The 55,389-nt window shown below is 48.0% G+C and carries 66 protein-coding genes (2 of these 66 running past the window's edge); 6 read left to right on the top strand and 60 right to left on the bottom strand.

Going from position 1 to position 55,389, the window contains the following annotated elements; genetic code table 11:
• A protein-coding gene (locus BMW71_RS12745; RefSeq protein WP_092174428.1) for a HesB/IscA family protein crosses the window boundary here: on the top strand, positions 1 to 258 show its 3' portion. Its footprint begins 57 nt before the window's first position; the window shows 258 of its 315 coding nt (coding positions 58-315); its start codon lies off the left edge, out of view; the stop codon is at positions 256 to 258.
• Positions 259 to 289: 31 nt separating this feature from the next.
• On the opposite strand, the gene BMW71_RS12740 is transcribed toward BMW71_RS12745, so the two are convergent.
• The 4 genes from BMW71_RS12740 to BMW71_RS12725 are packed head-to-tail and all read right to left on the bottom strand — an operon-like array spanning position 290 to position 2,917.
• On the bottom strand, positions 290 to 751 hold the full coding sequence (locus tag BMW71_RS12740) for a DUF4268 domain-containing protein (protein WP_092174425.1): 462 nt from the start codon (positions 749 to 751) through the stop codon (positions 290 to 292).
• Positions 752 to 763: 12 nt separating this feature from the next.
• Entirely contained in the window at positions 764 to 1,129 is a 366-nt protein-coding gene (gene folB, locus BMW71_RS12735; RefSeq protein WP_092174423.1) for a dihydroneopterin aldolase, read from the bottom strand.
• Complete coding sequence (locus tag BMW71_RS12730) at positions 1,129 to 1,965, bottom strand: DivIVA domain-containing protein (protein ID WP_092174420.1); 837 nt, start codon at positions 1,963 to 1,965, stop codon at positions 1,129 to 1,131. The genes folB and BMW71_RS12730 overlap by 1 nt, the downstream gene beginning before the upstream one ends.
• A gap of 37 nt (positions 1,966 to 2,002) precedes the next feature.
• Entirely contained in the window at positions 2,003 to 2,917 is a 915-nt protein-coding gene (locus tag BMW71_RS12725; protein ID WP_092174905.1) for a WD40 repeat domain-containing protein, read from the bottom strand.
• Between the two features lie 43 nt (positions 2,918 to 2,960).
• Between BMW71_RS12725 and BMW71_RS12720 the strand changes: the two genes are divergently transcribed.
• A complete protein-coding gene (locus BMW71_RS12720) occupies positions 2,961 to 3,590 on the top strand; it encodes a 4'-phosphopantetheinyl transferase family protein (RefSeq protein ID WP_092174418.1) in 630 nt (209 codons plus the stop codon).
• 39 nt (positions 3,591 to 3,629) lie between these two features.
• Positions 3,630 to 4,208 carry a redoxin family protein gene (locus BMW71_RS12715; RefSeq protein WP_092174416.1) on the top strand — a complete coding sequence of 193 codons (579 nt, stop codon included), beginning with the start codon at positions 3,630 to 3,632 and terminating at the stop codon, positions 4,206 to 4,208.
• Here BMW71_RS12715 and BMW71_RS12710 read toward each other — a convergent pair.
• Positions 4,205 to 5,053 carry a transglutaminase-like domain-containing protein gene (locus BMW71_RS12710; protein WP_092174413.1) on the bottom strand — a complete coding sequence of 283 codons (849 nt, stop codon included), beginning with the start codon at positions 5,051 to 5,053 and terminating at the stop codon, positions 4,205 to 4,207. The genes BMW71_RS12715 and BMW71_RS12710 overlap by 4 nt on opposite strands.
• A gap of 114 nt (positions 5,054 to 5,167) precedes the next feature.
• On the bottom strand, positions 5,168 to 5,968 hold the full coding sequence (locus tag BMW71_RS12705) for an N-acetylmuramoyl-L-alanine amidase family protein (protein ID WP_092174410.1): 801 nt from the start codon (positions 5,966 to 5,968) through the stop codon (positions 5,168 to 5,170).
• Between the two features lie 63 nt (positions 5,969 to 6,031).
• On the opposite strand from BMW71_RS12705, the gene BMW71_RS12700 reads away from it, so the two are divergent.
• Positions 6,032 to 8,797, top strand: a complete 2,766-nt coding sequence (locus BMW71_RS12700; protein ID WP_394333691.1) for a putative LPS assembly protein LptD — start codon at positions 6,032 to 6,034, stop codon at positions 8,795 to 8,797.
• Between the two features lie 215 nt (positions 8,798 to 9,012).
• Here the strand turns inward: BMW71_RS12700 and BMW71_RS12695 are convergent, their stop codons facing one another.
• The 10 genes from BMW71_RS12695 to BMW71_RS12645 all read right to left on the bottom strand — a co-directional run bounded on the left by BMW71_RS12695 (position 9,013) and on the right by BMW71_RS12645 (position 21,212).
• Positions 9,013 to 10,230: an arginine deiminase gene (locus tag BMW71_RS12695; RefSeq protein WP_092174408.1), complete on the bottom strand. Its 1,218-nt coding sequence runs from the start codon at positions 10,228 to 10,230 to the stop codon at positions 9,013 to 9,015.
• Positions 10,231 to 10,290: 60 nt separating this feature from the next.
• A complete protein-coding gene (locus tag BMW71_RS12690) occupies positions 10,291 to 11,139 on the bottom strand; it encodes a prephenate dehydrogenase (protein WP_092174405.1) in 849 nt (282 codons plus the stop codon).
• 1 nt (position 11,140) lies between these two features.
• On the bottom strand, positions 11,141 to 12,295 hold the full coding sequence (locus BMW71_RS12685) for a pyridoxal phosphate-dependent aminotransferase (RefSeq protein WP_092174402.1): 1,155 nt from the start codon (positions 12,293 to 12,295) through the stop codon (positions 11,141 to 11,143).
• On the bottom strand, positions 12,292 to 13,122 hold the full coding sequence (locus tag BMW71_RS12680) for a prephenate dehydratase (protein ID WP_092174399.1): 831 nt from the start codon (positions 13,120 to 13,122) through the stop codon (positions 12,292 to 12,294). The genes BMW71_RS12685 and BMW71_RS12680 overlap by 4 nt, the downstream gene beginning before the upstream one ends.
• A 69-nt stretch (positions 13,123 to 13,191) precedes the next feature.
• On the bottom strand, positions 13,192 to 14,430 hold the full coding sequence (locus tag BMW71_RS12675; RefSeq protein WP_092174396.1) for a 3-phosphoshikimate 1-carboxyvinyltransferase: 1,239 nt from the start codon (positions 14,428 to 14,430) through the stop codon (positions 13,192 to 13,194).
• Between the two features lie 39 nt (positions 14,431 to 14,469).
• A complete protein-coding gene (gene aroB / locus BMW71_RS12670) occupies positions 14,470 to 15,507 on the bottom strand; it encodes a 3-dehydroquinate synthase (protein WP_092174393.1) in 1,038 nt (345 codons plus the stop codon).
• Positions 15,508 to 15,666: 159 nt separating this feature from the next.
• Entirely contained in the window at positions 15,667 to 16,773 is a 1,107-nt protein-coding gene (locus BMW71_RS12665) for a chorismate mutase (protein ID WP_092174391.1), read from the bottom strand.
• A gap of 277 nt (positions 16,774 to 17,050) precedes the next feature.
• Positions 17,051 to 19,279, bottom strand: coding sequence for an alpha-amylase family protein (locus BMW71_RS12655; protein ID WP_092174386.1), 2,229 nt, complete (start codon positions 19,277 to 19,279; stop codon positions 17,051 to 17,053).
• A 77-nt stretch (positions 19,280 to 19,356) separates the two neighbouring features.
• Complete coding sequence (locus BMW71_RS12650) at positions 19,357 to 20,772, bottom strand: hypothetical protein (protein ID WP_143057616.1); 1,416 nt, start codon at positions 20,770 to 20,772, stop codon at positions 19,357 to 19,359.
• Complete coding sequence (locus tag BMW71_RS12645) at positions 20,769 to 21,212, bottom strand: hypothetical protein (RefSeq protein WP_143057615.1); 444 nt, start codon at positions 21,210 to 21,212, stop codon at positions 20,769 to 20,771. The genes BMW71_RS12650 and BMW71_RS12645 overlap by 4 nt, the downstream gene beginning before the upstream one ends.
• A 136-nt stretch (positions 21,213 to 21,348) precedes the next feature.
• Here BMW71_RS12645 and BMW71_RS12640 point away from each other — a divergent pair, with 136 nt between their 5' ends.
• On the top strand, positions 21,349 to 22,551 hold the full coding sequence (locus BMW71_RS12640; RefSeq protein WP_092174377.1) for a proline dehydrogenase family protein: 1,203 nt from the start codon (positions 21,349 to 21,351) through the stop codon (positions 22,549 to 22,551).
• A gap of 14 nt (positions 22,552 to 22,565) precedes the next feature.
• Complete coding sequence (gene lysS, locus BMW71_RS12635; RefSeq protein ID WP_092174374.1) at positions 22,566 to 24,290, top strand: lysine--tRNA ligase; 1,725 nt, start codon at positions 22,566 to 22,568, stop codon at positions 24,288 to 24,290.
• A 130-nt stretch (positions 24,291 to 24,420) separates the two neighbouring features.
• Here lysS and BMW71_RS12630 read toward each other — a convergent pair whose 3' ends face one another.
• The 44 genes from BMW71_RS12630 to rpoB all read right to left on the bottom strand — a co-directional run.
• Positions 24,421 to 25,449, bottom strand: coding sequence for a sugar phosphate isomerase/epimerase family protein (locus BMW71_RS12630; RefSeq protein ID WP_092174371.1), 1,029 nt, complete (start codon positions 25,447 to 25,449; stop codon positions 24,421 to 24,423).
• A 196-nt stretch (positions 25,450 to 25,645) separates the two neighbouring features.
• On the bottom strand, positions 25,646 to 26,860 hold the full coding sequence (locus BMW71_RS12625; RefSeq protein ID WP_092174368.1) for a hypothetical protein: 1,215 nt from the start codon (positions 26,858 to 26,860) through the stop codon (positions 25,646 to 25,648).
• A 251-nt stretch (positions 26,861 to 27,111) separates the two neighbouring features.
• Positions 27,112 to 27,990, bottom strand: a complete 879-nt coding sequence (cysM, locus tag BMW71_RS12620; protein ID WP_092174366.1) for a cysteine synthase CysM — start codon at positions 27,988 to 27,990, stop codon at positions 27,112 to 27,114.
• Positions 27,991 to 28,001: 11 nt separating this feature from the next.
• Positions 28,002 to 28,838: a serine O-acetyltransferase gene (locus tag BMW71_RS12615; RefSeq protein WP_092174363.1), complete on the bottom strand. Its 837-nt coding sequence runs from the start codon at positions 28,836 to 28,838 to the stop codon at positions 28,002 to 28,004.
• A gap of 15 nt (positions 28,839 to 28,853) precedes the next feature.
• A complete protein-coding gene (locus BMW71_RS12610) occupies positions 28,854 to 29,432 on the bottom strand; it encodes a hypothetical protein (protein WP_174238239.1) in 579 nt (192 codons plus the stop codon).
• Positions 29,413 to 29,700 (bottom strand): FtsB family cell division protein, encoded by a 288-nt coding sequence (locus tag BMW71_RS12605; protein WP_092174896.1) that lies wholly within the window; start codon positions 29,698 to 29,700, stop codon positions 29,413 to 29,415. The genes BMW71_RS12610 and BMW71_RS12605 overlap by 20 nt, the downstream gene beginning before the upstream one ends.
• A 124-nt stretch (positions 29,701 to 29,824) precedes the next feature.
• Positions 29,825 to 31,102 (bottom strand): phosphopyruvate hydratase, encoded by a 1,278-nt coding sequence (gene eno / locus BMW71_RS12600; RefSeq protein ID WP_092174360.1) that lies wholly within the window; start codon positions 31,100 to 31,102, stop codon positions 29,825 to 29,827.
• A gap of 20 nt (positions 31,103 to 31,122) precedes the next feature.
• Positions 31,123 to 32,214 (bottom strand): glutamine-hydrolyzing carbamoyl-phosphate synthase small subunit, encoded by a 1,092-nt coding sequence (carA, locus tag BMW71_RS12595; RefSeq protein ID WP_092174357.1) that lies wholly within the window; start codon positions 32,212 to 32,214, stop codon positions 31,123 to 31,125.
• Positions 32,215 to 32,340: 126 nt separating this feature from the next.
• On the bottom strand, positions 32,341 to 32,970 hold the full coding sequence (rplQ, locus tag BMW71_RS12590; protein WP_092174354.1) for a 50S ribosomal protein L17: 630 nt from the start codon (positions 32,968 to 32,970) through the stop codon (positions 32,341 to 32,343).
• A 6-nt stretch (positions 32,971 to 32,976) separates the two neighbouring features.
• Positions 32,977 to 33,966 (bottom strand): DNA-directed RNA polymerase subunit alpha, encoded by a 990-nt coding sequence (locus tag BMW71_RS12585; RefSeq protein ID WP_092174351.1) that lies wholly within the window; start codon positions 33,964 to 33,966, stop codon positions 32,977 to 32,979.
• 32 nt (positions 33,967 to 33,998) lie between these two features.
• Positions 33,999 to 34,604 carry a 30S ribosomal protein S4 gene (gene rpsD / locus BMW71_RS12580; protein ID WP_092174349.1) on the bottom strand — a complete coding sequence of 202 codons (606 nt, stop codon included), beginning with the start codon at positions 34,602 to 34,604 and terminating at the stop codon, positions 33,999 to 34,001.
• A 17-nt stretch (positions 34,605 to 34,621) separates the two neighbouring features.
• Positions 34,622 to 35,020, bottom strand: coding sequence for a 30S ribosomal protein S11 (rpsK, locus tag BMW71_RS12575; RefSeq protein WP_092174346.1), 399 nt, complete (start codon positions 35,018 to 35,020; stop codon positions 34,622 to 34,624).
• Between the two features lie 15 nt (positions 35,021 to 35,035).
• Positions 35,036 to 35,413 carry a 30S ribosomal protein S13 gene (rpsM, locus tag BMW71_RS12570; protein ID WP_092174343.1) on the bottom strand — a complete coding sequence of 126 codons (378 nt, stop codon included), beginning with the start codon at positions 35,411 to 35,413 and terminating at the stop codon, positions 35,036 to 35,038.
• A gap of 5 nt (positions 35,414 to 35,418) precedes the next feature.
• Positions 35,419 to 35,535: a 50S ribosomal protein L36 gene (gene rpmJ / locus BMW71_RS12565; protein WP_092174341.1), complete on the bottom strand. Its 117-nt coding sequence runs from the start codon at positions 35,533 to 35,535 to the stop codon at positions 35,419 to 35,421.
• A 53-nt stretch (positions 35,536 to 35,588) separates the two neighbouring features.
• Positions 35,589 to 35,807 carry a translation initiation factor IF-1 gene (gene infA, locus BMW71_RS12560; RefSeq protein ID WP_073095415.1) on the bottom strand — a complete coding sequence of 73 codons (219 nt, stop codon included), beginning with the start codon at positions 35,805 to 35,807 and terminating at the stop codon, positions 35,589 to 35,591.
• Between the two features lie 2 nt (positions 35,808 to 35,809).
• Entirely contained in the window at positions 35,810 to 36,583 is a 774-nt protein-coding gene (gene map, locus BMW71_RS12555) for a type I methionyl aminopeptidase (protein ID WP_092174339.1), read from the bottom strand.
• A 2-nt stretch (positions 36,584 to 36,585) separates the two neighbouring features.
• A complete protein-coding gene (secY, locus tag BMW71_RS12550) occupies positions 36,586 to 37,905 on the bottom strand; it encodes a preprotein translocase subunit SecY (protein WP_092174337.1) in 1,320 nt (439 codons plus the stop codon).
• Positions 37,906 to 37,908: 3 nt separating this feature from the next.
• On the bottom strand, positions 37,909 to 38,355 hold the full coding sequence (rplO, locus tag BMW71_RS12545) for a 50S ribosomal protein L15 (RefSeq protein ID WP_092174334.1): 447 nt from the start codon (positions 38,353 to 38,355) through the stop codon (positions 37,909 to 37,911).
• Positions 38,356 to 38,408: 53 nt separating this feature from the next.
• Complete coding sequence (gene rpmD / locus BMW71_RS12540) at positions 38,409 to 38,588, bottom strand: 50S ribosomal protein L30 (protein ID WP_206670817.1); 180 nt, start codon at positions 38,586 to 38,588, stop codon at positions 38,409 to 38,411.
• 4 nt (positions 38,589 to 38,592) lie between these two features.
• Positions 38,593 to 39,111, bottom strand: a complete 519-nt coding sequence (gene rpsE, locus BMW71_RS12535; RefSeq protein WP_092174329.1) for a 30S ribosomal protein S5 — start codon at positions 39,109 to 39,111, stop codon at positions 38,593 to 38,595.
• Between the two features lie 5 nt (positions 39,112 to 39,116).
• Positions 39,117 to 39,467, bottom strand: coding sequence for a 50S ribosomal protein L18 (rplR, locus tag BMW71_RS12530; protein WP_092174326.1), 351 nt, complete (start codon positions 39,465 to 39,467; stop codon positions 39,117 to 39,119).
• A 7-nt stretch (positions 39,468 to 39,474) separates the two neighbouring features.
• A complete protein-coding gene (rplF, locus tag BMW71_RS12525) occupies positions 39,475 to 40,032 on the bottom strand; it encodes a 50S ribosomal protein L6 (RefSeq protein ID WP_092174323.1) in 558 nt (185 codons plus the stop codon).
• Positions 40,033 to 40,041: 9 nt separating this feature from the next.
• Positions 40,042 to 40,437 (bottom strand): 30S ribosomal protein S8, encoded by a 396-nt coding sequence (gene rpsH / locus BMW71_RS12520; protein ID WP_092174321.1) that lies wholly within the window; start codon positions 40,435 to 40,437, stop codon positions 40,042 to 40,044.
• 83 nt (positions 40,438 to 40,520) lie between these two features.
• Entirely contained in the window at positions 40,521 to 40,790 is a 270-nt protein-coding gene (gene rpsN / locus BMW71_RS12515) for a 30S ribosomal protein S14 (RefSeq protein ID WP_026956459.1), read from the bottom strand.
• A 2-nt stretch (positions 40,791 to 40,792) separates the two neighbouring features.
• Positions 40,793 to 41,353 carry a 50S ribosomal protein L5 gene (gene rplE / locus BMW71_RS12510; protein WP_092174318.1) on the bottom strand — a complete coding sequence of 187 codons (561 nt, stop codon included), beginning with the start codon at positions 41,351 to 41,353 and terminating at the stop codon, positions 40,793 to 40,795.
• Entirely contained in the window at positions 41,346 to 41,690 is a 345-nt protein-coding gene (gene rplX / locus BMW71_RS12505; protein WP_092174316.1) for a 50S ribosomal protein L24, read from the bottom strand. The genes rplE and rplX overlap by 8 nt, the downstream gene beginning before the upstream one ends.
• Before the next feature lie 2 nt (positions 41,691 to 41,692).
• Entirely contained in the window at positions 41,693 to 42,061 is a 369-nt protein-coding gene (rplN, locus tag BMW71_RS12500; RefSeq protein ID WP_092174314.1) for a 50S ribosomal protein L14, read from the bottom strand.
• A gap of 3 nt (positions 42,062 to 42,064) precedes the next feature.
• The gene (gene rpsQ, locus BMW71_RS12495) at positions 42,065 to 42,328 is read right to left on the bottom strand and encodes a 30S ribosomal protein S17 (protein ID WP_092174311.1); all 264 of its coding nucleotides are present in this window, start codon (positions 42,326 to 42,328) and stop codon (positions 42,065 to 42,067) included.
• Between the two features lie 8 nt (positions 42,329 to 42,336).
• Complete coding sequence (rpmC, locus tag BMW71_RS12490) at positions 42,337 to 42,531, bottom strand: 50S ribosomal protein L29 (protein WP_092174894.1); 195 nt, start codon at positions 42,529 to 42,531, stop codon at positions 42,337 to 42,339.
• 4 nt (positions 42,532 to 42,535) lie between these two features.
• The gene (gene rplP, locus BMW71_RS12485; protein ID WP_092174308.1) at positions 42,536 to 42,958 is read right to left on the bottom strand and encodes a 50S ribosomal protein L16; all 423 of its coding nucleotides are present in this window, start codon (positions 42,956 to 42,958) and stop codon (positions 42,536 to 42,538) included.
• Between the two features lie 20 nt (positions 42,959 to 42,978).
• Entirely contained in the window at positions 42,979 to 43,719 is a 741-nt protein-coding gene (gene rpsC, locus BMW71_RS12480) for a 30S ribosomal protein S3 (RefSeq protein WP_092174305.1), read from the bottom strand.
• Positions 43,720 to 43,722: 3 nt separating this feature from the next.
• Positions 43,723 to 44,112 (bottom strand): 50S ribosomal protein L22, encoded by a 390-nt coding sequence (rplV, locus tag BMW71_RS12475; protein ID WP_092174303.1) that lies wholly within the window; start codon positions 44,110 to 44,112, stop codon positions 43,723 to 43,725.
• Positions 44,113 to 44,114: 2 nt separating this feature from the next.
• A complete protein-coding gene (rpsS, locus tag BMW71_RS12470) occupies positions 44,115 to 44,393 on the bottom strand; it encodes a 30S ribosomal protein S19 (protein ID WP_009034213.1) in 279 nt (92 codons plus the stop codon).
• A gap of 1 nt (position 44,394) precedes the next feature.
• On the bottom strand, positions 44,395 to 45,219 hold the full coding sequence (gene rplB / locus BMW71_RS12465; protein ID WP_092174300.1) for a 50S ribosomal protein L2: 825 nt from the start codon (positions 45,217 to 45,219) through the stop codon (positions 44,395 to 44,397).
• Positions 45,220 to 45,232: 13 nt separating this feature from the next.
• Complete coding sequence (gene rplW / locus BMW71_RS12460) at positions 45,233 to 45,520, bottom strand: 50S ribosomal protein L23 (protein WP_092174298.1); 288 nt, start codon at positions 45,518 to 45,520, stop codon at positions 45,233 to 45,235.
• Between the two features lie 4 nt (positions 45,521 to 45,524).
• Entirely contained in the window at positions 45,525 to 46,154 is a 630-nt protein-coding gene (rplD, locus tag BMW71_RS12455) for a 50S ribosomal protein L4 (RefSeq protein ID WP_092174295.1), read from the bottom strand.
• Positions 46,155 to 46,158: 4 nt separating this feature from the next.
• A complete protein-coding gene (rplC, locus tag BMW71_RS12450) occupies positions 46,159 to 46,791 on the bottom strand; it encodes a 50S ribosomal protein L3 (protein WP_092174292.1) in 633 nt (210 codons plus the stop codon).
• A 246-nt stretch (positions 46,792 to 47,037) separates the two neighbouring features.
• Complete coding sequence (rpsJ, locus tag BMW71_RS12445) at positions 47,038 to 47,343, bottom strand: 30S ribosomal protein S10 (protein ID WP_014020620.1); 306 nt, start codon at positions 47,341 to 47,343, stop codon at positions 47,038 to 47,040.
• 11 nt (positions 47,344 to 47,354) lie between these two features.
• The gene (gene fusA / locus BMW71_RS12440; protein WP_092174290.1) at positions 47,355 to 49,502 is read right to left on the bottom strand and encodes an elongation factor G; all 2,148 of its coding nucleotides are present in this window, start codon (positions 49,500 to 49,502) and stop codon (positions 47,355 to 47,357) included.
• A gap of 6 nt (positions 49,503 to 49,508) precedes the next feature.
• Positions 49,509 to 49,976: a 30S ribosomal protein S7 gene (gene rpsG, locus BMW71_RS12435; RefSeq protein WP_092174287.1), complete on the bottom strand. Its 468-nt coding sequence runs from the start codon at positions 49,974 to 49,976 to the stop codon at positions 49,509 to 49,511.
• A 20-nt stretch (positions 49,977 to 49,996) separates the two neighbouring features.
• Positions 49,997 to 50,380 carry a 30S ribosomal protein S12 gene (gene rpsL, locus BMW71_RS12430; RefSeq protein WP_009053171.1) on the bottom strand — a complete coding sequence of 128 codons (384 nt, stop codon included), beginning with the start codon at positions 50,378 to 50,380 and terminating at the stop codon, positions 49,997 to 49,999.
• A gap of 159 nt (positions 50,381 to 50,539) precedes the next feature.
• A complete protein-coding gene (locus BMW71_RS12425) occupies positions 50,540 to 50,869 on the bottom strand; it encodes a DUF3467 domain-containing protein (RefSeq protein WP_092174285.1) in 330 nt (109 codons plus the stop codon).
• A 68-nt stretch (positions 50,870 to 50,937) separates the two neighbouring features.
• Positions 50,938 to 55,248: a DNA-directed RNA polymerase subunit beta' gene (gene rpoC / locus BMW71_RS12420; protein ID WP_092174282.1), complete on the bottom strand. Its 4,311-nt coding sequence runs from the start codon at positions 55,246 to 55,248 to the stop codon at positions 50,938 to 50,940.
• A gap of 48 nt (positions 55,249 to 55,296) precedes the next feature.
• Positions 55,297 to 55,389 carry the 3' end of a DNA-directed RNA polymerase subunit beta gene (gene rpoB, locus BMW71_RS12415; RefSeq protein WP_092174280.1) on the bottom strand. The gene runs 3,783 nt beyond the window's last position, so the window shows 93 of its 3,876 coding nt (coding positions 3,784-3,876); the start codon falls outside the window, past its right edge; the stop codon is at positions 55,297 to 55,299.

Raw genomic sequence — 55,389 nt, 5'->3', positions numbered from 1 at the left:
AACACCAAAAATATCCCCGAAAATTATGCACTGCGGGTTGGCGTCAAAGGCGGCGGGTGTGGGGGAGTTTCCTATGCGTTGGGTTTTGACCAGCAAAAGGAGGGTGACCAGCAATTTAACGTAGAGGGACTAATGGTCTTGATCGAAAAGAAACACGTGATGTTTCTGATGGGCATGCAAGTAGATTTCCACGAAAGTAACGAGGCCCGTGGCTTCGTCTTCAGCAATCCCAACATCCCGAAGCGGCACGATGCCTGAGTCCTTTTTGATTGGACGCTTTTCGTGCGGCTCAGCACAATCCCTCAAAACCATACTTTGCCTGAGACCAAAACCCATCCAACGCAATCATCCGTGGCTTTAAAAAAGAAATAATCCGCGGCCAATGCTCTCGGTTCAGGACGTTTACTCCCTCCAATTCTTTCCTAACCGAATATTCCGAAATGGACGTCTCATTCGACGGGGCCGACAGCCATACCCAGGATTCTCCAAGTTCGTTTTGGAATAGCGGTCGAAGGGCCTGTAATTGCTCAAAATACAATTCTCCCAACAGAGGGTCCGGATGCTGGATTTCGATGGAAATGGAAGCCCTCGATCTGTCTGCTTGCATTCGAAAGTACAAATGACGTACGCCGGTTCGGTAGTTTTGCCAATTTACCCGGCCGCCATCCGCCGAGGGAACGGGCTTCATGTACGCGCCAAATACCGTCCAAAACTCCTGTGTAAGCTTGCTTGCCTGATTCCTGGAATACATGAGGTACCCGTTTCAGCTGTAATCCTGGGGGTAATTTACCTCCACCACTGAGTAATTCACCACGCCACCTATGGCGGGATTGTGCTTTTTTATTACGACGCAGATATGGGCGGTGTCCGGGTAAACCTTTAAAATATCCTGAATCATCAGGTGTGACAGGTGTTCCAATAATTTGACAGGAACCTGCATGTGCGCCTTTGCTATCTGATACAACTTGTAATAGTCCACGGTTTTTTTCAAATCATCGTGTAGCATGGCCTGCCGAAAGTCCGTTTCCACGTGCAAATCTACAGTAAAACGGTTCCCTAATTTTTTTTCTTCTGAAAAAACGCCATGATAAGCATGGAATTCAATGCCCTCCAAAGATACCTTGCCCATCAGTCAAATTGATCAAAAAATGATCCGGATTGTTTTTTTCCCGGACTTTCTTCCGTCTTTTTTTCGCTCGGGTGATCCGAAGCTTCTGCCTGAATGTCAGGGGAGGGCGCTTGTTTATCATCAAGACCGATCTCCGGCGGTAGGTCAGTGGAGGACTCGGCTGACAGGGGTTGTTGCCAGGTATAAGTCGTGTCTGAAGCTGCCTCATCCGATTCCTGGCGGAATGCCTTTTTTGGCTCCCTGCTCAGGGAAGCATAAAAGGAATCTTTTCGCTGCAAATCTTTGACCATTCGGGTATGAGCCCCGGCGTCGATTTCGGAAAACCCCTCCTGTACAGCTTTTACATTCTCCAGGGTTTCGCTCGCCGTCTTTTTTAGGTTTTTCAATAGATAGTCCCGTTGCGCCTGCAGTTTCTCGTAATTATCGACTAACAATTGCACGTCTTCTTTTAGGTCTTCAATGATCGTTTTGGCCTGGGTTTCTGCCTGATCTACCATGTTTCGCGCTTTGGTTTTCGACTCCGCATGCAATGCATCCGCATTCATCTGGGCTTCTTTGAGGATGAGTTCGGCAGTTTTATTGGCCTGCTCAATGATGCTCGCTCCGGTATCTTCCGCAGTTTTAAGGGTTTTAAAAAGGGATTGTTCGACTTCCCTAAGTTTGGATGCCTCCTTCTCGGCTTGTTCGTACCTCGCCTTGAGGGCATTCTTTTCTTCCACCAGTTTTTCCCATTCCTGGGAAAGATAGCTCAAAAACGCCGTTACTTCCTCTTTGTCGTAACCCCTGAAATTTTTTTCAAAGGTCTTTTGGCGAATATCCAAGGGTGTTATTTTCATTTTTCTGTGGTTAAATCCGGTGAATAACTGGCGAGCTTCAATGACTAATGTGTATATCCCAGACCGATACGGTACGGTCATCGCTGACGGCGACCACCTGATCGTTGTAAGCGGTCCAGATTATTTTATTAATCGACGTACCATGCCCCGCATGCCTGGCTTTATCAATTACCTTCAGCAATTTGAATTCCGAGGCATCCCAAAGCTTTATTGATTTGTCCATGCTACAAGTTACAAAAAACCTTCCGTCTTCCCGAAAAGATAGGTAATTGATGGCATACATGTGCGCGGCGACGCTGGACTGCTGGCTGAAATCGGTAGTGTCCCAAAATTTCAACAGCGCATCCCGCCCCCCACTGATCAGGGTTTTGCCGTCTGGAGAATAACCAAGCGCGAATACCGAATTGCTGTGTCCTTCGAGTAGCGCCACGGGCTTCCAATCCTGCCAGGCAAATACTTTTACCTGATTATCACTGGCTCCTACACTGAATTGTTGACGAAAAGGGTCTACTGACAAGACGCGAAGGGATTTTTCGCTAATCTTCAAATGCCTTACCAGAGACTTTTCTTCGATATTCACCACTACCAGCACCCCATCTCCTGTAGCCACAAGGAGTAGATCGCCAATCACCTTCAAATCAAAAATGGCATTGGAAGTGATTTTTAGCGACCACACTTCCTTTTTGGTATCCAGGTCAATTGCGTGTATCCCTTCAAAATTCTGCCCAATGAAAAGCAGGTTTCGCTTTTTATCAACGGCCAACGCATAAACAGAATTAGGTAATTTGGCAAGTAATACCCCGTCTTTGGGTTGGCGAAGGTCCCAGGCTACCACCATCCCATCCCCTGAGCCGGTATAAAAGTGATGGGCAGAAACCCCGCCGGAAAGTGCATAAATCGAATGGTTGTGACCGCGTAACGTGTTCAGTTTATTTACTTGAATTTTTACCATATATTGCAACTTACTTGAATCACCCAGCTCATTTTGAGTAACCATGCAAACAAAAATAGAAAAAATTAACCCTTTATCTGCTTTTGCTGTAAACAATATTCATGAATCCGATACCCTCCCCATTGACTTTTTAAGCTTTCGTGAAAAACTTTCTTTGGCGACGATCAGTCATCCAAGGAAACGAATGGAATGGAAAGGTGCACGATTGGCTATTAAAGCCGCTCTGGAAAGTATCCAACTTCCCTACCCGGGATTTTACAAGGATTCTCATGGAAAGTCCCATGCAATGGATGGTTTCGGCTTTGTATCACTCACCCACCATGGGGACCTGGCAGCAGCAATTTACCACAAAGAAATGCCCGTAGGAATCGATTTGGAGCGGGTCAGGGAGAAAACCGTGCCCCTGGGACCCAAATACCTGGATCGTAAAGAAATGGACTTTTTAGGAAATGATCCTTTTCTCTATTCCCTGGCTTGGTCGGTAAAGGAAACCATCTTTAAATGCCAGGGAAGAAAGGGAATCAGCCTGCGGCAAAACATCCTGTTGCAACCCTTTACCGCTACGGATACGGTAATCAAGGGAAGAATATACGGAACCGATTTTGCGGACCACCACTATGCTGTACAAGTCATTTCGGAAAATGATGTGATTCTTACCTATACCGTGTGGTGATTTTTTCTATCTTTGTTAGCTAAACAGACAGCTTGTGCCATGCGCTACGGTGGGTGTTTTATTGTGTTCTTTCTTTGGACCTGTGCGGTCTACGGGCAAAAAATAACCAATCTGGAGTTGGTAGATGCCTTCACCGGGCAACCGTTTTCTACATCCAAACACAGTACGGCAAAAACCATGGTATTTGTATTTACCAGCTTGAACTGCCCCTATGCCAAATTGTATGAAGACAGAATTTTGGCCCTTCATCAAAAATATGGAAGCAATCACCTGGTGTTTGCGCTGGTGAACCCACACTCCTGGATGGAAGCAGAATCCCAGGAACAAATGCAACAACTTCGCTGGGCCAGGGACGCAGGCATCCCCTTTCTTATGGACCCGGACCAGGAATTTACGCGCATGTGCGGTGTTGGAAAAATCCCGGAGGCTGTCGTGATTTCTTCTGGTCCCACGGGCTATTCCATTGCCTACAAAGGAGCCATTGATAATAACGCCCAATCTGCAGAAAGCGTTTCGGTTTCTTACCTGGACAATGCCATTCAAGACATCCTCGAACGCAGAAGGCCTGGGCCCGCCGTAACCCGAGCAGTGGGCTGCACCATCCGGATCAGGCATTAATCTTCACTCAGGATGGTCAAGAGCTTTTTTATTTCCTTGCTTTTGTCAACCTCACCGATTTTATCAAATGCAAATACCAGGTTCCGCAGCATCCGTTGAATGATGTCGATCGTTTCGCAGGGTTCGTAAAAGGCGGGCTGAGGGTCCATCTTCAGGTGTTCCAGGTAATTGTTAATGTCCTGCCTCGTAAAAATCAGCCCTTTATTGAACGCATTGATGTAAAAGTTGAATTTTCCGGATTTATAGGTCAGTACAAACAAATTAGGCAGGTTGACTCCATAAATGGGGAGCCCTAGCTTTCCGGCCACCAACAGGTACACCGAACAAAGGCTAATGGGGTTGCCCTTCCTCGTCTCCAAAACGGTCTTGATCATGCTGTTACCCGGACTATGAAAGTTTTTTGTGTTGGCCGAAAATTTCAAGTCATTAAACAGAACATTGTTAATCAACTTGATTTTATCGTATACCGAAAGTTCGTTTTTATAGTTGGTCCATACCTGAAAGTAAATTTGTTGCATGGTGGCATTCAACTGTTCGTACTCCAGTTCCGGGTACAAATACGTGTTGATGATCCACAGCCCTTCGAGCAGTTCCCGTTCTTCCGAGTTTTTCCAATGTGCAAGCCGCTGGTGTAGCAAATTAATCTGCAACTCATGTACCAGCTCTTCGATTTCCTTTTGCACTTCTGGATTGAACGAACTCTCCCATTTATTTTCCAAAAAAGGGATGACCTCGTTGCCCAGAGAAATGATTTTTCCCCGCACATGTGCTTTTATCTCCTGGTCGGAATCATCCAACAGGGAAACCAGTGCATCTAATTCTCTATCTGTCAACTGACCGTCCATTTAGTATGCTTCTAACGTTGTACGCTGAGTTAAATTTACCATTATTATCTAAAACTCCCGAAAAGGTACGCCACAACTTCCTGTCAACAGGGCTTACACGAACCCCTCCATCTCCTAAATCGATTCGATTTCCTCTTTGTACGCCTTGATGGCCCTGAAAATGCCGGAAGCCACGTAGGTCTGACCCGTTTTACTGGTCAGATACCGCTCCTCGCTACTATTGGAAAGAAATCCCGCCTCCACCAACACACTGGGCATACTGGTGGTCCACAACACGTAAAAGGGTGCTTGCTTCACCCCTCTGGAGTGTCGGTTGACCCGGGTTGAAAAGTCCGTTTCTATCTTTTCTGCCAGAGACAGGCTATTGGCAAAATACGCTTTTTGCATGAGGTTAAACATCATGTAGGACTCCGGAGACTGCGGGTCAAAACCCTCGTAATTTTCCTGGTAATCGTCCTCCAACAGAATTACTGCATTCTCTCGCTTCACGATTTCAAAATTTGCATTGAAATTTTTGTTTCCCATAACAAAGGTTTCTGTACCATGGACCCTGGGCGAGGTAGTCGCATTGCAGTGAATAGAGATAAACAGATCGGCCCGGTTGCGGTTCGCAATATTGGCTCGCTCCTTCAACTCGATAAATTTATCGGTAGTACGTGTGTAAATGACTTCCACTTCCGGGAGTAATTCCTCCACGTATCCTCCTACTTTCAATGCCAGAGCCAATACCACGTCCTTCTCCCGGGAGGTCTTCCCAATCGTCCCCGGGTCTTTCCCACCGTGACCCGCGTCAATAACAATCCTGCGTAACTTAAACTCCGTTTTTTTCTCCCCAGCCGCAGTAAACGCCGATAAAACAAAGGTGAGGGAGAGCAGGGAAATTAAAAGAATATTTTTCAACTTGGTTCGTTTCATAAACGTTAATAACCTTAACTTTACGCAAAATTTAGAAATTTTTAAAGCAAACAGAAATAATCGGTGCATTATCTTACCCGCGCTTTTCTTTCCCTTTATACATGTACGCTTTTTGGGCCGGCAGTGTTTGGGCAGGAAACCGGAAAAAGCAGGGCTGCCGAGCGGGAGCTTACCGCCCCGGATACGCTGATTACACCCATCCAAGAAGTGGAAGAGCTCCCCAGTCTTCCCGACAGCATCCTGCAGATTTCCCCGGAAGAACTGGATTCTGCGATACAGCAAGAAATCGGAGACATCACCACCACGATCAATTATTACGCCGAAGACAGTATTGTTTCCGATTTTCGCCAAAATAAGGTGTTTTTGTACAAAGGCGCCTGGTTTGAATACGGCAATATTCGTTTGGATGCGGACTACATTATTATCGACTGGGAAAATTCAGAACTGTATGCTTCCGGACTGGAGGACAGTACAGGGGTGGTGCAGGGCACGCCCGTCTTCAAGGAAGGCAACAGCATTTATGAAATTCGCCGGCACATGCGCTATAATTTCGAAAGCCAAAAAGCCCTCATCTCGGACGTGGTCACCCAACAGGACGAAGGCCTGCTTCGCGGAGAAACGGTGAAAAAAACAAAAGATGGATCGGTATACCTCAACAAAGGCTTTTATACCACCTGCGATTTGGTAGAACCTCACTGGCATATTTCCTCCTCCAAAATCAAGTCCGTTCGCGGCAAGCACGTGATTTCCGGACCGTTTAATTTGTATTTCAACAACATACCCACCCCACTGGGACTTCCTTTTGGGGTCATTCCCGATACACCGGAAGAAAAAACGTCCGGCATCATTTTCCCTTCCTATGGCGAAGAACAACGACGCGGCTTTTTCCTGCGAGACTTCGGGTATTACTTTGCTTTCAGTGATTACATACACACCCGGGTGACGGGCGAAATTTTCTCCAAAGGAGGGTATGGATTGAAGACGGCATCCGTCTATAACAAACGCTACCGATTCAAGGGAGGGCTGAATATCGACTACCAAAAATTTCAAAGCCCGGAAACAGCCGAGCAACCCCTGGAATACGACGCCTTTTGGTTTCGCTGGAACCACAACCCGGAAACCCGCGGCAATTCCCGCTTTTCTGCATCGGCCAACTTTGGTACAAAATCCTACAACGATAACATCCTGAATCCAGGCAACTTTCAACAAAACCAGCAGTCGGATTTCTCTTCCAATATTTCCTACAGCAAAACCTTCACCGGCACGCCCTTTAGCATGTCGGCGAACCTCCGTCATTCCCAAAATCAGGTAACCGATGAGGTAAACCTGTTGCTTCCAGACGTTGCCGTAAACATGAACCGGCAAAACCCGTTCCGCAACATCCAGTTCGAACCCCTGAAAACCCTAAACATCGCCTGGAATTTCAATGCACAAAACTCGATCAACAACCGAATCACTCCGGAGCTAGGCGTGGATCCCGACCTGCAGCAGCAAGTCGAGGAACTTGGGCAGCCGACAGCGCCCGATGTGCTTCCCTTTACCTTTGCGAATCTCCCGCAGCTACTACGGGACGCTGACAACGGTTTCCGGCATACGGTACCCATTTCCTCTAACTTCAGCCTCTTCCGCTTTTTTACCGGAACCGCCTCCATGAACTTTACCGAAATCTGGTACCTGGACCGGATCAACTATTACTACAACCCGGCAGAAGAGCGCCTGGACCGCATCTTGGAAAGTGGGTTTAATCGAATCAATTATTACAACTCCTCATTTAACCTTGCCACAAATATTTACGGATTTTACACCTTTAAGAAGGGGTCAAAAATTGAAGCCATCCGGCACCACATGCAGCCCACGTTTGGTTTTACCAGCACCCCGGATTTCTCGGACCCGCGCTTTGGATACTACCAGGAAGTGCAAACGAATAGCGATGGGCGGATTCAACGCCTGTCCCGGTACCAGGGGTTTATCTACGGTGGAGCCCCTATGGGTGAAGCCAAGGCGCTGAGCATCAACATCCGAAATGTGGTGGAAGCCAAGGTGCGTACGGAAAGCGATACGGCAGAAGTCGACACAAAAAAGGTACCCATTCTTCAGACGTTAAACGTGTCCACCAGTTACAACTTTGCTGTAGATTCGTTTAACCTCGCGCCCGTGAATTTCAATACCCGTACTTCCTTGTTTGACAAACGGCTATCGGTAAACCTCAGTGCTAATTTTGACCCTTATGCCACACAGACCTTTACGAACGGGGAACGACAAGTAACCCGGCGGGTGAATGCATTTGCATGGAAACGCGGACAGGGCCTCGGTACCATCCGTCGTGCTTCCCTGAATCTCAATGGCAGCATCAACCCCAGCAAAACGGAACAGTCGCCCGCAGAGGTTCGGGACGAACTCACCAATGAATTTCTGAATCAGGGGGGGCAAATGAATGATTTTGTCGAAAATGAAATAAATCGCATCGCCAATGACCCCAGCCAATACATCGACTGGTCCATACCCTGGAACATGAACTTCAGCTACAACCTCAGCTATAATAAAGCCGCTTCGGGTACGACAAACATCACCCAGGCGATAAACGTCTCCGGAGACCTTAGCCTTTCCGATAAATGGAAAATCAATTTTAATTCCGGCTACGATGTGGCCGCTGCCCGAATCACCCAAACCATGATCGGCATCGCCCGTGACCTCCATTGCTGGCAGATGAATGTAAACTGGGTACCTTTTGGCAGATTCACTTCCTACAATATCGATATACGGGTAAAATCCAATATTCTACGCGACTTGAAAGTGTCCAGGCGAAGGTCCTTCTTTGATAGCTTCTAATCGCACCTGCCGGGCAACCCTTTGGGTAAGAACTGACCAATTCGCTCAAAAAGTACCGGGCCCGGCGCAGGAATGCCGACATACGCATACAGTCACTTCCCTTCTACCAAAGGCCCTATACACGGAGTTACTGTGCCAAATCTGATCCAAACGCCGATTCCGGCAGATCGAAAGGAAAAAAAGAAGTGGAATGTTACGTGAAAAGATGGCTGGAACTACCCTGCCGAATTTCTGCTGATCGGCATGCTCATGCAGCGGGGCCCTCCCAGCCCCCTGGATAATTCGGAAGAGGGCATTTCCAGTACCTCTACTCCAAGCTCCCGCAGCGCCCGATTGGTGTGCTTGTTGCGGTTGTAGGAAATCACTTTTCCCGGAGCGATGGTAAACACATTGGCCCCATCAAACCACTGCTCGCGCAGCGCATATTCCTGGTTTACTTTATCGGTTCCGATTACCTCCAAATCAGGAATCTCCCGCTTCAAAATCTCACGGAGCTGCTCCTTTACGTGATGCCGCTTAATATGCACCTCGGTGCCCCCGTCTTCTTTTCGGGTATACAGGGAGATTTTCTGCACGGATTGTATGGCGTCCGGATAGGTGAGCACCTTGTTTTGGTCCAATATGGTAAAAACAGTATCCAAGTGCATGAAGTTACGCTTCTTGGGCAGGTGTACCTCGTACACCCGATCGATACTACCGGAAGAGATTAGCGTTTTTGCTACGTGGTAAATCGCTTTCTCTTCGGTTCGCTCCGAGAATCCGATGGCCACAGCCTTTTCATTCAAAATGATTACATCGCCTCCTTCCAGTGAGGCGGGATTGTTGTGGCTTACTGGCGGGTAACACTTTTTGACCCTTTCCTTAAAGAGCGGATGATTTTCAAAAATCAGCCGAACCATATTCGCCTCTCGTTGCCGCTCGGGAAGGCGCATGGCAGAAAAAAGCATCCCTCCAGGTACAATGGCGGCGGTATCTCGCTGAAAGTACAGGTTGGGACAGGGTGGAATTAAAAAAGCCACGTCCAGCAGGTCTGCCAGGGAACGGCTACTGAGCTTACCGCGTACTTCGTGTACCTTTATCCCGGAAATCAAAGCCTGTACACATTCCGAAACCGACAATACGCCGAGCAGATCCTCCGTAAGGTGATCCAATCGGGATGCGGCAAGGGCTTCTTGCATCAATTGCCGCAAAAGCTGGCTATCGGTCAAAATCTCTGAGAGCAAATGCTCGAAAAAATATACCCTTGCCCCGCAGCAGTCCTGAATCAAGGTGGTAAACACATCGTGCTCCCGTTGCATCTCCTCCAGGTACGGAACGTCTTCAAATAATAGCAACTTTTTATTGTAGGGTGTCAGCCGGTCGATCTCTTTTCCCGGCCGGTGCACCAAAACCTCCCGAAGGGTTCCGTATTCTGAATCAATCATCAATTGCATACTATTAAATCTACAAAAAAATTACCATACTAGTATCTAATTGAAAAATTATACCTGGAATTAATCCCTTAAATCCAAAATATCCCTGATTTTATTGGCTTCTGTCATCTCCTGGTGTAAGCCTTCTGCATCCCCCTGTGCCAGTAGATTCCGAAAGTGGGACAGGTGTTCAAGGTAGCTGTCCAGGGCCTCCAATACGTTTTTTTTGTTTTCAAAAAATATAGGTGCCCACATATCCGGGGAACTTTTGGCGAGGCGCACGGTGGATGCAAAGCCGCTACCCGCCATGTCAAAGATGTTTTTTTCGTCACGGGTCTTGTCCAAAACCGTTTTTCCCAGCACGAAGGAGGATACATGCGAAAGGTGCGACACAAAAGCCAGGTGCAAGTCATGATCGACGGGATCCATAAAGCGAAGCTTCATATTGAGCGCCTCAAAGACCTCGTAGGCCAATCCCTTCAGCTGCACGTCAGTCTTTTCCATCTCGCACAGGATCAAAACCTTACCGTCAAAGAGTTTCTCTTCAGCAGCCTGAGGGCCGGAATTTTCGGTTCCAGCAATGGGGTGAACCGCCAGGTATTGTGATCGCTTGGGATGAGCGGCCATTTGCCGGCAAAGCTGATCTTTGGTGGAACCAAAATCCATAACCAGGGTGTCCGGACCTACCTGGCCCAGCGTTTGGTCCAGCAAGGCATACAAACTATCCACGGGGGTAGCCAGGACCACCAGCGAGGTATCACTATCTGGCCGTTCACGTTTTTCTCCAATCAAACCCATCCGAAGCGCTGTCTCCAAATGGAGCGGATTTTTATCGAATCCTGTTAGTTTCCAGTCCGGCCGGGATTTTTTCAATGCAAGCGCAAAGGATCCACCCAATAGTCCCAGCCCGATGATGTGTACTTTTTTCATATTAGTCGTATTTTACCAACCTGTTCAATGCTTCTTTTATCTGTTGTTCGTCCACGCAGAGGGAAAACCGAACGTATGCCGCTCCGCCACTTCCAAAGATCTCTCCCGGCGTGATGAAAATATCCTTTTCGTACAACAGCCGGTCTACCAGATCGATGGCCTTTGTACCTGAGGGCACCTTTGCCCAAACAAACATTCCTACCCCACGTTCAGCTACCTGCAAACCCAGCATGGAGGCCATCTCCAACACCAGGTATTTACGGGCTTTGTAAATGGCATTGGTGGATGTAATCCAGGATTTATCGAGGCTCAGGGCGCTGATGGCTCCTTCCTGAATACCCAAAAACATGCCCGAATCCATGTTGCTCTTTACCCGCAAAACAGCCTGCAGGTAATCCTGTCTGCCTGCCAACATGCCGACCCTCCACCCAGGAATGTTGAACGTCTTGCTCAGGGAATTCAGTTCAAGTGCATGGTTTTTTGCTTCCGGCAACTCCAGAATGCTCATGGGCTGTTCGTTCAGGATAAAACTGTAGGGGTTATCGTGAACCAGCAGAATATCGTTTCTTCGCACAAAATTCAGCAGCTTTGCGAAGAGTTCTTTGCTCCCGGGCGCTCCGGTTGGCATGTGGGGATAGTTCACCCACATCAGCTTTACCCGCGAAAGGTCCCGGTTTTCCAGCGCTTCCCAATCGGGCTCCCACTGCGTACCTTCCAACAAGTCAAAATAGACGGGATGCGCATGAAGCAGCCGGGTCACCGAGGTATAGGTAGGATATCCCGGATTGGGAACCAGCACTTCATCTCCTTCGTTCAAAAACGCCATCGAAACGTGCATGATGCCTTCCTTCGACCCCATCAGGGGAAGAATTTCGGATTGTGGGTCCAGCGGAACCCCGTAATTTCTGGCATAAAAGTCAGCCATGGCCTTCCGCAAGCGCGGAATACCCTGGTAGGATTGGTAACCATGCGCGTCCGGGAGATCGGCGGTCCGTTTGAGCGCCTCGGTCACCCGGCGATCGGGAGGCAAATCCGGACTTCCAATCCCCATATTGATGATGGGCTTTCCAGCTTCCCGAAGTTGCTGCACTTCTTTGAGCTTTTTGGAGAAGTAATATTCCTGAACTTCCCCCAAGCGGTCTGAATATCCTTTCATCCTTTTCTGTTTTGGTAAGCCCCCAATAGTTTAACCGTTCCGTACTTCTTCTCAATCAGGTCCAACGCCTCCTCAAATTTGGATTCGTCGGCAATCAGGGTATCGATAAAAAAAGTATACTCCCAGGGTTTACTCATCACGGGAATGGATTGAATCTTGGTCAGATCCAGGTCGTAGGCACTCATCAGTGTGAGTAATTTTGCCAGAGCGCCTTTTTCGTTGCGAATGGTAATCTTCAGGCTGGCTTTGGACGGAGAGGCCTCCCTTACCGGCTGTTCCTTCTGCAGGATAATGAATCGGGTAAAGTTATTGGCGACCGTCTGTATGTCTTTCGCCAGGATTTCCAATCCGTAATACTCGGCGGCTTTGCTGCTGGCTACCGCGGCCAGTCCCGTTAGTTGCTGCTCTGCGATAATTTTAGCCACATAAGCTGTATCGACATCATCCACTGCTCGAATCGCCGGGTGTTGCGCAAAAAACTGCTTGCATTGCAGCAGGGCCATGGGGTGTGACCTGGCTTCACGAATATCAGACAGTTGCTGCCCGGGAAGCGCCATGAGGTTATGGGAGATGGGCAGGTAGTGCTCATCCACCACGTACAGGTGATGCCGGTCAATGATATCGTAATTGGGCAATATGGCGCCGGCAATGGAGTTTTCGATCGCCATTACGGCGTAGTCCACCGTGCCGTTCTCGACACTTTTCGCCACTTCCTCGAAGGTATGGTAGCCGACCGGTTCGATCTCCGCACCAAAATATCGCTGTGCCACCTGGTGATGGAACGAACCCAGCACACCCTGTAAGGCTATTTTTAACTTTTTCTTCAAAACCAGTTCGTTTTATTAGCTTATTAAAACCCACCTTTCCCGCACGATGCTTGTTCCTTTCGGATACCGTCACCCTCCACGCTGGTCTTTATACACCGCCGTTAGTCCGAGTAATTCACAATGCTTCCAAAAGCTGGGGTACGATTTGTTCACCACCGAAGGATCCACGATACAGAGCTGTGTCCGCGTGAGCAAGGGCATGAACGCCATGGCCATCCGGTGATCGTCGTACGTATCAATTACTACCTTGTCCGGGATGGCGCTTGCCGGAACCAGGGTAAATATACCACTTTTTCGCTCTTCCAGTCTCGCTCCAATTTTTGCCAATTCCTGCTGCAAGGCATAGATGCGGTCCGTTTCCTTGATTCGCAAACTTTCCAACCCGCTGAAATCGGAAGTTTGGCCCGTCAGGGCACAGGTTACCGCTACCGTTTGGGCCAAGTCCGGACAATGGGTAAAATCAAATGCAGGTAACCCAAGTACTGCAGTTTTTTGCAAGCGGACCCCTCCTGGCTCAAAGGTGCTTTTTACACCCAACTGGGTCATGATTTCGACAATGCGGGCATCTCCCTGCAGGCTATCCGCCTTCAATCCTTCCAAAAATAACTCACCGGAATCGGCAGCTGCCAACAGGCTAAACCAATAGCTGGCACCGGACCAATCGCTTTCGACGGAAAAGGAGGTGGGTTGGTAGTGCTGGGGAGCGATCTGAATCCGATTTCCCTCAAAAAGCGCCTGTACGCCAAACGCTTTCATTAACTCCAGGGTCATGGTAATGTAGGTCACCGAACCGACTTTCCCGCTAAGGTTAAGCGTCAAGCCCTCCGGTAGCAAGGGCGCGTTCATGAGCAATGCCGAAATGTACTGACTGCTCACATCTCCCCGGATAGTTATTTCGGCCGATTTTTGCCCGTCAAATCCGTTGATCTGTAAGGGAGGGTATCCTTCCTGCTTTAGGTAATCGATATCCGCACCGATTTCACGCAACGCATCCACCAAGATACCAATCGGTCGCTCGCACATCCGGGGGGTACCTGTCAGTATTTTCTTCTTATTATTCAACGCAGCATAGGCCGTCAGGAAACGCATGGTAGTGCCGGCATCCAACACGTCGTACACCTCTGGATCCTCCCGGAGCAATCGGATCATTGTCTGCGTATCTCTGGCCTCAGCCAGGTTGGAAAGACGGTTTTCGCCGGAGGTCAGCGCATCAATGATGAGTACCCGGTTACTTTCGCTCTTGGAAGAAGGAAGGGGGATACGGATGTTACCAAAGGTATTTTTTACCGGTAATTCGATGGTATTCATGGTGCAATTGCAGTCTATTAAAGTTTGTTGGCAGGGTGATCAGTCGGCCAAACTGTTGTAGTACTCTAGCGCTTCGATCACGGCTTCTTTTCCTACGACGATGTTGAAGTCGCAGGACCCGATTCGTTTCAACAAGGAAAAGTTCAGGGCCTCTCCATCATTTTTCTTGTCCTGAAAACAACGCTTGATGATGGCATTGAAATCGGCATCCGCGATGGAGATTTTTCCGAACACTGCCAGCAATTTTTGCTGGATGGTGTCCAGGTCCGCGGCGGGCATGCGTAAAAACTTGTGGGACAAATACGCTTCCGTAATCATACCGATAGCGATGGCTTCGCCATGCAGCAAATGGTACGGGGTATCCAGGTAATGGGATTCGATGGCGTGGCCAATGGTATGACCAAAATTAAGAATTTTTCTCAGTCCGTCCTCCTTCGGATCTTTGTCGACTACTTCCCGCTTGATACCCACCGAAACCGCAATGATATCCTTCCAGTGCTGGGTTTGCCAGTTTTCTGTTTTTAAACTGTAAAAATAATTCTCGTTCCGGATCAGTCCATGCTTGAGCACCTCTGCATAGCCCGACCGCAATTCGGCTTCGGGTAGGGTCTGCAAAAACTCATCGCTGATCAACACGCCTTCCGGCTGATTGAAAACCCCGATGTGATTTTTAAATCCATTGAAATCAATGCCCAATTTGCCCCCCACACTGGCATCCACCTGGGAAAGTAGCGTGGTGGGAATATTGACAAAGCGAATACCTCGCTTGTAGGTGCTGGCGCAAAAGCCCCCCATATCTCCGGTTACGCCCCCTCCCAGATTGAGGATAAGGGTTTTTCTGTCAAAATTAGCATCCGTCATCCATTGCCAGATGTCCCGGCAGGTGTCCAGGTTTTTATGCACCTCCCCGGCTTCAAAGGCATGCATGGCATGCTCCGGAAGCGCTGCTGAAACAATGGGGTAGCAATGGTTGATGGTTTGACTGTCCATAAGTACCCCCAATTTCGAGTATTTTTTGGTAGTTAGGTAGCGGGGCAAGTCCAGCGAAATATCGGAAGAAAAGAGTAGTGTGTCCAAGGTTGGATATTTTTGGTAAAGGTAAAAATTAAACCCGTCTTATTCACGGAAAAGTTGCCTGCAGGTTTTCAGACCGGCAAAGGCATCCCACCGGCATTGGCCTGCTTCCAACAGCAACTACCGGTCTCTCTTTTCGATGGAATAAAACGGGTTTAACCGTCAAACAGACTTTCCTGAAGGCAATCCTTCTCTGAGTTTTTTCTCCTGTCGTTTTACGGATTCTTCGTGAATGCAATAAAGCAATTCCTTCATAAACTTCTCGCTAAGGTTTTTCTCCACGCCCTTCTGCGTTCGTGAATCCATCACGTGCTTCCAGCGATCTGCCTGAAAAACGGTCAGGTTGTGTTCCCGCTTATGGGCCCCGATCTGATCTATGATGGAAAAGCGTTCGGCCAATAAATCCATCAATTGGTCATCCAGATGGTCTACGGCATTTCTCAAGTCCTGGAGTTTTTCGGAAGGATGCTCGGCTTGGAGCGTGTGCTTGAAATCAATCTGATCCAGGATTTCCCGCAATTGACGGGGGGTCACCTGCTGCTTGGCATCACTCCAGGCATTGTCCGGGTCGTGGTGCGTTTCGATCATCAGGCCATCCAGTCCAAAATTGATTGCCCGCTGCGCGGTTTCCAGAATACCGGTTCTGTTTCCAACGATGTGACTCGGATCGTTGATCACCTGCATGCCTTTCCAAAGTCGTTTCAAATGGATTGGCATGGACCAATTGGGCTTGTTTCGGAATTTTTTATCGTAGGCGTCGCTGAATCCCCGGTGAATTGCAGCCAACTTGTTTACGCCTACTGCTTGCAAACGCTCCAGGGCGCCTCTCCAAAGCTCCAGGTCTGGATTCATGGGGTTTTTTACCATCACGGGAATGTCCACGCCTTTCAGGGCATCGGCGATCTCCTGTACAGCAAAGGGGTTTACCGTGGTACGGGCGCCTATCCATAGAATATCGACTCCGTGCTTCAGTGCAGATTCCACGTGTGCCGTATTCCCTACCTCTGTGGTAATGGGGATGTTTAGGTGGTGGCGTACGATTTCCATCCATTTCAGTCCGTCCTCGCCGATTCCTTCGAAACTCCCGGGTCGGGTTCTTGGTTTCCAGATACCTGCCCGGAATACGTCCGGAACGGCATTGGCTTCTTTCATGTCCAGGCAAACCTTTTCGATTTGCTCCGGGGTCTCCGCACTACAAGGTCCGGCGATGATGAGGTGCTCCCTGTTCAGGCCCAAACCCCAGTCTTTCGTTTGTAAGTGATTTTCCATTTTGATTTGAGGTTAAATAAAAAAGCCCGACTCTCTCGAATCGGGCTTCCTGTTTGTTTATCTTTTGTTATTTTTTCTCAAGACAATACGCAGCTCCGATTCGGCCGTAGGGACGAAAGTAAAAGTAAAAGAAGCTAAAGTACGTAGCTGCGAATTTTTTCATGCGTCAAATGTAAACTTTCCCCTAGTAAAAATCAAACAGTTATTCCTTTTTTTTACCCAAAAATTTCAATTTCCCGCTGCTCTTCCGCACGAACTCCTGAAATAGCGGTCTCGATTACCTCCGTAATAACAGGTAATAAAGACTCTTGGTTTGGCTTCCCCGCAGCTCTAGCCTACCTTCTGTTACCGCAAAGCGGGCGTCGGTTACCCTCCCATCGTGATCCAATATACAGAGATCAAAATGCTCTCCAACCGGCAGGCCCAGGTTCAGGTCTACGGGTTCCAGCAACAAGGGAGAAGTACCGATTGCTTCTAATTCATCGCCGGAATCACTGTATACCATTCCGGTATTTCTGGCGCGGGCAACGGTAGTAAGTAACAGGCTATCTGCTTGATCTAAGGATTTGCCTGCCTGCAAGCTGGTGAGCAGAATCACGGCAAACTCGTTGGGTGACTGTACGGTCCATCGACCCAAGGTTCGAGCACTGTCCGGAAGGAATCCGACCAACCCCTTACTTCCAGGCGTATTCACCGAAAAATAACCCCTATCAACGTTCCAGGACAATTCCCCGGTGACCGAAATCAGCGATCGAGAAAGGCTGTCCAGGAAAGGCGATAAGTCTGGAAGCTGCCTACGCTCTGGCAAAGCGGTGAATTCCAAGGGTATTTTTCCCACAGCCAGGGAAGACGGGGAAAGGGAACCAGAAAATCCCTTGTCGTCGTGACCTTGCGCCACCCGCTCCACAAAGGCGGGTAATTCGGTCTCCAGCGATGGCAGGTGCACCTTTCGGCTGCCGAGTACCGGACTTTCCCGAACATCCCCGCGGTAAACCATCCGGGCCAATGCGGGATACAATCCCAAGTGAAGGGGGCTGGTAGCATTGTAGACACCGTGATGGGCTGATTCCAAAAAGGGCGAAAACCGGGGAATATCCACGGCGAAAGAAAACGATGCATCCCAGCCTTGCAAGCCCATTCCGTAAATTGCTAGTAATGGCGCGGCCTCGGCCGTCCATTGATTGGGTACCAGACTCATCCACTCAGAAAACGAAAAGGGTCGGTCTACCACCTGTTGAAGACCGGTGGATAGCAGACCCGATCCGGGGTTTTTCAGCATCGAGGCGCTCTTAACCGCACCGGTTGCCAGCTGATGCCCTCCGGCACCTCCACCAAAATAATTGTGCCTGTCAATCATCCCTACCAGGTAATCCGCATGTAAATTATACAAATGGGAACTCCCCGAGCCTGCTTGCCAGCAGGAACCTACAATGACTCCCTTATAGCCCGTCTCCCTTACCGCCTGCTCGAACTTCCGGTAGTAGGCGACCTGTTGTTCGTACAAAAACCGCATCTTATCCAGTAGGTGTACCGGCAAGGGTTGGCCATTTGCCAGCGCAGCTTCGTACTCGCGACTAAAAATCGCATGGTTGGGCTGGGGGTAGATGTTTCCGCTGTCTAACGATTCGCTAGCGGGGATTGTGCCAGGTCCCCAGGCATTCTCCAGCTGTTCCAGCGAGCCGTATTTCGCCAGAAGCCATTGGGAAAACTGGCGGCAAAGCAAAGCCCGATACGTTGGCGCCTGCTCCAATGACCGTTCGATCGCACTCCAGAAAATATTGTCTTCGTTCTGAAATTCTACGAAAGCCAAAGCCGGGTCATCTGCATACCGCAGACCCGTGTGCGGATTGGTCCGGTTCAACATATTTACCGTCAAGGCAATAGACAATGCCTGTAAATCCGGCGCAAAGTTTACCAGACTGGACGTACTCCCGTTGAGGTGGGACCAGGGATACGTCAGATTTTTTACCTCTTGGTAGGCAAGCAGGCCACTGCTGTCTCCGGGCAGCACCCGGTGCCCGTAAATAGCCGACCAGCCGTAATAGATTCCCGCCTCTTTCAGCCGGGCGTGAAAATAATCCAGCCGCTCAAACTTCTTCGGATGGGGAATGGTGGAATGCATTGGATCGGTGGCATTCCAGGTAAATTTGTGAAAGCGAACCGCATTAACCCCGTATTTGGAGAGGAAATCGGTGAATTTTGCCGCATCCTCTCTGCTGGGAAACGCGTTGCTCCCGTTGAGATTGGTCCCCCAGAATTTGATCGGTTTCCCGTTTTCAAATACCAGTTGCTCCTTTTCCATCTGCACAAACCCGTATTTACCTGCCGGCGCATCCAACCAACTTTTCATGCCAATCACCCCAGAATCCGGGGTGTTTTCAGGCACAAAGGGAAACCAATCTGTATCAGGCCCCTCCTCCTTGTTATTCCAGGAAAGGTGGATAAGCGTGCCAAAACTCAGCAGCACCAGGAGGAGCATCACTTTTGTTGTATGGCGATTTTTCATGGCTGTTGTCTTTTATTCCAGGCAAACCCGGTTCCTTTCATGCAATGCGCTTCCTTATCTTCCAACAAAGCGTCGTATTACTTCTCCCCACTACCCATTTTCATAAAGACTGCCAGCGGACTGGCAACCGAGGTAAGGTAGACTGGATTCTGGGTATATCCGTCGGGAGCAAAGCATTCGTAAGGAGCACCAAAATCCGACCCTTTCCGGAAATCATTTTCTCGCAACTCGGCAATGTACTCGCGTACCAACTTGCGGGCGGCTTCCGGGTTGACCCGATAAATGGCATGGGCCACCCAACCCACAGGCGTGCCCCAATAGGCCCCGTTTTGGTAGCGGTTTTTGGGTGCCATCGATCGTTCCCAGACCTTATCGGAATCAAAATCATGACTGGTGAGAACGTGCCGGATATTCCCCCGATAACTCAAGGTGCCCTTTTCGTACGCCACCGCCAATGCTCGGCAGGCAATCTCCCGGGCTTCTCCTCGCAACACGCCTTCGTATACAGCCAGGGCTGTTCCCCACACGTCGGGCTGATTGCTAGTCCCGGTGGAAGCTTTTAACAACCCGCTAGCATCAGCGAATACATCCGGCACCGCCTCGCGAATCTGTTCCGCTATCCGGTAGTAATGCTTGCCCGTTGCTTCGTCGCCTAATAGGCTGAACAGTTCTGCCAGCTGATTGGCTGCCCGGAATTTTAAAATGGACGGGTACAGCAAGTCTCCGGTCAGCTGAATGGCATCCCGGAACCCAAAATCGACGCCCCGAAATTGCTCCGTACAAAAGACCAGGTGATTTTCCTGTCGGGCAGGGGACACGTGAAAAGCCATTCGCAGCCGATCGATCAGCCGTTTGCCCTCGATCGTTTCCTCAAGCACGGCCACCGCTGCCCCGGAAGCAAGGAGTTGCCGGGCCATGTGAATGAAGAAAAACGCATCACCAAAAGGAGGCAGGCTGCCCCATTCCCTGGTACCTTGCAAGTCGTAGCTATAGGTACCTGGAAAATAAATGGGCAAAGCGTCATCGATTCGGATATGGTCCGGGATGGAGCCCATGGGGATAAGACTGCCACCAGACGTTATCCAGGTCTGCTCTGCCTGAGCAGCTGCTGTAAGGAAAAGCATGTGCCGTTGTTCGTCAGAAGTAATCATTCCCGTTTCCAGAGCCATGGCATAATCCCGGATCCAAAAAGAGGGATACGCATTTCTTCCTCCGGGTCGCACGAGGGTACCACCGGTTCTGTTTGGACCAAAATCCTCCGACACTATCTGGTTTGGGTAAATTTTGGATTGCTCCAAAACATCCCTTGTCATTTCTATTAAAAAATCCAGATCGGCCGCGGAAACGACCGAACGATTGGGAACGGGCTGAGCAACCGCCAAATCTGACATAGAAAGCAGTACCAAAGCGCCAAGAGAAAGCAACCGATTGAAAACAACTAGAAAATCACTTTTGATTTCTGCGCAAAAGGGGGAACACGTCGCTTCTGTCACGACTTTGGCTTTTCGGTAAGCAATCCAAATTTCCGGGTCAGCTTCGGAATAGTTTCTACCTTCCGAAACCGCAGGGCGGACCAGTCCTGATCGATGGCTACCTGCCTGACAGGTTCCATGCGCCATTCTCCGAGAAGTTCCCATCCGTTATCCCGGTCGTAATCAGCCCGGTAGTTTTTTGAACTCTTTTTGGGATAGGCAATCCAGAAAACCGCATCGTTTTCCAGGTGAGGAAGAACGGCCCGGGCATGGGTCTCCATATCCGCCTTGGTTTTTCCAAAAATCAGGGCAAATTCAATTTTCTCCCCTTCTTCCGGCTGTTCGTAAACCCGCGTATGTGCTTCCATTGCCTCCATCGGCGCTCTAAACGATTCCGGCGCAGCCACGACCAGCACGTTCTCTTGGGATTTAAAGTTTAGCTTTTTAAATACGGCGTCCATACCATGCATTACCAGATATTGGATAAATTTACAAAATTTCAGGAAAAATAAAAGGAGACAGCTCCCTGTATTCGGTTAATTTGAAAAGGCTAATCGCTGTTCCTAGCTGTTTTTTTGGTATCTTTGCCCCCTGAAAATGAAAAAAAAACCTGACTTTTCTTTCGATAATCTGGAGACCGCCTTTGCGCACCTTTCGGACGGGGACTTACAAAAAACCAAGACCTTGTTTCGTTTGATGCATTACCCGGTCTTGGTAAAATCAGGAATTTGGTTGAGCAAAATGGCCTTTGCGGTGGGATTGCCGGTAGAGGGTTTCGTGAAAAAAAATGTCTTTCGTCAGTTTTGCGGAGGCGAGACCATTACCGCCTGCAGACCGGTGATCGAAATGCTGGATAGGTTTGGGGTGAAGTCCATTCTGGATTACTCCGTTGAAGGCAAAAAGGAGGAAGCGGGTTTTGTTGCTGCAGCCGAAGAGATCGAACGAACCCTTCGGGAAGCGGAAAAGAACCCACACCTGGCATTTGGCGTTTTCAAGGTCTCCGGAATTGCCGATACGGAACTGTTGCAAAAAGTTCAAGCCCAACAGCAGCTATCCACCGCTGAAAAGGAATCCTTTACGAGGGCTCAGGAGCGGTTTATGGCATTGTGCAGAAGCGCCGCTGAGCGAAACGTACGGCTACTGGTAGATGGAGAGGAAAGTTGGTTTCAGGAAGTCGTGGACCAATGGGTACGAGAGGGCATGCGTCGGTACAACAGCGAAAAAGCCATTGTATTTAACACCTTCCAGATGTACCGCAAAGACATGTTGCGTCGACTCAAAGATGCCCGTCACGATGCCGTAGCCCAGGGCTATTTTCTGGGTGCCAAGTTGGTGCGCGGCGCCTACCTGGAAAAAGAACGGGCACACGCCCAGGCAACAGGGGCTGCTGATCCAATCCATGCCAGCAAAGACGCCACGGATGAAGCGTATAATGAGGCGCTGCTTTTTTGCATCAACAACAAGCAGCGGGTTTCGCTGGTCAGTGGTTCGCATAACGAATGGAGCAATGCCCTGTTGGCCGAACTGCTGGACCTTCACGGACTCTCCCGTTCGGACGAGCGTGTGTACTTTTCGCAACTGTACGGCATGAGTGATCCGGTTTCCTTTAATCTAGCCAAAGCGGGTTATAACGTGGTCAAATACCTGCCGTATGGCCCTATAAAAGAGGTACTGCCCTATCTGGGCCGGCGAGTGGATGAAAACGCTGGCGTTTCCGGACAGGCGAATAGGGAATTACAACGAATCAATCAAGAACTACGCAGGAGAAAAAGCCTGCCTAAATTTCCAACAATAGCATAACCACCGGTATACACATGCAATTACTGAACGAACAGGAGATAGAACGAAGAAAAGACAGAGAGGCCTTACTACAGCTGGGTATTGACCCATACCCTGCCCTTTCTTACCCCATCAATGCCACCTCTGCAGATATCCATAAAAACTACGAAAACCGAAAAAACGACTACAAGAACATCAGCATCGCCGGAAGACTCATGACCCGACGCATCATGGGTTCGGCCAGTTTTGCGGAGATTCAGGATAGCTACGGTCGGCTTCAAATCTATGTGCGGCGAGACGATATCTGCCCGGACGAAGATAAAACCCTCTACAATACCGTCTTTAAGAAATTGTTGGGTATCGGCGATTTTATCGGTCTCAAAGGATTTATTTTCACCACCCAAACCGGGGAAATTTCCCTGCACGTTCAGGAATTCACCTTGTTGTCCAAATCCATAAAACCGTTGCCCATCGTAAAAAGAGACGATGAGGGCAATGTATACGATGGCTTCACCGATCCCGAACTCCGGTACCGGCAGCGGTACGTGGACCTGATCGTCAATCCGGAGGTGAAATCAACTTTTGTCACCCGCTCCAAAGTTATCTCTTCCATGCGTAGGTATTTCGATGACCATGGCTGGCTGGAAGTCGAAACACCCATTCTGCAGCAGGTTCACGGAGGTGCGGCGGCCAAACCCTTTGATACCCACCACAACGCGCTGGATATCCCCTTATTTCTACGAATTGCCAACGAGCTCTACCTCAAACGACTGATCGTCGGGGGGTTCGAAGGGGTGTACGAAATCGGGAAAATGTTCCGGAATGAGGGCATGGACCGAACGCACAATCCAGAGTTTACTTCCATGGAAATCTACGTGGCTTACAAGGATTACGTGTGGATGATGGAGATGGTGGAAGAACTACTTGGGCAGATTGCCAGTAGCGTGCTGGGCTCCACACAAGCAAAAGTCGGGGAGCACATCATCGAGTTTGCAGGCCCTTACAAACGCCTTTCCATGTTTGATGCGATTCAGGAATACACAGGAATAGATGTCAGTACCCTGGATGAGGCCGGTTTGCGAAAGGTCTGTGCAGCGTTGGAAATCGACGTGGACGACAGCATGGGAAAAGGGAAACTGATCGATGAAATCTTCGGTGAAAAAGTAGAAGACCACCTGATCCAGCCCACCTACATCACGGACTACCCGATCGAAATGACGCCTCTGGCCAAAAAGCACCGGAATAAGCCAGGTTTGGTGGAGCGCTTTGAGCTTTTTGTCAATGGAAAGGAAATCGCCAATGCCTACACCGAGCTGAACGATCCCATTGATCAGCGGGAGCGATTCGAAGAACAACTCAAACTGGCAGCAAGAGGTGACGACGAAGCCATGGCCATGGATGAAGATTTTCTCCGGGCCCTGGAGTACGGCATGCCGCCGACTTCCGGTCTGGGGATTGGAATCGATCGGCTTTGCATGCTCCTAACCGATAAAAGTACCATTCAGGAGGTGTTATTTTTCCCGCAAATGAAACCCGAAAAACGAGTGAAGGTGGCGACCGATGAGGACTTCATGGAGGCTGGTATCCCGGCGGCGCTGATTCCGGTTATCCGCGAATTGAACATTCATACGCTGGACCAGCTGCATGCACAAAATCCCAGCAAGTTGTTTAACGATGTGTGCGGAAAACGAAAAAAATTAAAACTAAACGTTGCCAACCCCAGCAAGGAAGACGTGGAAAACTGGATCAATGGAAATTGATTGATTATAGGCCCGGAGCAAAAAACGCTCCGGGCTTTTCTTCTATTCTACCACCAATCGAGAAAACCGAGTGATACCCTCTCATCGGAAAGCTGACAAAGCCCTGTTGCCAGGACTGGCGTTGGAAAGGTTACCCCAATAATTTTCGGCAGTGCTCCAGGCATTTCTGCACTTCCCTCACGGCATCGGAACCATCCGGAACAGCATACTCCAACTCAATGGTCGCAGGAAAACGGTACTTCTCGTCCCGAATCAGCTGCAAAATATCCGGAAGAGGCGTGTCCCCTTCTCCCCAAGGCAGGTTTCCTTTCCCATTGGCGGGAGTTTGCCGGTCTTTGGTGTGCATGCTCAGGATTCGCTTGTGTTGTTTTTTGAGCAAATCCATGATATCGGTATGACCGGCAGCGACGTAATGGCCTGCGTCAAAATTCAAGCCGTTTGCAGGACTTTGTGCCAACGCGGTGTCCCAAAAATCAAAGGTCTGTTGTTCGTGCCCATGGTAACCGACGGCCATCCGGTGGGTTTCTCCCATTTTCCCCAACTTCTGCGTATGGGCATCGTTGGAGGGGTGTTCCAGGGTCACGTGTGAAGCCCCTAGCGCTTTGGCAGCTTTCATGCCGTACGCAATTTCCGCGTCGGAATTGCCCTGTCCAAATGCAGCCGGCTTAAACGCATAAATGCTGACACCCGCATCCTTATATATTTTTTTCAACTTTTCGAAGGACTTGAAATCCGTCTTGGACCGCCATTCGGCAACCAGTTCCCCATATGCTTCCGATTCCTTTTGCAATTCCTGCAATTCCTTGCTTTCATCGGTGCTTAGCGATTCTCCCCGGCGTTGCTTGCCCATAAGCTGGTAAAACTTCCTTCTGTCAAGCGTCGACGCTGGCATCCCCGCAAAGCTTTCGGCAGGACCCCCCATCAGTTCTATGGCATTGATGCCGCTTTCGGTGACATAGTTCAAGGTCGCTTCTGCACTTTGGTCGGGCATGGAGCGAAACGAGTAGGTAATGCACCCAATCTGCACTCCGTTTATCTTAGAATTCGGTTTGTTGTAGCTTCGGATAATGGACGGAGCTCCTTGAAGCCAGGAAGGAGAAAGGCTTACGCCTACCAGTCCCAGCGTGGATTTGATCAAAAAAGATCTTCGGTTTTCCATGGGTATTGTTATTTTATTTGTGTGGGAAAGTTAGTTGCAAAAATTGAAAAAAGGAACCAATTTCTACCCAATATGCAAAATACAGAAAACGACCGATTCCAATGGCCGCCTCCAATTCTCTCCAAGGCTACCTCCCCCGTCCAACTGGAACCGCTTTTTTTCCGCTGCACGGCATGCCGAAGGATAAACTCCCGACCTATTTTTTCATTTTTTTGTGAAACTCCGCAAAAATTTGCTGGATGGCATCCCTGTTTGCCTCGAGATCCAGCCCAACCTGTGCTGCAAGGCGTTCCACATCGGGTTCTTTTCCGGCATTTAAGTCAGGCAGGGCCAATCCAATAAACGCATTGAGCCTCTCCAGCTCTTCCTCCACCTCCGGATCCTCCTTCTCAAACAACAGTTCATACGGCATCAGTTCGATTTCCCGTTTTAGTAGCTCCTCTGTGGCGGTGAGCATGGCCGGACGCAGGTAAATATCGGCTTCTTCTTCTACGGGAAGTCGGTGCTTCCGAAGGGCTTCGGCCAATACTGCATATCCCCGCTGTGTCATGGCGGTAACCTGTAAAAAACGTTCTTCACTATCGTAATAGGCCGCTGCAAAATGGGGTTTCCCCTCCCAATCTTTGAGGCGTATTCGGTATACGGACGCCACCTGATCCACCAAAAAATCCTTTTCCATGGAGGCTACGGGAACTTCCTGCTCTTCTATTCCAAAAATGATCAATTCCAATACTTCTCCCTCGTGAACGGTCAATGGGTAGTTGGACCGTGCAAACAGCATCATGTAGGGCACCGGATTTTTCGCGACATCGGCGAGTAATTCCTCTTCCGAAGCGATCATTGGATTCAGTTCGGTAGCGAAGAAGAAAATATCGTCTGCGGAAAAGCTCTGGAAACCGGATATAGGTCCAAAGGTTTGCCAGCAGGCGCCATTGTAGCCAATCAGATTAAACCATGTTTCCATTTCCCCCTGTTGGGCCAAAATATGGCTGATCCCGGTCGAGTAAAGCAGGTACTCCTCACCGGTAAAAAGATCTTCCATGGAATAAAAATCTTTTTCCGGACTATCGAGAATCCGAGAGAAACTAAATTTCCAGGGGGTCTCCGCCTGCTTCCGCAACCAATCCCGGTCCTCTTCGGGCATTCTGGAAATGGCCGCATGGTTTACGTATTTGTGAATAAGCCCGCCGGCTTTCATTACCCGGTGCACAATGTACTGCGACTTGAGCATGTTTAGCCAACTTTTATCCATATCGGCAGAAATGTGCCGATACGAACCCAGCCGCAGGTCCGCTTCTTTTCCGAGTTTGTCCTTATCTGCTGCGTAATACACGAGAAACTCGTCGATAATTCGTGCGGTGAAATCCGAATTCGTCTGGCATTCCTTCTTTAGGGCAGGGTAATCTTTCATAGGTGGAAATATACGGGTTTTGTCTACGCCGACCAAGGGATTTGCTTTCAGGGATCGTTTCCATTCCTGAAAGGAAATACACCGAATGGGTCGACAGGGATTTACCCTACACTTGTACCTGTATTGGAGGTCGAAACCGCCGGATACGAGCTATTTCGGTTGGGTAGGCTTTCCTGGTCAGAGCGGAAGGGGCAATCCCCGATACACATCAAACCTACCCATGTCCGCAGTGAATGCCGGTTTTACGGCCATCAGCCGAAAAGATCCGAACTCAGGTAGCGATCGCCTCGATCGCAGGTAATACACACGATCAGTCCCTCCTCCAGTGTTTTGGAAAGCTCCATTGCTGCATGCAGTGCGCCCCCGCTACTCATTCCCGCCAGGATACCTTCTTCGCGCGCCATGCGACGGGTCATGGCCGTGGCCTGTTCCTGACTCACGTCAATCACCTGATCTACCCGTTCCGGTTCAAAAATTTTTGGGAGAAATTCCGGGGACCACCTGCGGATACCGGGAATACTGGATCCGTCTGTGGGTTGGGTGCCGACGATCTGAATGGCAGGATTTTTTTCTTTTAAGTACCTGGATACCCCCATGATGGTGCCGGTGGTCCCCATGGCCGAAACAAAGTGGGTGACCTTGCCATCCGTGTCCCGGTAGATTTCCGGTCCGGTGGTTTGGTAGTGTGCGCGGTAATTATCCGGATTGGCAAACTGATTCAACATAAAATACCCCTCCGATCGGGCCATTTCCTCTGCCAGCGTTCGCGAATGCTCGATGGTTTTTTCAGCGGGAGTTAAAATCACCCGGGCCCCATAGGCTTCCATGGATAGAATGCGCTCTTTGGTAGAGTTATCCGGCATGACCAGGGTCATCTCTACTCCCAGCAAATTGGCCACCATTGCCAGGGCAATTCCGGTATTGCCCGACGTGGCTTCTACCAACCGGGAGCCTTTCCGAATGTCCCCACGGTCAAGTGCCGCACGAATCATTTGATAGGCCGCGCGATCCTTAACGGATCCTCCGGGATTCTGGCCTTCCAATTTGCAACGGATGTTAACCCGGGGATTTTCGGGAATAGTCTGTAGATCGATTAAGGGCGTATTCCCGATCAACTCAAATAACTTCATAGGCTGGAAAATCAGGCGTCACTTTTCAACACGTAAAAATCTGTGAGGTTGGAAGAGCCGTCGTAGATTTTGGTTTGGTAATAAATCTTGCTTTTGGCCGGGATACTTTTGGTCAGCCATACGTTGCCGCCGACCACGCTTCCCTGACCGATGACGGTATCGCCGCCGAGTATGGTGGCCCCGGCATAGATGACCACGTCGTCTTCGATCGTCGGGTGTCGTTTTTTGTCCGCATCTTCTTTGTTTACGCTTAAGGCACCAAGGGTAACGCCCTGGTAGATTTTCACACGGTCTCCTACCCGGGTGGTTTCACCGATCACAATTCCCGTTGCATGGTCTATGCAAAAATACCGGCCAATTTTAGCGCCAGGATGGATGTCTACCCCAGTTTTGCTATGTGCGTATTCGGTGATCATTCGGGGGATTAAACCAATGCCCAGCGTGTGCAACAAGTGAGCGATCCGGTAGGCAGCAATCGCATAAAACCCTGGGTAACAACGAATAATTTCCGTTTTGGATTTGGCGGCTGGGTCTCCCTCAAACATCGCCTGCAGATCTTCGTGCACGCGCTCGAAAACCTCCTTTTCCAGACGGTCAAAAAAAGCATCGGCAAGCTTTTCACCATCGCCTTTGTGAAGGGCTTCATTATTTTTTAAAACTTTCCGAAGTTGCACCTGTAAATCAAAAAATTTCGATTCGAGATTCCCGCGTTCGCGGTAAATCTCATGCGCATGTTCCGGGAAAAGCATCCCCAGGACCTCATCGAAAAACCGGTTGATGACTTTGGGTGAGGGACATTCCGGACAATGATTGTGAGCTTGATGCAAGCGATCTATAAATGAATCCATGCTTTTTTCGTAGCTTTAAAATACAAAACCCACTCTGATCACATATGGTTCACTGTATGGCGATCTTATGTTATCGTAGGAAAAGTTGTAGAGCAGCATGAAATTAATACCACCGCGCTCCCCAAAGGGGGTAAAATAACCTGCTCCGCCAAATAAACCGGGTACCCAGTCACGGCTTATCACAATTTCATTCGTGTTGGGAATCAGGTTGGCTACTTCGACGTTCAGGGCCTCATACTCGGCATGCAAAAAGAATCGTGGGAGCACGTTGTATCGGTTGAAAATCCTGCCTCCGTAAATGTGCGCGTCCGCATTCGGAACAAACCGATTGTTTAAATATTGGTAGGTAGCTCCGAGACCTGCAGAATACTTATCGGTGATCATGGCTCCTGCAAGGGGAGAAATATCCACAAAAGTGACCGTACCAAACTGAAGGCTGAAATTACCACCAAAATACACCCGCTCTTCCAATGGTGGATTGTCTTCGGGATAAATGACCCGTTGGGCCATTGCGGGAAACGCAGTTCCCATAAAAAAAAGAAACACCAACGATACGCCCGATAACGGCAGGTATTTACTCTTCCACAATAACATAGAGATCTTCCGTTTTCCGTTTCATCAAATAGCGCTCCCGCGCAAATTTCTCGAGTAGTTCGTAATTGCTGAGCAATTCCTCTCTTTCCGCCTTAATTTTTTCCTTCCGCTCCTGGTAGAATTCCCGTTGGTTTTCCAAATCGCTCAATTTGGAACGGAGTTTAAAATGGCTGATGATGTCATTGCTGTCAATAAAAACCATCCAGACAATGAATAAAACGGTAAATACGAAGTAGAAGTTTTTGGTATATTTCAAATACTTGGCCATGGTCCGCTTCGAAGTTTGTACAAATATATCAAAAGAAAAACAAAAACCCCTCACGGTTGCCTCCGCGTGAGGGGTTTTCATGGTAACCGATGCGTTTACCGGTAAAAACGGGGATCCGCTGGTATTAAAACTTCAAGCCTGGAAAATAAGCCGCATCGCCCAACTGCTCTTCAATACGAATCAATTGATTGTATTTAGCCATTCGATCCGAACGGGAAGCCGACCCCGTTTTGATCTGCCCGGTATTGAGTGCCACGGCCAGATCGGCAATCGTGGAATCTTCGGTTTCACCGGATCGGTGAGACATCACGGATTTGTATTTGTTTCGGTGGCAAAGGTCCACGGCGTTGATGGTTTCGGTCAGCGAACCGATTTGGTTTACTTTTACCAGCAAGGCGTTGGCCACGTTTGCATCGATTCCTTTCTGCAATCGCTCCACATTGGTTACAAAAAGATCGTCACCTACGATTTGGATTTTATCGCCGACGGCTTCGGTCATCATTTTCCAACCCTTCCAATCGTCTTCCTGCATGCCGTCTTCGATGGATTTGATCGGGTATTTGTTCACCCATTCTGTCCAGTAATTGACCATCTGCTCGGAGGTGAGCTCATCACCGGTAGATTTCTTAAACACGTACAAACCGCGCTCCTCGTCATAAAACTCCGAGGAGGCCGGATCCATGGCAATAAACACATCCTCTCCGGGTCGGAAACCGGCTTTCTCGATGGCTTGCAGCACCACTTCAATGGCTTCCACGTTATTTTTGAGATCTGGTGCAAACCCACCTTCGTCCCCTACATTGGTCGAGAGGCCTTTGGATTTCAATACGGCCTTCAGTTCGTGAAAAATCTGTGCACCCATACGCAGCGATTCGGAGAAGGAAGAAGCGCCGGCGGGCATCACCATGAACTCCTGGAAATCAATCCCATTATCGGCGTGGGAGCCTCCATTCAGGATGTTCATCATTGGAACGGGAAGTGTATTGGCATTTACGCCTCCAATGTACCGGTACAGGGGTTGCCCGGACTCCATGGCAGCAGCTTTGGCTACGGCAAGCGATACCCCAAGGATAGCATTGGCTCCCAGTTTGGATTTATTTTTGGTGCCGTCCAGGCTAATCATGAGCTGATCAATCTGGTTCTGCTCAAAAATATCAAAACCAACCAGTTCCGGGGCGATCACATCGTTTACATTGGCCACTGCTTTCAACACACCCTTTCCCATGTAGACGCTTTTGTCTCCGTCTCGTAACTCTACCGCCTCGTGCACACCGGTAGAGGCGCCGCTAGGAACAGCGGCCCTTCCGAAGGCTCCGTTTTCTGTAAATACATCTACTTCTACCGTGGGGTTGCCCCTGGAATCTAAAATCTGTCTTGCGTGAATGGATTGTATCAATGTCATAACAAAATAAGGTTAATGATTTAGTTCTGTATTAGGGAGATAAATTGTTCAAAGAGGTATCGGGAATCGTGCGGCCCGGGAGCGCTTTCCGGATGGTATTGTACGGAAAACGCACGTTTGTTTTTCAGTTTGATCCCGGCTACCGTGCCGTCGTTTAGGTGCAGGTGGGTAATCTCAAGTTGATCGTTTTGATCAATATCCTCACGGGTAACCACAAACCCGTGGTTTTGAGACGTGATTTCACTCTTTCCGGTAAGCAGGTTTTTGATGGGATGATTCAATCCCCGGTGGCCGTGGTGCATTTTATAGGTAGAAACATTGCAAGCCCTGGCGAGAATCTGATGCCCGAGACAGATCCCAAAAAGCGGTTTGTCTTGTTCCAGAATTTCTTTGGTGGTCGCAACCGCATACCCCATAACGGCTGGATCACCGGGTCCGTTGGAAAGGAAATAGGCATCCGGATGCCAGGCTTCCATATCGGAAAAGGAGGTCTTTGCAGGAAACACCTTGCAATACACACCACGATCAGCCAGGCATCGCAGGATATTCCTTTTGATACCATAATCCACACAGGCTACTCTGATCGGGGCATTTTCATCTCCGAAAAAATAGGGCTCAGTGGTGGATACGGTGGAAGACAACTCCAGGCCATTCATATCCGGCACCCGGGCCAATTCCGATTTCAACGTTTCCAGGTCGTCAAACTCAGAACTAATGATCGCATTCATCGCCCCTTTGGAACGGATGTGCCTTACCAACTTACGGGTGTCTACGTCAGCTATTCCGGTGATTCCGTGTCGTTCCAGGTACTCTTGAAGGGATTCTGTGGCATCCAGACGGCTATAGATCTCGGAAAAATCGTTGACCACAATCCCGGCGATCAAGGGCCGATCAGACTGTTGGTCCTCATCAATCACCCCGTAATTTCCAATATGCGGGGTGGTGTTGACGATGATTTGTCCGGTGTAGGAGGGATCGGTATATATTTCCTGGTATCCCGTCATTCCGGTATTGAAGCAGATTTCTCCGCCATTGGTTCCATGGCTACCTACCAGGCTTCCGGTGAAGACCGTTCCATCTGCTAAAAGAAGGGTGGCTTTTTTCTTGTTCATATCAATTTTTGATAGGCAAATTTAAGAATTTTCTAAGTAGGAGAAAGCATTCAACCAAAAGGATATAAAAAAGGGATTGAACCTAACGGCCAATCCCTACTTTTTTTCATTCATTGGGAGCATAAATTATTCAGACTTTTTGTCATCCTCCTTTTCACCGCCATCCTGCTCCTCGGAGGCCTTAGGCTCGTCAGCAGCAGCGGCCTCAGGGGCTTCTGAAACCGGAGTTTCGGAAACCACTTCATCGCTGCCTTCGGTCTTGGTGGATTTACTTTCTGATTTCTCGGATGTTTCCGCAGCTGCACCGGTGCCTGCAGTATCACTGCTCTTACCTGATCCTCTTCTGCTTCTCCTTCTACCGGCTTTTTTGGCTGGCTGCTCTTCCTTCAACATCAATTCGTTGAAGTCAACCAATTCGATGATGCACATTTCGGCATTGTCCCCGAGCCGATAGCCGGTTTTGATAATGCGCGTATAGCCTCCCGGTCGATTTCCAACCTTCTCTACTACCTCTCCAAAGAGGAGCTTGATGGCTTCTTTATTTTTGAGGTATCCAAAAGCTACCCGGCGGTTGTGGGTGGAGTCTTCTTTTGCTTTGGTGATCAGGGGTTCTACGTATTTCCTCAGCTCCTTGGCTTTGGCAAGGGTAGTACTGATCCGCTTGTGTTCCAAGAGAGACTTTGCCATATTCGATAGCATGGCCTTTCTATGTGAGGCGGTTCTACCCAGATGGTTAAATTTCTTACCGTGTCTCATTTTTAATTATTCTTCATCAAGTTTATACTTAGACAGATCCATGCCAAAAGTCAAGCCTTTTTCCTGGATCAACTGCTCCAATTCGGCCAGTGATTTTTTTCCGAAATTCCTAAACTTCATCATGTCAGAAATCTCAAGTTTGGCCAAATCACCGAGGGTCTTCACGTCCGCAGCTTTAAGGCAGTTGTAGGCCCTTACTGACAGATCCAGATCACTAAGCGAAGTTTTGAGCAACTTCCGCATGTGCAGGTATTCCTCATCAATTGGTTCAATCGCTCCGCTACCGGGGGCATCGATCACCATGGTCTGATCGGAAAACAACATAAAATGTTGGATCAGAATTTTAGCCGATTCCTGCAGGGCCTTTTCCGGATGGATTGACCCGTCGGTACTCACCTCCATGATCAGTTGCTCATAATCCGTTTTTTGCTCCACACGGGTGTTTTCAATCCTGTATTTTACGTTTTTTATGGGCGTAAATATCGCGTCCACCGAGATGGTGCCATATATTTGCTCCTTTGGTTTGGACTCTTCCGCAGGCAGATATCCCCGACCCTTATCGATGGTGAGTTCAATCTCCAGGCTTTTGGAATCGTCCAGGTGACATATGACCAAATCAGGGTTCAATACCTCGAAGGAAGTCGTGAACTTAGCGATATCACCTGCCGTAAATACATCCTGGTTTTTTACCTCCACCGTGATCTTGTTGTCAATCGCGTCGTGAATCTTCTTAAACCGAACCTGCTTAAGATTAAGAATGATATCGGTAACGTCTTCAACCACTCCTTCAATACTAGAGAATTCATGCACCACACCTGGCAGTTTGACCGCAGTGATGGCATATCCCTCCAGTGAAGACAAAAGAATCCTTCGAAGGGCATTACCTATGGTTACCCCGTATCCTTTTTCAAGTGGCTTGAAGGTAAACAGACCGTGAAAATCGTCTGCTTTTTCCATTACCACTTTCTCTGGCATTTGAAATGCTAATATGGACATATCTTTAATTCTTTTTATAGGAATGTAAATGATTACTTAGAGTACAATTCTACGATCAGCTGCTCTTTGATGTTCTCGGGGATATCTTCCCGCAAAGGAACGCTCACGAACTTTCCGCTGAGGGATCCATTGTCCCATTCCAACCAGCTATACCGGGTTGTACCTCTTCCTCTAAGACTTTCTGTAATCGCTTCCAGGGATTTGGACTTTTCTCTCACAGCCACCACATCACCTGGCTTCAATAAAAATGAAGGAATATTCACCACGACTCCATTTACAAGGATGTGTTTGTGAGAAACCAACTGCCGTGCTCCTCTTCGGGTGGGAGAAATCCCCAACCGAAACACGGTGTTATCCAGTCGGGCTTCCAAAAGTTGCAACAGGTTTTCACCGGTTACCCCTTTCTTTCGGGAAGCAATGTTAAACATGCGCGCAAATTGTCGCTCCAATACCCCGTAGATGTATTTGGCTTTTTGCTTCTCCATAAGTTGGATGGCAAATTCGGACTGCTTCTTTCGTCTACCCCTCCCATGCATACCAGGAGGATAATTTTTCTTTTGAAGCACTTTGCTATGCCCTTCGATGGGCTCGCCAAACTTTCTGGCAATTTTTGCTTTGGGACCTCTATATCTAGCCATGCGTATCTTTCTTTAAATTAAACTCTTCTGCGTTTGGGAGGGCGACAACCATTGTGCGGCAGTGGAGTCACATCCGTAATGGTGGTCACATCCAAGCCTACATTCTGTAAGGTTCTGATAGCGGATTCCCTACCGGCACCCGGACCTTTAACAAAAACTTCTACCTTCCGTAGTCCGAGATCATACGCAACCTGACCGCAATTCTGCGCAGCCATCTGAGCTGCATACGGCGTATTCTTTTTTGATCCTCTGAATCCCATCTTACCGGCAGAAGCCCAGGAAATCACCTGACCTGAGGTATTCGTGATGGAAATAATGATATTATTAAAGGAAGCCTTGATATGGGCCTGTCCCACCGCTTCTACTTTAACAACCCGCTTTTTAGCTTTGGTCTTTTCGTTTCTTTTCTGAGCCATAATCTATGTCAGGATTTATTTAGTCGCTTTCTTCTTATTGGCAACAGTTTTTCTCTTACCTTTTCTGGTCCGGGCGTTATTTTTTGTCTTTTGTCCCCGCACAGGTAAACCCTTCCGGTGACGCAAACCCCTGTAACAACCAATATCCATCAACCTTTTGATACTTAACTGTACTTCAGATTTAAGTACACCTTCGGTCTTGTATTCCTCGGCAATGATATTTCTGATGGCCGTTGACTCATCATCGTCCCATTCACCAGCCTTCTTATCCAATGAGATACCGGCCTTCGTTAGAATGGCCCGGGCAGTACTCCTTCCAATACCAAAAATATAGGTAAGGCCTATTTCACCACGTTTATTGTCGGGTATATCGACACCTGCAATTCTAGCCATAGTTATTAACCTTGTCGTTGTTTAAATTTTGGATTCTTCTTGTTGATCACATAAAGCTTTCCTTTCCTCCGGATTACCTTACAGTCAACGCTTCTTTTCTTAACAGATGCTTTAACTTTCATATCAATACTTATTTTCTTTACACTAACCTGTTGATCACATTAAGCCACTGGGCTTACTTGTAGCGGTAAACAATCCTGCCTTTAGAAAGGTCGTAAGGAGACATTTCCAGCTTCACCTTGTCCCCGGGCAATATCTTGATGTAGTTCATCCGCATTTTACCAGAAATATGTGCAATCAACTGGTGCCCATTTTCCAATTCAACTTTGAACATTGCATTGGACAATGCTTCAACAATAGTCCCGTCCTGTTCTATAGATGCTTGTTTAGCCATAATTAACGTTTAAAATTCTCTTCTATAAACCGATGCGTCGTCAATATTTCCGTCCGGTCTTCAAATATCGCAACCGTGTGCTCAAAATGGGCAGATGGCCTGCGGTCTGCCGTGCGGATGGTCCAACCATCTCGTTCCTGCACCACATTGCGCGTCCCCAGATTCACCATGGGCTCAATCGCAATCACCATCCCTCGCTGTAACTTGGCTCCACTGCCTCGCTTCCCCCAATTGGGTACCTCGGGGGCCTCGTGAAGTGAACGACCTAAGCCATGTCCGACTAACTCCCGAACTACGGTATATCCCTTCGCTTCGATAAATTTTTGGATGGCGTGACCGATATCACCCACACGCTTGCCATAAACCGCATTTTCGATTCCCAAATACAGGGATTCTTCGGTCGCCTTTAAAAGTGTGGTAATTTTAGGAGAAACTTCACCAACAGGGTAAGTATAAGCGGAATCGCTATGAAAACCTTGGTGAAAGACTCCACAATCTATCGAGATTATATCGCCATCTTTCAATTGATACTGACCGGGGAATCCATGAACAACTACTTCGTTCACTGAGATACACAGAGAAGAAGGAAAACCATTGTATCCTTTGAAGGACGGAACCCCTCCATGATCTCGTATAAACTCCTCGGCAATCTTGTCTAAAAAAGCGGTCTTTACCCCTTCTTTTACATATTTGGCAACTTCACCGTGGGCTTTTCCCAGGATCTGTGCACTTTCTTTGATTATCTCAATTTCCTCCTCGCTTTTAAACTGTATCATCGTTAAGCTACAGCGAAACTGGAAGGATCATTCTTCATGTTTCCACTTTTCATCATTCCTTCGTAATGCCTCATCAGCAGATAGCTTTCAATTTGGCGTAGGGTATCCAGAATCACCCCAACCATAATCAACAGCGACGTTCCCCCGTAAAACTGCGCAAATTCACCACTTACTCCTGCAATAATTGCAAATGCCGGCATGATAGCTACAAGGGCCAGCAAAATGGAACCGGGCAGCGTTATCCTGGAGATAATATTATCGATGAATTCAGAGGTAGGTGCGCCAGGCTTGATACCTGGAACAAATCCGCCGTTCCGTTTCATGTCTTCGGCAATCTGCTCCGGATTCACTGTGATCGCTGTATAGAAGAAGGTAAACAGAATGATCATCACCGCGAATACCAAATTGTATTGCCAAGAGGTGAAATCACTAAACGTGGTCCCAATGTACGAAGCAATGTCACTTGTTTCCGCCCAAATCTGTGCGATCAACGCAGGCAAAAACATTAACGACTGCGCGAAAATAATCGGCATCACCCCTGAAGCATTTACTTTTATTGGAATGTATTGCCGCTGTCCTCCATATACCTTGCCGCCGACTACTTGCTTGGCATACTGCACCGGAATCCGTCTGACCGCTTCGGTTAGGGCTACTACACCTACCACCACAAAGAAAAGAACAACTGCTTCCAGAATAAGGAGGAGAATTCCCCCACCACCCTTAGATAAGCTTTCTGAAATGATTGCGCCGGGAAGTGCCGAAATAATACCGATCATGATCAGCATGGAAATACCATTTCCGATGCCTTTTTCGGTAATTTTTTCACCAATCCACATACAGAACATGGTGCCAGCCGTAAGCAATATCAAGCTGGAAACCATAAACAAAACCTTGCTTTCTACAACGATTGCCTCGTCAGGAATGGTGGCCGTAATGTAGCCAATACCTTGCGCAAATGTTATCAGGATGGTTAAAACGCGAGTTATCTGATTGATCCGTTTTCTACCGGACTCACCCTCTTTTTGCAGTTTTTGGAAATAAGGTACCCCAACAGTCAACAATTGCAATACAATTGAAGCAGATATATAGGGCATAATACCCAAACCAAATATGGAAGCCCTGCTGAAAGAACCACCCAGAAAGGTATCAATCAATCCGAAAATACCGGAGGCGGCTTCTCCAAGACGACTTGGGTCCACACCCGGGAGGACCACAAACGAACCAACCCTGAAAACGATAAGCAAGCCTACCGTGTTCAGGATTCTAATTCGCAGATCCTCAATCGAAAAGATGTTCTTTACTGTTGTAATAAACTTTTTCATGAATTAAATCTTATTTACAGATCCTCCGGCCTTTTCGATAGCAGCAACAGCCGATGCGGAGAAATTGTGCGCACTTACGTTGATTTTGGAAGTAAGTTCGCCTCTTCCGAGGACTTTTACAAGATCTTTCTTGGAAACAAGTCCATTTTGGTGCAACAAATCAAAATCGATGGTATCCACGCTCAAATCGGTAGCCAGCTGCTGCAGGGTATCCAGGTTGATGGCCTGGTAAGCCACGCGGTTGTGGTTGGTAAACCCGAATTTAGGAATCCTTCGCTGCAAGGGCATCTGACCACCCTCAAAGCCCAATTTCGACTTGTAACCGGATCGGGATTTAGCCCCTTTGTGACCTCTGGTAGATGTGCCGCCTCTGCCGGAACCCTGCCCTCGGCCAATCCTTTTTCTGGACTTAACGGAGCCTTCCGCAGGCTTTAATGTATGTAATTTCATTTTGATTGAGTTTTCGAATGGTGTAACGCGTACGAAGTGGAAATAGTCTCCGATTAAACGTCCTGTACCTTAACTAAATGGCTGACTTTATTGATCATTCCTTGCAGCTGAGGGGTATTTTCCTTCTCCACGGTCTTGTTGATTTTCCCCAAACCAAGTGCAGCGATGGTCGCTTTTTGGTTTTTTGGCCGCTTGATGATGCTTCTGATCTGAGTTATTTGAACCTTCGCCATGTGATTACCCATTAAATACTTTCGATAATTTAACTCTTCTCTGCTGAGAAACTGCGATGGCATCCCGTAGGTGAACCAAGGCATCTATTGTCGCCTTCACCACATTGTGTGGGTTGGAAGACCCTTTGGATTTGGCAAGAATATCGGTATAACCGGCACTTTCCAAAACCGCCCGCATCGCACCACCGGCAAGAACACCGGTACCTGGAGCTGCTGGCTTTACCAACACCAATCCTCCTCCGTACTTACCCAGCTGTTCGTGCGGGATGGTCCCTTTCAACAAGGGTACCTGGATCAGATTCTTTTTGGCATCTTCTATTCCTTTGGTAATGGCATCGGTTACCTCATTGGCCTTACCGAGGCCGTAACCAACCACACCTTTACCGTCGCCAACCACCACGATCGCGGAAAAGGAAAACCTTCGTCCCCCTTTGACCACTTTCGCCACCCGGTTTATGGCAACGACTTTTTCGCTTAGTTCTGTATCTGTAGCCCGAATGGGTTTTTTGCTTATTTGGGACATAATGATTAAAATTTAAGGCCTCCTTCTCTGGCTCCTTCGGCCAAAGCTTTAACATTTCCATGGTACAGGTACCCGCTTCGGTCAAAAACGACCTCGTTCAAACCATTGGCAACTGCCTTTTCAGCCAGTTTTTTGCCAACCTCTTTTGACACGGTGACGTTAACATTCTTGCTGGCTCCAAATTCCTTGGAAGATGCAGCTGCAAGCGTCTGCCCTTTCAGATCGTCAATCAGCTGTGCATAGATACCCGTATTGCTCTTAAAGACAGAAAGCCTGGGCCGGGCATCGGTACCGGAGATCTTTCTTCGGATACCTTTTTTAATTCTCAGTCGTCTAATTCTTTTCTTGAAAGCCATCTTCTAATTATTTTTTAGCGGCAGTTTTACCAGCTTTACGTCTAATATACTCACCAACAAATCGTACACCTTTGCCTTTAAACGGCTCAACTTTCCGTAGCGACTTGATTTTTGCGGCCACCTGTCCAATCAACTCTTTGTCAATTCCTTCCAGTGTGATCAGCGGGTTTTTCCCTTTGGGAGTTTCTGTTTTGACAGCTATTTCCTGAGGAACCATTAAAAAAATGTTGTGGGAATATCCAAGAGAAAGTTCGATCACCTGCCCCTGGTTTGTGGCCTTGTATCCTACACCCACCAATTCCAATTCTTTTTTGTATCCTTCGTTCACTCCTGTGACCATGTTGTTCACCAGGGAACGGTAGAGCCCATGCAATGATTTGTGCCGCTTCGAATCGGTTGGTCGTTCAAAAACCACCTGATTGTCCTCGACTTTTACCGATATATCAGGATTCACCTCCTGTACCAGTGTACCTTTGGGACCTTTAACAGTTACCTGATTGTGCTCAGAAACGTCTACAGTCACACCCGCCGGTATATTTATTGGTTTTTTACCTATTCTAGACATATCTATGAATTAATATACGTAACAAAGGACTTCTCCACCGATGCCTTCCACACGGGCTTCCTTGTCCGTCATCACCCCCTTGGAGGTGGATAAAACGGCAATTCCCAAACCGTTGATCACTCTGGGAAGGGAATCTTTATTTACATACTTTCTTAAACCTGGCTTGCTAATTCGGGAAAGGCTTACAATTGCGTTCTCTTTGGTTTGTGGGTTATATTTCAAGGCAATCTTAATGGTCCCTTGAGGTCCTTCCTCCACAAACTTATAGTTTTGAATGTAACCCTTATCGAAAAGAACCTTTGTAAGTTCTTTTTTAATGTTAGAAGCAGGAATTTCTACTATCCGGTGGGAAGCCTTGATGGCATTCCTCAACCTGGTGAGATAATCAGCTATTGGATCAGTCATATTTGTATTAGTCTAACTGCAAAACCCGAACGGGCCTGCAAAGTTACACAATGAAATTTAGAATAAAAACTATTATATAATTTTTACCAGCTAGACTTGGTTACACCTGGAATTTTTCCCGCCGAAGCCATTTCTCTGAAAGTCACCCGATTGATACCAAATTTTCTCATGTATCCTTTGGGTCGGCCTGTAAGTTTGCACCGGTTATGAAGTCTTACTGGAGAGGCATTTTTAGGAAGCTTGTCCAATGCTTCATAATCACCTGCCGCCTTGAGTTCCGCACGTTTTTTGGCATATTTTGCCACCAATCGTTCTCTTTTTCTCTCGCGGGCTTTGATTGATTCTCTTGCCATGGTTATTCTACTTTATTTTTGTTTACGAAAGGCATTCCCAGGGACTTCAACAAGGCGTAGGCTTCTTCGTCACTGTTGGTACTGGTAACAAGCGTGATATCCATTCCGGAAATCCGGTTTACCTTTTCGATGCTGATTTCGGGGAAAATGATTTGTTCGGTAACACCCAAGGTGTAATTTCCCCGGCCGTCAAAACCTTTGTCAGAGATCCCCTTGAAATCCCGAACCCTTGGCAATGCAATGCTAACCAACCGATCAAGGAATTCGTACATGCGGTCTCCCCGCAAGGTAACCTTGGCTCCGATCGGCATCCCGTCTCTCAATTTGAAATTGGAAATAGAATTCTTTGCTTTTGTCGCGACGGCTCGTTGACCGGTAATGAGTGAAAGCTCTTCCACTCCCTGGTCCACTAGCTTTTTATCCGCTACAGCAGCACCGATACCTTTGTTCAAAACTATTTTGGTCAACTTAGGTACCTGCATCACGCTGGTAAACTGAAACTTTTCCTTCAGCTCAGCCGTGATTTCGTTATCGAATTTTTCTTTTAATCTAGGTTTAGCCATTGATCACCTCCCCGGTTTTCTTAGAGTACCTTACTAATTTTCCGTCCTCATTTCGTTTTCTCCCGATTCGTGTCCCGTCTCCCGTTTTGGGATCCACCAACTTTAGGTTACTAATGTGAATGGGAGCCTCTTTCTTCTCGATACCTCCCTGAGGCGTAGTGGCCGTCGGCTTGATATGTTTGGTTACCATATTCATTCCTTCCACTATGGCCCTTCGTTTGGCCTGATCGACAGAAAGGATTTTACCTTTTTTGCCTTTTTCATCTCCGGCGATGATCAAAACGGTATCTCCGGATTTGATGTGCAATTTTGGTTGCTTATTGAATTTTCTTTCCATGTTTACAATACTTCGGGGGCCAAAGATACAATTTTCATAAACTGCTTCTCCCTGAGTTCCCTGGCGACGGGACCGAAAATACGGGTCCCCCTGGGTTCGTCGTTGTTATTGAGGAGCACGGCAGCGTTGTCTTCAAACCGGATATAGGACCCGTCTTTTCTTCGGACTTCTTTTCGCGTCCGCACGATCACCGCTTTTGAAACGGTACCTTTTTTCATATTACTGGATGAGAGGGCCGATTTTACCGTGACCACAACCTTGTCTCCAATAGAGGCGTACCTTCTTTTGGTACCACCCAATACGCGAATGACAAGCACTTCTTTGGCGCCTGAATTGTCCGCTACACTTAATCTGGATTCCTGCTGTATCATGATTTATAAAGCCCTTTCAATTATTTCTACCAATCTCCAACGTTTATTTTTACTCAGCGGACGCGTTTCACTGATGCGCACCAGGTCTCCCGGGTTGCATTCGTTGTTTTCGTCATGAGCAGTGAATTTGGTGGTTTTCCCAACAAATTTACCGTAAATAGGATGTTTTACTCTCCGCTCCACAGCTACGGTGATGGACTTGTCCATCTTGTTGCTAACCACCTTACCGATTCTTTCTTTACGAAGGTTTCTTTCTATTGTAGCCATTGTGTTTCTTATTTAGCTAGTTGTTTGGCTCGTAAAAAAGTATGCAACCTCGCAACCAAACGTCTTGATTCTCTAATTCTATTTGGATTCTCTATCGGAGATATCGCGTGAGCAAAACGTAATTTTGTCAGGTTCTCCTTTTCTGCGGCAATGCGCTCTGTGATTTCGCTCTCCGTCAGAGCGTTGATTTCGGAATTTTTCATCATCTTATGATCCAGCGTAATCTCTACGTACGACAAACTTTGTGCTTACCGGTAGCTTTTGTTGGGCCAGTCGCAACGCTTCTTGCGCTACTTCCACCGAAACTCCCGTTGCTTCAAAAAGGATCGTCCCCGGCTTAATCACCGCTACCCAATATTCGGGCGCTCCTTTACCTTTTCCCATTCGTACCTCTGCAGGCTTCTTGGTAATGGGTTTATCTGGAAAAATTCGAATCCAAACCTGTCCTTCCCGCTTCATGGCTCGCGTCATGGCAATACGGGCCGCTTCTATCTGTCTCGAAGTGATCCATCCAGGCTCAAGGGATTTGATGCCGAAGTTGCCAAAAGCCAACGTGTGGCCTCTTTGGGCAATCCCCTTGATCCTCCCTTTATGCATTTTTCTAAATTTCGTTCTTCTTGGCTGTAACATGATCGCTCAGTTAAAGATGTTTAATTATTTCTTTTTCTTCTCTTGGGGCCACCACCCTCTCTCCTACGTCTGTTTCCAGCTGGCGCATTGCCCTTAGCATCGCTAGCGGAACTCAAATTTGGAGAAAGATCTCGTTTGCCGTACACCTCACCCTTGAAGATCCATACTTTAATACCGATTTTCCCATATACCGTTTGCGCCTCAGAAATGGCATAATCCACATCTGCACGAATGGTGTGCAGGGGAATTCTACCCTCCTTGTACATCTCGGATCTGGCCATCTCAGCTCCTCCCAGTCTCCCGGAGAGCTTCACCTTGATGCCTTCTGCACCTACGCGCATGGTGGCAGCAATCGACTGTTTCATCGCCCTTCGAAAAGAAATCCGCGCCTCCAATTGCTGGGCAATAGATTCTCCCACCAACTTGGCATCCAACTCCGGACGTTTGATCTCAAATATGTTGATCTGAACATCCTTATTGGTAAGCTTCTTCAGCTCTTCTCTCAATTTATCAACCTCAGAACCACCTTTACCGATAACTACTCCAGGACGAGCCGTCTGAATGGTCAGGGTAATCCGCTTGAGGGTACGCTCGATGATAACCTTGGAAATACCTCCCTTGGGAATCCTGGCAAATACATAATTTCTGATATTCTGGTCTTCGTAAAGCTTCTCGGCGAAATCACGTCCACCATACCAGTTAGAGTCCCACCCCTTTATGATACCAAGCCTTAAACCAATTGGGTTAACTTTTTGTCCCATATTCTAGTCTTCATTTTCATTTGATTCAACACTTTCAGCGGTAACGCCTCCTTCATAGGAGTCCACAACTAACGTTACATGATTTGATCTTTTGCGGATTCGGTGGGCTCTTCCCTGGGGTGCAGGTCGTAGCCTTTTCAACATCCTGCCGCTATCCACAGCAATCGTCTTCACATACAGCTCCGCATCTTCCAGTTTCTCATCTGGATTTTTAGCCTGCCAGTTTGCGATCGCTGACAACAACAGCTTTTCAAGCCTGATGGCACCATGGTTGGGCGTAAACTTAAGGATACTTAAGGCGTGACCTACTTTCTTCCCTCTGACCAGATCTGCAACCAAACGCATTTTCCTCGGAGAGGTTGGAACATTTTTTAATTTTGCTATTGCTTCCATGATTATCTCTTTCCTTTATCTTTTTTGGCGATGTGTCCACGGAAATTTCGTGTAGGTGCAAATTCCCCCAGCTTGTGGCCCACCATATTGTCGGTAACAAAAACTGGAATAAATTTATTTCCGTTATGCACTGCAAAGGTATGCCCAACAAAATCCGGTGATATCATGGACCGCCTTGACCAGGTCTTGATCACGGATTTCTTTCCGGACTCATTCATGACGTCCACCTTCTTTGCCAAATGATGCTCTATATACGGGCCTTTTTTTAACGAACGTGCCATGTTACTTAGATCTTCTGCTTATGATAAATTTATTGGAATACTTCTTGCGCGAACGGGTCTTTTTACCCTTCGCCAACAAGCCAGTTCTGGAACGAGGATGCCCTCCCGAAGAACGGCCTTCCCCACCACCCATCGGGTGATCAACAGGGTTCATGGCCACACCTCTGGTTCTCGGTCTTCTTCCCAACCATCTCTTTCGACCTGCTTTTCCAAGTACCACGTTCATATGATCTCCGTTGGATACGGTTCCAATCGTCGCTTTGCAGGTACTCAACACCATGCGCATCTCACCGGAGGGAAGTTTTACCGTTACGTACTTTCCTTCCCTGGCCAACAACTGGGCGTAGCCACCTGCACTTCGCGCCATCGCACCACCTTTTCCAGGCTTCAACTCAATATTGTGAATGATGGTACCCAGGGGGATATTCTTTAAAAACAGTGTATTCCCCACTTCGGGCGCAGCCTTTTCCCCACAAGATACGGTCTGACCTACCTCAAGACCTTCGGGCGCAAGCATGTAGGCCTTCGCGCCGTCTGCGTAGTACAACAAGGCGATTCGGGCGGTTCGGTTTGGATCGTACTCAATGCTCTTTACCACGGCTGGGATCCCTTCTTTCTCCCGCTTAAAGTCAACGATCCTTAGTTTTCTCTTATGTCCACCTCCAATGTACCTGGAGGTCATCTTACCGGTATGGTTCCTGCCACCGGACTTCTTCAAAGGAGCCAAAAGGCTCTTCTCCGGGGTTGATTTTGTAATCTCATCGAAAGAAGGAGCTACTCTAAATCGGGTACCGGGGGTTACAGGTTTTAATTTCTTAACTGCCATTGCTTTGATTCAATTAAATTTCTCCGTAAAAATCAATGATTTCACCTTCTGCTACCTGTACCATTGCTTTCTTAAACGTGTTGGTGTACCCGGACACGATTTTGGATTTGGTGTACCTGGTCTTTTTCTTGGCCGCGTAGCGCATGGTGCGCACGTCCACTACCTTCACCCCGTACATTTTTTCCACGGCGGCTTTGATCTGCGGCTTTTTAGCAGTTTTTTCCACTACAAAACCATAGACCCCACGTTCGTTCATGGCAGAGATCTTTTCCGTAATCAAAGGTCTTTTTAATATATCCATGATTTTACTTCGATAAAAGGGTTTCTAATTTACTCACTGCACCTTCACAAAGGACCAAACTATCTGCATCTAACAGCTCATAGGTGTTCAACTCGTCCACCATTCTGACCTTGGTTTTCTGCAAATTCCTGGAGGACAGGTACAAATTCTTGTTGTTTTCGGCCACCACCAGTAGCGTTTTCTTTCCCAGCAAGGACAGGTTGGTAAGCAGACTGATGTAATCTTTGGTGCGTGGCGCGTCAAAAACCGGGTCTTCCAGTACCAACAGCCCATTTTCCTTTGCTTTGTAGGAAAGCGCTGATTTTCTGGCGACCTGTTTTAACTTTTTATTTAACTTAAAGGAATAATCCCGGGGTTTCGGGCCGAATACCCTACCTCCTCCCCTGAAAACGGGAGATTTGATAGAACCTGCACGAGCCCCACCGGTACCTTTTTGTTTCTTAATCTTCTTGGTAGAACCGGAAATCTCCGCTCTTTCCTTCGACTTATGCGTTCCCTGTCTTTTGTTTGCCAGGTATTGTTTGACATCCAGGTAAATCGCATGATCATTCGGCTCCAGAGCAAAAATATCCTCAGAGAGCGTGATTTTCCGTCCGGTATCTTCACCGGTTTGTTTTAATATTGCTAATTCCATCTTCTTACTTCTCTAGAATCACAAAAGAATTTTTGGCTCCCGGAATGGACCCGCTTACTAAAAGCAGGTTCTTTTCAGGGTAAATTTTCAGCACACGTAAATTAAGTACCTTAACCCTGTTGCCTCCGGTTCTTCCGGCCATTCGCATGCCCTTAAATACCCTGGAAGGCCAGGAGCAGGCACCGATGGAACCTGGATGACGTGCCCGGTTGTGCTGACCGTGTGTAGCTCCACCAACACCACCAAAGCCGTGCCGCTTTACTACACCCTGAAATCCTTTTCCCTTGGAGGTTCCGATGGCATCCACGAAATCTCCTTCCACAAAAACCTGATCGGAGATCACGGTTTTACCCATGTCTACCTGTCCTTCGAATTCCACTCTGAAATCCCTGAATTCAACAACTTTCTGCTTTGGCGTGGTGCCAGCCTTTTTGAAATGGCCAATCAACGGCTTAGGCGTATTCTTTTCCTTACGCTCCCCATATGCCAATTGTACAGCGTTGTACCCGTCTGTTTCTACATTTTTTACTTGCGTCACTACGCAAGGACCAGCTTCTATTAACGTGCATGCGACATTACGTCCATCGGCACTAAAAATACTAGTCATTCCGATTTTCTTACCTATAATTCCAGACATCTTTGGATATATAATATACGATGATACACAAGCATTTACACACCTGTGCCCTTTTAAAGGATTGCAAAGTTAGTAATTTAATTCCAGCTTGCAAACCGCAACCTGAATATTTTCAAACAATTAGCTACCTCAAAAGCATTCTGCAAGAGAATATTTTCCGTAAGTCCGGCCGGACCAATTACCGGGGACCTAAAAAGCCCGTACCAATACTGGCACGGGCTTATTTTTAGCTCGCTTCCGATCAGGTCAGACCTTGATCTCTACATCCACACCGCTAGGAAGCTCAATTTTCATTAAAGCATCCACCGTTTTGGAACTATTGGAGTAAATATCTACAAGTCGCTTGTACGTGCACAGCTGAAATTGCTCCCGGGCCTTCTTGTTGACATGGGGGGACTTTAACACGGTGAACTTCTCTTTCTTCGTAGGTAGCGGAATTGGTCCTACTACCACGGCACCTGTGGATTTTACAGCTTTCACAATCTTCTCCGATGACTTATCCACCAGACTGTGATCGTATGACTTTAATTTTATTCTGATTTTCTGATTCATTTTCGATTGATTTAAGCCTTCTCTCCTTTTACTTTGGCAATGATGCCTTCAGCAATATTGGTTGGTACAGGATCGTAGTGGGAAAATGTAAGGGAAGCAGATGCCCGCCCGGAAGATATGGTCCTTAAATCGGTAACATACCCAAACAGCTCAGATAAAGGCACGGAAGCTTTGATTACCGTGGCTGCACCTTTTGTATCCATTCCCTTCATTAGACCTCTTCTACGGTTAAGGTCGCCGGTAACGGGTCCTGTGTACTCATCGGGAGAAACGACCTCTACTGCCATAATGGGCTCCAATAACTGCGGCTTACATTTCTTTGCAGCCTCCTTGAAACCAATCCTCGCGGCCATCTCAAAAGAAAGGGAATCCGAATCCACGTCGTGGAAAGATCCATGAAACAACCTTACCTTCATCGACTCGATGGGATAACCGGCCAATGGACCGTTTTTCATCGCTTCTGCAAAACCCTTTTGAATGGCTGGGATAAATTCCTTCGGGATCACACCACCCACAATGCCATTCACAAAATCCAACCCTTGCTTGATTTCATTGGTTTCTGGTTCTGGCTCTCTTGGACCAATCTCAAAAACAATATCGGCAAATTTACCTTTACCACCGGTTTGTTTCTTGTATACTTCCTTGTGCTCAACACTGGCAAACAATGCTTCCTTGTAGGCCACCTGCGGTGCACCTTGATTGATTTCAACTTTGAACTCCCGCTTTAAGCGATCAATAATGATTTCAAGGTGAAGTTCGCCCATGCCTCGCAAGATAACCTGACCAGTTTCGTGGTCGGTATTTACATGCAGTGTAGGATCTTCCTCTACCAATTTGGAAATAGCCATTCCCAATTTATCCACATCGGCCTGTGTCTTGGCCTCAATGGCATAGCCGATTACCGGCTCTGGGAACGTCATCTCTTCGAGTACCACCTTATGCTTTTCATCGCAAAGCGTATCCCCTGTCTTAATGTCCTTGAACCCAACACCGGCGCAAATATCTCCCGCTTCTACGCGATCGATGGGATTTTGCTTGTTGGAGTGCATTTGAAGCAATCGGGAAATACGTTCTTTTTTGTCGGTCCGGGTGTTGAACACATACGAACCAGCCTCCAGTTTGCCGGAATACACCCGCATAAAGGCCAGACGCCCTACAAACGGATCTGTAGCAATTTTAAACGCCAGAGCAGCAAAATGGTCGTCGCTATCCGGGTGGCGTACTACTGGCTCTTCGGTATCCGGATTGGTACCTTTGACAGGCGGCAAATCTAACGGACAAGGCAAGTACGCAATAACGGCATCCAACAGGGCCTGCACTCCTTTGTTTTTAAACGCCGAACCACAGAGTACCGGAGAAAAATCCATGTTGATTACGGCTTTACGGATGGCCGCCATCATTTCTTCCTTTGTGATGGAGTTCTCATCCTCAAAGAACTTTTCCATCAAGGCCTCGTCATACGAAGCAACTTGCTCAATTAGGCTTTGCCGATATTCCGCAACAGTCTCTTTCAGATCTTCGGGAATCTCAATCACCTTGTAGGTCATGCCCTGATCTTCTTCATTCCAGACTACTGCCTGATTGGTAATCAGATCGACCACGCCTTTAAACGTTTCTTCAGCTCCAATCGGAATCTGAAGGGGCACCGGATTGGCACCCAATTTCTCTTTTATTTCGGCGACAGCATTAAAAAAGTCTGCTCCTGCCCGATCCATTTTGTTGACAAAACAAATTCTTGGCACGTGGTATTTATCGGCTTGTCTCCAGACGGTTTCAGATTGTGGCTCCACACCAGATACGGCACAGAATAAGGCCACCGCACCATCCAACACCCGAAGCGATCGTTCTACCTCTACGGTAAAATCCACGTGACCGGGCGTATCGATCAGGTTGATCTGATAGTCTTTGGTATCGTCGTTGGCAACTCCTTGAACAGTCGGGTACTTCCACTTGGTAGTAGTGGCGGCAGAGGTAATGGTGATGCCTCTTTCCTGCTCCTGCTCCATCCAGTCCATGGTAGCCGCTCCATCGTGTACTTCACCAATCTTGTGTGACAAGCCGGTGTAATACAAAATACGCTCGGAAGTGGTCGTCTTTCCGGCGTCAATGTGAGCCATGATACCGATGTTTCTTAAATACTTTAAGTCTTTTTTTGCCATTATCTATTAAAATCTAAAATGCGAGAATGCTTTATTGGCCTCTGCCATTCTATGCGTGTCATCCTTTTTCTTTACCGCAGCTCCTTCACCTTTGGATGCAGAAATAATCTCTCCCGCCAATCGATCCATCATGGTTTTCTCGCCCCTCTTTCTGGCAAAAGTGATCATCCACTTGATACCCAGGGAAATTTTCCGTTCTGGTCTTACTTCCAAAGGTACCTGGAAAGTTGCACCCCCAACCCTACGACTCTTCACCTCTACAGCGGGAGTAATATTGTTAAGCGCTTTTTTCCAAACCTCAAGACCATTCTCACCTACTTTTTCCTCTACCTTTTCTATGGCATCGTAGAAGATTCGGTAGGCAATACTTTTCTTACCATCCACCATCAAACAATTGACAAACCTTGTGACCAACGTGTCATTGAATTTGGGATCAGGAAGAATATACCTCTTTTTTGGTTTCGCTTTTCTCATTTTATTCTCGGATTAAATAATTACTTTTTGGCGGCCTTTGGACGCTTCGCTCCGTACTTGGAACGACCCTGCTTTCGGTCTTTCACCCCGGCAGTATCCAAGGCTCCACGAATGATGTGGTACCGTACCCCTGGCAAATCCTTCACCCGTCCACCCCGGATTAACACGATGGAGTGCTCCTGCAGGTTGTGACCTTCTCCTGGAATGTACGCATTGACCTCTTTCCCGTTGGTCAATCGAACCCTGGCTACCTTTCTCATGGCAGAATTAGGCTTTTTCGGCGTGGTGGTGTACACCCTGGTGCACACACCCCTCCTCTGAGGACAGGCATCCAAGGCTCTTGACTTGGACTTACTCTCTAGAGTGGTTCTACCTTTTCTAACTAACTGTTGTATAGTAGGCATTAATAGATAAATTAATTATTCTGCTTTTAAACTTATAAATTTCGGATTGCAAAGGTAAACAAATCAATAAAACAAACAAAATTAAGGACTTATATTTTAGCTTTCGGTGAATCGTACATTGGCTCCTGTTCCCCGCCTCGCACGTTTACAGAAAAGCCATCAGGCTTCGCCCAGGGTACCACCAAAATTCAAAGGAAACCTAGGGGCATCGCTACCACCTTCAATTTTCCCAAAAGCTTTTTCATACTTCTCAATATTGTCTTTTAATGCCAGCAACAAACGCTTGGCATGGTCGGGCGTCATGATGATCCTTGCTTTTACCTTGGCCTTGGGAATACCCGGCATTAAGCGGATAAAATCGACAACAAATTCAGAGTTGGAATGGGCGATCATGGCCAGGTTGGAATAGATCCCCTCAGCCACCTCGTCGCTCAATTCCACGTTGATCTGCTGTTGCTGCTCGTTATCAGGTGTAGTGTCGTCTTCCATGAGTTACCAGTGTTTGAATAAAAAAGGGCCTGCCGCATTGTGCAGACCCTTTTTTGCAAGCTATCTCCTTATTTTATCGTTTCACGAACTTTTTTAGTGCTGTTTTCTTTCTCAGCCGTCAGTAGTTCGTATTCTTCTTTCGATCCTACGATCAAGTTATTAAACTTACGTTGACCCGTTCCGGCGGGAATCAAATGACCCACGATCACGTTTTCCTTCAGTCCCAACAGTTCGTCTCGCTTGCCACGAATGGCTGCTTCGCTCAATACCTTGGTGGTTTCCTGAAAAGACGCCGCAGAGATAAAGCTCTCTGTTCCCAAGGAGGAAGCGGTTATTCCCTGTAGGGTAGGCTGTGATACCGCAGTCTGTGCATCCCGCACCTGAACCAGTTTCATGTCCTTCCGCTTCAGACTGGAGTTCTCGTCCCGCAGCCTTCTGGCCGTGATGATCATTCCCGGTTTCAGGGTAGCAGAGTCACCCGCATCCATGACAACTTTCTTATCCAGAATCATGTCGTTTTCCTCACGGAACGCCCATTTGTCCACAATCTGATTTTGCAAAAATCCCGTGTCACCTGCGTCCAGTATTTCTACTTTCTGCATCATCTGACTGACGATCACCTCGATGTGCTTATCATTGATTTTCACGCCCTGCAATCGGTATACCTCCTGAATCTCGTTGACCAGGTACTCCTGTACCGCTGTAGGCCCTTTGATCGATAGGATATCGTTGGGGGTGATGGCCCCATCCGACAGGGGTTCTCCTGCGCGGATAAAGTCGTTTTCCTGAACCAAAATGTGCTTGGAAAGAGAAACCATGTAGCGCTTCTTCACCCCATCTCTGGATTCAATAAAAATCTCCCGGTTACCCCGCTTGATACCACCGTAAATCACTACACCGTCTATTTCAGAGACCACTGCCGGATTGGAAGGGTTTCTCGCTTCAAACAATTCCGTAACTCGTGGCAAACCACCGGTAATGTCCCGGGTTTTACCCACAGACCGAGGGATTTTTACCAAAATCTGACCGGCTTTCACGTCTTCGCCCTTCTCCACCGAAAGGTGGGCTCCCACTGGAATGTTGTACGACTTGGACTCCTCGCCATGCGCAACTACCACCGCCGGGTTTTTGGTCTTATCCTTGGTATCAATGATTACCTTTTCCCGGTATCCGGTCTGATCATCTGCCACCTCTTTGTAGGTAATTCCTTCAATGATGGCTTCAAAATCGACTTTCCCGTCGAACTCCGACAAAATTACCGCATTGTACGGATCCCATGTACACAGGGATTCGCCTTTAGCGATTTTTTGACCGTCCGTTACGTTCAGGATTGCTCCGTATGGAACGTGGTTGGAGACCAGTGTTTTTCCAGACTTTACGTCGTTCACTTTGATCTCTCCGGACCTTCCCATCACGATGGAAACTTCGTCCCCATCCTTATTAGTGGTCTTAATCCAACGCAATTCTTCCTCAAATTCCACCACACCGTCAAACTTGGAGTTGATGCTGGCTTCTACGGAAATATTTGAAGCGGTACCTCCCACGTGGAAGGTTCGTAGCGTCAACTGCGTCCCGGGCTCTCCAATGGACTGGGCAGCGATCACGCCTACCGACTCGCCTACTTGTACTTGCTTGCCGGTTGCCAGGTTGCGTCCGTAGCATTTGGAACATACCCCCCTACGGGTTTCGCAGGTAAGTACGGATCTGATCTCGATTTCTTCTACTGCGGAGTCATCAATGGCTTTGGCCACGATGTCCGTAATCTCCTCACCGGATTCGATGATCACTTCGTCGGAAATTGGGTCGATCACGTCGTGCACCGCAATCCTACCCACGACGCGCTCGGACAGCGGCTCAACGATTTCGTCGTTGTCTTTCAGAGCCTGAACAACCAGCCCCCTTAGGGTTCCACAATCCTCTTCCGAGATAATCATGTCCTGTGCCACGTCCACCAATCGCCGGGTAAGGTACCCGGCATCGGCTGTTTTTAGTGCGGTATCCGCCAGACCCTTTCTGGCTCCGTGCGTAGAAATAAAGTATTCCAATACATCCAATCCTTCTTTAAAGTTGGACAGAATGGGGTTCTCGATGATTTCTCCAACAGATCCCTGAAGGTTTTTCTGCGGCTTGGCCATCAAGCCCCTCATGCCTCCCAACTGACGAATCTGCTCTCTGGAACCCCGGGCTCCGGAGTGCATCATCATATAAATGGCATTGAATCCCTGATTGTCCTCTTCCATCTGACGCATCAGAATATTGGTCAGGTTAGAGTTGGTTCGGGTCCAGATATCGATTACCTGATTGTACCGTTCGTTGTCGGTGATTAAGCCCATCAGGTAGTTGTTCCATACCTGATCGACTTCACTTTTCGCTTTTTCGATCAGCGGTTCTTTGTCTTCCGGAATAATCACATCGTCCAGTCCCATGGACAATCCGCCCTGGTAGGCCATCTGGAATCCCAAGTGCTTAATGTCGTCCAAAAACTGAGCGGAGCGGGCGATACCGCAAATCTTCACGACCTCCGCGATGATCTGCTGCAACTTCTTTTTCGTCAACAATTCGTTGACAAAACCAACCTGCTCGGGCACAAACTGATTAAAAATAAGCCTGCCAGCCACCGTATCGACGATTTTCTCGGAAAGTGAACCGTCTTCGTTTCTTACTTTTACTTTACATTTTACATGCGCATGCTTGGAAATGGCCCCCTCATTCAGTGCGATGAGGACTTCCTCCTGTCCATAGAACGTCATGCCCTCTCCTTCCACCGGATTTTCTTCCGTGGATTTCATCCCTTTGGTCACGTAGTACAATCCCAATACCATGTCCTGAGAAGGAACGGTAATAGGTGCTCCATTTGCCGGGTTAAGGATGTTATGAGAGGAGAGCATCAGGGTAGATGCCTCCAGAATTGCTTCGTGTCCCAATGGCACGTGAACCGCCATCTGATCCCCATCAAAATCCGCATTAAAGGCGGTACACACCAAGGGGTGCAACTGAATCGCTTTGCCTTCAATCAACTTGGGTTGAAATGCCTGAATTCCCAATCGGTGCAGGGTCGGTGCACGGTTCAGTAATACCGGGTGCCCTTTCAGTACATTTTCCAGGATATCCCATACTACCGGATCTTTTCTGTCCACGATTTTCTTTGCGGACTTCACCGTCTTTACGATGCCTCTTTCGATAAGTTTTCGAATAATAAAAGGCTTGAAAAGCTCGGCTGCCATGTTCTTCGGAAGACCGCATTCGTGCAATTTCAGTTCCGGACCTACCACGATCACGGAACGACCGGAATAATCCACTCGTTTACCCAGCAGGTTTTGACGGAAACGTCCCTGCTTTCCTTTCAACATGTCGGAAAGGGATTTCAAGGCTCGATTACCATCCGAACGTACGGCATTCACCTTTCGGGAATTGTCGAACAGGGAATCCACCGCCTCCTGAAGCATTCTTTTTTCGTTTCTAAGAATGACTTCGGGCGCTTTTATGTCGATCAAGCGCTTCAGACGATTGTTTCGTATGATTACACGGCGGTAAAGGTCGTTCAGATCCGAGGTAGCAAATCTCCCTCCGTCCAGAGGAACCAGCGGGCGAAGTTCGGGTGGAATTACCGGAACCATCCGCACAACCATCCATTCGGGTCGGTTTTCGATTCTGGTTCGGGCATCCCGAAACGCTTCGACTACTTTCAACCGCTTCAAGGCCTCTGCCTTTCGCTGTTGGGAAGTATCGGTAGCTGCCTGATGCCGCAGGCTGTAAGACAGGTCATCCAAATCCAATCTGGCGAGGAGCATCTCCAATGCCTCCGCACCCATTTTGGCGATGAATTTATTGGGATCGTCATCATCCAGCATTTGGTTTTCTTTCGGAAGCTTGTCCATGATATCCAGGTACTCGTCTTCGGTCAAAAAATCCAGGTATTGCAGGCCATCGTCTGCCTTCGCTCCAGCCTGTATCACGACGTATCGCTCGTAATAGACGATTTGATCCAATTTTTTTGTAGGCAATCCCAACAGGTAACCAATCTTATTGGGTAAGGACTTGAAGTACCAGATATGTGCAACGGGAACCACCAGTTCGATGTGTCCCATCCGCTCCCTTCGTACCTTCTTTTCTGTCACTTCCACTCCACAACGGTCACAAATAATCCCCTTGTATCGTATGCGCTTGTATTTTCCACAATGACATTCCCAGTCCTTGACCGGACCAAATATCCGCTCGCAAAACAACCCGCCCATCTCAGGCTTATACGTCCGGTAGTTGATGGTTTCCGGCTGCGTAACTTCCCCATGCGAACTGTCCAAAATGGACTCCGGAGAAGCCAAACTTATGGTGACTCTGGAAAAGTCGTTGTTTAGTTTCTTATTTTTTCTGAACGCCATAGTTTTTGTGTGTAGTTGAAGACCCCGAAAGGCCTAATGGTTTCTAAGTTAGTCAAGCGTAATTTCCAATGCAAGTCCCCGGAGTTCGTGTACCAGTACGTTAAACGACTCAGGGATATTTGCTTTTGGCAAATTTTCGCC

The sequence above is a fragment of the Cyclobacterium xiamenense genome (genome assembly GCF_900109255.1).
Taxonomy (GTDB): Bacteria; Bacteroidota; Bacteroidia; order Cytophagales; family Cyclobacteriaceae; genus Cyclobacterium; species Cyclobacterium xiamenense.
This window is presented reverse-complemented; position numbering and strand designations above follow the sequence as displayed.

Excerpts from the sequence above, each read along its gene's own strand:
- BMW71_RS12740 (WP_092174425.1), bottom strand. The coding sequence starts at position 751 with ATGTATTCCAGGAATCAGGCAAGCAAGCTTACACAGGAGTTTTGGACG.
- folB (WP_092174423.1), bottom strand. The coding sequence starts at position 1,129 with ATGGGCAAGGTATCTTTGGAGGGCATTGAATTCCATGCTTATCATGGC.
- BMW71_RS12730 (WP_092174420.1), bottom strand. The coding sequence starts at position 1,965 with ATGAAAATAACACCCTTGGATATTCGCCAAAAGACCTTTGAAAAAAAT.
- BMW71_RS12725 (WP_092174905.1), bottom strand. The coding sequence starts at position 2,917 with ATGGTAAAAATTCAAGTAAATAAACTGAACACGTTACGCGGTCACAAC.
- BMW71_RS12720 (WP_092174418.1), top strand. The coding sequence starts at position 2,961 with ATGCAAACAAAAATAGAAAAAATTAACCCTTTATCTGCTTTTGCTGTA.
- BMW71_RS12715 (WP_092174416.1), top strand. The coding sequence starts at position 3,630 with ATGCGCTACGGTGGGTGTTTTATTGTGTTCTTTCTTTGGACCTGTGCG.
- BMW71_RS12710 (WP_092174413.1), bottom strand. The coding sequence starts at position 5,053 with ATGGACGGTCAGTTGACAGATAGAGAATTAGATGCACTGGTTTCCCTG.
- BMW71_RS12705 (WP_092174410.1), bottom strand. The coding sequence starts at position 5,968 with ATGAAACGAACCAAGTTGAAAAATATTCTTTTAATTTCCCTGCTCTCC.
- BMW71_RS12695 (WP_092174408.1), bottom strand. The coding sequence starts at position 10,230 with ATGCAATTGATGATTGATTCAGAATACGGAACCCTTCGGGAGGTTTTG.
- BMW71_RS12690 (WP_092174405.1), bottom strand. The coding sequence starts at position 11,139 with ATGAAAAAAGTACACATCATCGGGCTGGGACTATTGGGTGGATCCTTT.
- BMW71_RS12685 (WP_092174402.1), bottom strand. The coding sequence starts at position 12,295 with ATGAAAGGATATTCAGACCGCTTGGGGGAAGTTCAGGAATATTACTTC.
- BMW71_RS12675 (WP_092174396.1), bottom strand. The coding sequence starts at position 14,430 with ATGAATACCATCGAATTACCGGTAAAAAATACCTTTGGTAACATCCGT.
- BMW71_RS12665 (WP_092174391.1), bottom strand. The coding sequence starts at position 16,773 with ATGGAAAATCACTTACAAACGAAAGACTGGGGTTTGGGCCTGAACAGG.
- BMW71_RS12655 (WP_092174386.1), bottom strand. The coding sequence starts at position 19,279 with ATGAAAAATCGCCATACAACAAAAGTGATGCTCCTCCTGGTGCTGCTG.
- BMW71_RS12645 (WP_143057615.1), bottom strand. The coding sequence starts at position 21,212 with ATGGACGCCGTATTTAAAAAGCTAAACTTTAAATCCCAAGAGAACGTG.
- BMW71_RS12640 (WP_092174377.1), top strand. The coding sequence starts at position 21,349 with ATGAAAAAAAAACCTGACTTTTCTTTCGATAATCTGGAGACCGCCTTT.
- lysS (WP_092174374.1), top strand. The coding sequence starts at position 22,566 with ATGCAATTACTGAACGAACAGGAGATAGAACGAAGAAAAGACAGAGAG.
- BMW71_RS12630 (WP_092174371.1), bottom strand. The coding sequence starts at position 25,449 with ATGGAAAACCGAAGATCTTTTTTGATCAAATCCACGCTGGGACTGGTA.
- BMW71_RS12625 (WP_092174368.1), bottom strand. The coding sequence starts at position 26,860 with ATGAAAGATTACCCTGCCCTAAAGAAGGAATGCCAGACGAATTCGGAT.
- cysM (WP_092174366.1), bottom strand. The coding sequence starts at position 27,990 with ATGAAGTTATTTGAGTTGATCGGGAATACGCCCTTAATCGATCTACAG.
- BMW71_RS12615 (WP_092174363.1), bottom strand. The coding sequence starts at position 28,838 with ATGGATTCATTTATAGATCGCTTGCATCAAGCTCACAATCATTGTCCG.
- BMW71_RS12610 (WP_174238239.1), bottom strand. The coding sequence starts at position 29,432 with ATGTTATTGTGGAAGAGTAAATACCTGCCGTTATCGGGCGTATCGTTG.
- BMW71_RS12605 (WP_092174896.1), bottom strand. The coding sequence starts at position 29,700 with ATGGCCAAGTATTTGAAATATACCAAAAACTTCTACTTCGTATTTACC.
- eno (WP_092174360.1), bottom strand. The coding sequence starts at position 31,102 with ATGACATTGATACAATCCATTCACGCAAGACAGATTTTAGATTCCAGG.
- carA (WP_092174357.1), bottom strand. The coding sequence starts at position 32,214 with ATGAACAAGAAAAAAGCCACCCTTCTTTTAGCAGATGGAACGGTCTTC.
- rplQ (WP_092174354.1), bottom strand. The coding sequence starts at position 32,970 with ATGAGACACGGTAAGAAATTTAACCATCTGGGTAGAACCGCCTCACAT.
- BMW71_RS12585 (WP_092174351.1), bottom strand. The coding sequence starts at position 33,966 with ATGTCCATATTAGCATTTCAAATGCCAGAGAAAGTGGTAATGGAAAAA.
- rpsD (WP_092174349.1), bottom strand. The coding sequence starts at position 34,604 with ATGGCTAGATATAGAGGTCCCAAAGCAAAAATTGCCAGAAAGTTTGGC.
- rpsK (WP_092174346.1), bottom strand. The coding sequence starts at position 35,020 with ATGGCTCAGAAAAGAAACGAAAAGACCAAAGCTAAAAAGCGGGTTGTT.
- rpsM (WP_092174343.1), bottom strand. The coding sequence starts at position 35,413 with ATGGCTAGAATTGCAGGTGTCGATATACCCGACAATAAACGTGGTGAA.
- rpmJ (WP_092174341.1), bottom strand. The coding sequence starts at position 35,535 with ATGAAAGTTAAAGCATCTGTTAAGAAAAGAAGCGTTGACTGTAAGGTA.
- infA (WP_073095415.1), bottom strand. The coding sequence starts at position 35,807 with ATGGCTAAACAAGCATCTATAGAACAGGACGGGACTATTGTTGAAGCA.
- map (WP_092174339.1), bottom strand. The coding sequence starts at position 36,583 with ATGATACAGTTTAAAAGCGAGGAGGAAATTGAGATAATCAAAGAAAGT.
- secY (WP_092174337.1), bottom strand. The coding sequence starts at position 37,905 with ATGAAAAAGTTTATTACAACAGTAAAGAACATCTTTTCGATTGAGGAT.
- rplO (WP_092174334.1), bottom strand. The coding sequence starts at position 38,355 with ATGAAATTACATACATTAAAGCCTGCGGAAGGCTCCGTTAAGTCCAGA.
- rpmD (WP_206670817.1), bottom strand. The coding sequence starts at position 38,588 with ATGGCGAAGGTTCAAATAACTCAGATCAGAAGCATCATCAAGCGGCCA.
- rpsE (WP_092174329.1), bottom strand. The coding sequence starts at position 39,111 with ATGTCCCAAATAAGCAAAAAACCCATTCGGGCTACAGATACAGAACTA.
- rplR (WP_092174326.1), bottom strand. The coding sequence starts at position 39,467 with ATGGCTTTCAAGAAAAGAATTAGACGACTGAGAATTAAAAAAGGTATC.
- rplF (WP_092174323.1), bottom strand. The coding sequence starts at position 40,032 with ATGTCTAGAATAGGTAAAAAACCAATAAATATACCGGCGGGTGTGACT.
- rpsH (WP_092174321.1), bottom strand. The coding sequence starts at position 40,437 with ATGACTGATCCAATAGCTGATTATCTCACCAGGTTGAGGAATGCCATC.
- rpsN (WP_026956459.1), bottom strand. The coding sequence starts at position 40,790 with ATGGCAAGAGAATCAATCAAAGCCCGCGAGAGAAAAAGAGAACGATTG.
- rplE (WP_092174318.1), bottom strand. The coding sequence starts at position 41,353 with ATGGCTAAACCTAGATTAAAAGAAAAATTCGATAACGAAATCACGGCT.
- rplX (WP_092174316.1), bottom strand. The coding sequence starts at position 41,690 with ATGGAAAGAAAATTCAATAAGCAACCAAAATTGCACATCAAATCCGGA.
- rplN (WP_092174314.1), bottom strand. The coding sequence starts at position 42,061 with ATGATACAGCAGGAATCCAGATTAAGTGTAGCGGACAATTCAGGCGCC.
- rpsQ (WP_092174311.1), bottom strand. The coding sequence starts at position 42,328 with ATGGCTACAATAGAAAGAAACCTTCGTAAAGAAAGAATCGGTAAGGTG.
- rpmC (WP_092174894.1), bottom strand. The coding sequence starts at position 42,531 with ATGAAAAATTCCGAAATCAACGCTCTGACGGAGAGCGAAATCACAGAG.
- rplP (WP_092174308.1), bottom strand. The coding sequence starts at position 42,958 with ATGTTACAGCCAAGAAGAACGAAATTTAGAAAAATGCATAAAGGGAGG.
- rpsC (WP_092174305.1), bottom strand. The coding sequence starts at position 43,719 with ATGGGACAAAAAGTTAACCCAATTGGTTTAAGGCTTGGTATCATAAAG.
- rplV (WP_092174303.1), bottom strand. The coding sequence starts at position 44,112 with ATGGAAGCAATAGCAAAATTAAAAAATGTTCCAACCTCTCCGAGGAAA.
- rpsS (WP_009034213.1), bottom strand. The coding sequence starts at position 44,393 with ATGGCACGTTCGTTAAAAAAAGGCCCGTATATAGAGCATCATTTGGCA.
- rplB (WP_092174300.1), bottom strand. The coding sequence starts at position 45,219 with ATGGCAGTTAAGAAATTAAAACCTGTAACCCCCGGTACCCGATTTAGA.
- rplW (WP_092174298.1), bottom strand. The coding sequence starts at position 45,520 with ATGGATATATTAAAAAGACCTTTGATTACGGAAAAGATCTCTGCCATG.
- rplD (WP_092174295.1), bottom strand. The coding sequence starts at position 46,154 with ATGGAATTAGCAATATTAAAACAAACCGGTGAAGATACCGGACGGAAA.
- rplC (WP_092174292.1), bottom strand. The coding sequence starts at position 46,791 with ATGTCTGGAATTATAGGTAAGAAAATCGGAATGACTAGTATTTTTAGT.
- rpsJ (WP_014020620.1), bottom strand. The coding sequence starts at position 47,343 with ATGAATCAGAAAATCAGAATAAAATTAAAGTCATACGATCACAGTCTG.
- fusA (WP_092174290.1), bottom strand. The coding sequence starts at position 49,502 with ATGGCAAAAAAAGACTTAAAGTATTTAAGAAACATCGGTATCATGGCT.
- rpsG (WP_092174287.1), bottom strand. The coding sequence starts at position 49,976 with ATGAGAAAAGCGAAACCAAAAAAGAGGTATATTCTTCCTGATCCCAAA.
- rpsL (WP_009053171.1), bottom strand. The coding sequence starts at position 50,380 with ATGCCTACTATACAACAGTTAGTTAGAAAAGGTAGAACCACTCTAGAG.
- BMW71_RS12425 (WP_092174285.1), bottom strand. The coding sequence starts at position 50,869 with ATGGAAGACGACACTACACCTGATAACGAGCAGCAACAGCAGATCAAC.
- rpoC (WP_092174282.1), bottom strand. The coding sequence starts at position 55,248 with ATGGCGTTCAGAAAAAATAAGAAACTAAACAACGACTTTTCCAGAGTC.